This window comes from Streptomyces sp. NPDC012825 (genome assembly GCF_042900925.1).
Lineage (GTDB): Bacteria > Actinomycetota > Actinomycetes > Streptomycetales > Streptomycetaceae > Streptomyces.
Genome location: NZ_JBIBBZ010000003.1, coordinates 564671 through 620132, shown reverse-complemented (window position 1 = coordinate 620132; position 55462 = coordinate 564671). Strand labels below are relative to the sequence as shown.

The 55462-nt window shown below is 72.8% G+C and carries 55 protein-coding genes (2 of these 55 cut by a window edge); 19 read left to right on the top strand and 36 right to left on the bottom strand.

From position 1 onward, the window contains the following. Nucleotides 1-962: the 3' portion of a two-component system sensor histidine kinase CseC gene (gene cseC, locus ACFY7E_RS11480; RefSeq protein WP_389483287.1), read on the top strand. 358 nt of this gene lie to the left of the window's left edge; 962 of the gene's 1320 nt are visible here — the last part of the coding sequence; its start codon lies off the left edge, out of view; the stop codon is at nt 960-962. A 70-nt stretch (nt 963-1032) separates the two neighbouring features. Here the strand turns inward: cseC and ACFY7E_RS11475 are convergent, their stop codons facing one another. Continuing rightward, nucleotides 1033-2610 (bottom strand): MDR family MFS transporter, encoded by a 1578-nt coding sequence (locus tag ACFY7E_RS11475; protein WP_389483284.1) that lies wholly within the window; start codon nt 2608-2610, stop codon nt 1033-1035. Nucleotides 2611-2712: 102 nt separating this feature from the next. Between ACFY7E_RS11475 and ACFY7E_RS11470 the strand changes: the two genes are divergently transcribed. Continuing rightward, a complete protein-coding gene (locus tag ACFY7E_RS11470) occupies nt 2713-3270 on the top strand; it encodes a TetR/AcrR family transcriptional regulator (protein ID WP_389483281.1) in 558 nt (185 codons plus the stop codon). Nucleotides 3271-3292: 22 nt separating this feature from the next. On the opposite strand, the gene ACFY7E_RS11465 is transcribed toward ACFY7E_RS11470, so the two are convergent. After that, nucleotides 3293-3997, bottom strand: a complete 705-nt coding sequence (locus tag ACFY7E_RS11465; protein ID WP_383441657.1) for a M23 family metallopeptidase — start codon at nt 3995-3997, stop codon at nt 3293-3295. Between the two features lie 572 nt (nt 3998-4569). Here ACFY7E_RS11465 and ACFY7E_RS11460 point away from each other — a divergent pair. Next, a complete protein-coding gene (locus tag ACFY7E_RS11460) occupies nt 4570-7230 on the top strand; it encodes an NACHT domain-containing protein (RefSeq protein WP_389483278.1) in 2661 nt (886 codons plus the stop codon). Nucleotides 7231-7306: 76 nt separating this feature from the next. On the opposite strand, the gene ACFY7E_RS11455 is transcribed toward ACFY7E_RS11460, so the two are convergent. Continuing rightward, entirely contained in the window at nt 7307-9829 is a 2523-nt protein-coding gene (locus ACFY7E_RS11455; protein ID WP_125666016.1) for an ATP-dependent Clp protease ATP-binding subunit, read from the bottom strand. A 528-nt stretch (nt 9830-10357) separates the two neighbouring features. On the opposite strand from ACFY7E_RS11455, the gene ACFY7E_RS11450 reads away from it, so the two are divergent. Next, nucleotides 10358-10948 carry an SCO3374 family protein gene (locus ACFY7E_RS11450; RefSeq protein WP_389483275.1) on the top strand — a complete coding sequence of 197 codons (591 nt, stop codon included), beginning with the start codon at nt 10358-10360 and terminating at the stop codon, nt 10946-10948. On the opposite strand, the gene ACFY7E_RS11445 is transcribed toward ACFY7E_RS11450, so the two are convergent. The 10 genes from ACFY7E_RS11445 to ACFY7E_RS11400 form a co-directional block, all read right to left on the bottom strand. Then, nucleotides 10927-11262: an Lsr2 family protein gene (locus ACFY7E_RS11445; protein ID WP_053646565.1), complete on the bottom strand. Its 336-nt coding sequence runs from the start codon at nt 11260-11262 to the stop codon at nt 10927-10929. The genes ACFY7E_RS11450 and ACFY7E_RS11445 overlap by 22 nt on opposite strands. 211 nt (nt 11263-11473) lie before the next feature. Beyond that, entirely contained in the window at nt 11474-12019 is a 546-nt protein-coding gene (locus ACFY7E_RS11440; protein WP_389483272.1) for an amino-acid N-acetyltransferase, read from the bottom strand. A 9-nt stretch (nt 12020-12028) separates the two neighbouring features. Next, nucleotides 12029-12460, bottom strand: a complete 432-nt coding sequence (locus ACFY7E_RS11435) for a BlaI/MecI/CopY family transcriptional regulator (protein ID WP_383441665.1) — start codon at nt 12458-12460, stop codon at nt 12029-12031. Nucleotides 12461-12597: 137 nt separating this feature from the next. Continuing rightward, complete coding sequence (locus ACFY7E_RS11430; RefSeq protein ID WP_389483269.1) at nt 12598-12777, bottom strand: hypothetical protein; 180 nt, start codon at nt 12775-12777, stop codon at nt 12598-12600. A 14-nt stretch (nt 12778-12791) separates the two neighbouring features. Continuing rightward, nucleotides 12792-13364 (bottom strand): hypothetical protein, encoded by a 573-nt coding sequence (locus tag ACFY7E_RS11425; protein WP_389483392.1) that lies wholly within the window; start codon nt 13362-13364, stop codon nt 12792-12794. Nucleotides 13365-13492: 128 nt separating this feature from the next. After that, a complete protein-coding gene (locus ACFY7E_RS11420) occupies nt 13493-14299 on the bottom strand; it encodes a type III pantothenate kinase (protein WP_389483267.1) in 807 nt (268 codons plus the stop codon). Then, nucleotides 14299-15324 (bottom strand): carboxylating nicotinate-nucleotide diphosphorylase, encoded by a 1026-nt coding sequence (gene nadC / locus ACFY7E_RS11415; RefSeq protein ID WP_389483264.1) that lies wholly within the window; start codon nt 15322-15324, stop codon nt 14299-14301. Before nadC ends, ACFY7E_RS11420 begins: the two co-directional genes overlap by 1 nt. 76 nt (nt 15325-15400) lie before the next feature. Continuing rightward, on the bottom strand, nt 15401-17077 hold the full coding sequence (locus ACFY7E_RS11410; RefSeq protein ID WP_389483261.1) for an L-aspartate oxidase: 1677 nt from the start codon (nt 17075-17077) through the stop codon (nt 15401-15403). Next, on the bottom strand, nt 17074-18093 hold the full coding sequence (gene panC / locus ACFY7E_RS11405) for a pantoate--beta-alanine ligase (protein ID WP_389483389.1): 1020 nt from the start codon (nt 18091-18093) through the stop codon (nt 17074-17076). The genes ACFY7E_RS11410 and panC overlap by 4 nt, the downstream gene beginning before the upstream one ends. 305 nt (nt 18094-18398) lie before the next feature. Further along, nucleotides 18399-19373: a Rossmann-like and DUF2520 domain-containing protein gene (locus ACFY7E_RS11400; RefSeq protein WP_389483259.1), complete on the bottom strand. Its 975-nt coding sequence runs from the start codon at nt 19371-19373 to the stop codon at nt 18399-18401. 125 nt (nt 19374-19498) lie between these two features. Between ACFY7E_RS11400 and ACFY7E_RS11395 the strand changes: the two genes are divergently transcribed. After that, nucleotides 19499-20701 (top strand): threonine aldolase family protein, encoded by a 1203-nt coding sequence (locus ACFY7E_RS11395; RefSeq protein WP_389483257.1) that lies wholly within the window; start codon nt 19499-19501, stop codon nt 20699-20701. 16 nt (nt 20702-20717) lie between these two features. Here the strand turns inward: ACFY7E_RS11395 and ACFY7E_RS11390 are convergent, their stop codons facing one another. Further along, complete coding sequence (locus ACFY7E_RS11390) at nt 20718-20996, bottom strand: hypothetical protein (RefSeq protein WP_389483255.1); 279 nt, start codon at nt 20994-20996, stop codon at nt 20718-20720. A gap of 143 nt (nt 20997-21139) precedes the next feature. On the opposite strand from ACFY7E_RS11390, the gene ACFY7E_RS11385 reads away from it, so the two are divergent. After that, entirely contained in the window at nt 21140-22222 is a 1083-nt protein-coding gene (locus tag ACFY7E_RS11385; protein ID WP_389483386.1) for a DUF5937 family protein, read from the top strand. Nucleotides 22223-22242: 20 nt separating this feature from the next. Here ACFY7E_RS11385 and ACFY7E_RS11380 read toward each other — a convergent pair whose 3' ends face one another. Next, the gene (locus ACFY7E_RS11380; RefSeq protein ID WP_389483253.1) at nt 22243-22923 is read right to left on the bottom strand and encodes a response regulator; all 681 of its coding nucleotides are present in this window, start codon (nt 22921-22923) and stop codon (nt 22243-22245) included. Nucleotides 22924-23004: 81 nt separating this feature from the next. Then, complete coding sequence (locus tag ACFY7E_RS11375) at nt 23005-24207, bottom strand: sensor histidine kinase (protein WP_389483250.1); 1203 nt, start codon at nt 24205-24207, stop codon at nt 23005-23007. A 96-nt stretch (nt 24208-24303) separates the two neighbouring features. On the opposite strand from ACFY7E_RS11375, the gene ACFY7E_RS11370 reads away from it, so the two are divergent. Together ACFY7E_RS11370 and ACFY7E_RS11365 are read left to right on the top strand one after the other, a co-directional pair. Then, a complete protein-coding gene (locus ACFY7E_RS11370; protein WP_389483247.1) occupies nt 24304-25320 on the top strand; it encodes an SAM-dependent methyltransferase in 1017 nt (338 codons plus the stop codon). 31 nt (nt 25321-25351) lie between these two features. Next, nucleotides 25352-26494 carry an NADH-quinone oxidoreductase subunit D gene (locus ACFY7E_RS11365; RefSeq protein WP_389483244.1) on the top strand — a complete coding sequence of 381 codons (1143 nt, stop codon included), beginning with the start codon at nt 25352-25354 and terminating at the stop codon, nt 26492-26494. 13 nt (nt 26495-26507) lie between these two features. On the opposite strand, the gene ACFY7E_RS11360 is transcribed toward ACFY7E_RS11365, so the two are convergent. The 5 genes from ACFY7E_RS11360 to ACFY7E_RS11340 all read right to left on the bottom strand — a co-directional run bounded on the left by ACFY7E_RS11360 (nt 26508) and on the right by ACFY7E_RS11340 (nt 30542). Further along, nucleotides 26508-26996, bottom strand: a complete 489-nt coding sequence (locus ACFY7E_RS11360; protein ID WP_389483241.1) for a GNAT family N-acetyltransferase — start codon at nt 26994-26996, stop codon at nt 26508-26510. Next, on the bottom strand, nt 26993-28030 hold the full coding sequence (locus tag ACFY7E_RS11355; protein WP_389483239.1) for a hypothetical protein: 1038 nt from the start codon (nt 28028-28030) through the stop codon (nt 26993-26995). Before ACFY7E_RS11355 ends, ACFY7E_RS11360 begins: the two co-directional genes overlap by 4 nt. 130 nt (nt 28031-28160) lie before the next feature. After that, the gene (locus tag ACFY7E_RS11350) at nt 28161-29150 is read right to left on the bottom strand and encodes an ABC transporter substrate-binding protein (RefSeq protein WP_389483236.1); all 990 of its coding nucleotides are present in this window, start codon (nt 29148-29150) and stop codon (nt 28161-28163) included. Between the two features lie 14 nt (nt 29151-29164). Next, on the bottom strand, nt 29165-29854 hold the full coding sequence (locus tag ACFY7E_RS11345) for an ABC transporter permease (protein ID WP_389483234.1): 690 nt from the start codon (nt 29852-29854) through the stop codon (nt 29165-29167). A gap of 1 nt (nt 29855) precedes the next feature. Further along, a complete protein-coding gene (locus ACFY7E_RS11340) occupies nt 29856-30542 on the bottom strand; it encodes an ABC transporter permease (RefSeq protein WP_389483231.1) in 687 nt (228 codons plus the stop codon). 144 nt (nt 30543-30686) lie between these two features. Between ACFY7E_RS11340 and ACFY7E_RS11335 the strand changes: the two genes are divergently transcribed. Next, nucleotides 30687-31652: an ABC transporter ATP-binding protein gene (locus ACFY7E_RS11335; RefSeq protein WP_389483229.1), complete on the top strand. Its 966-nt coding sequence runs from the start codon at nt 30687-30689 to the stop codon at nt 31650-31652. An 85-nt stretch (nt 31653-31737) separates the two neighbouring features. Here the strand turns inward: ACFY7E_RS11335 and ACFY7E_RS11330 are convergent, their stop codons facing one another. Next, on the bottom strand, nt 31738-32850 hold the full coding sequence (locus ACFY7E_RS11330; RefSeq protein WP_389483226.1) for an alpha/beta hydrolase: 1113 nt from the start codon (nt 32848-32850) through the stop codon (nt 31738-31740). A gap of 165 nt (nt 32851-33015) precedes the next feature. Here ACFY7E_RS11330 and ACFY7E_RS11325 point away from each other — a divergent pair, with 165 nt between their 5' ends. From ACFY7E_RS11325 to ACFY7E_RS11300, 6 genes are all read left to right on the top strand, one after another. Then, entirely contained in the window at nt 33016-34860 is a 1845-nt protein-coding gene (locus ACFY7E_RS11325) for a phosphatidylglycerol lysyltransferase domain-containing protein (protein WP_389483223.1), read from the top strand. 63 nt (nt 34861-34923) lie between these two features. Next, on the top strand, nt 34924-35784 hold the full coding sequence (folP, locus tag ACFY7E_RS11320) for a dihydropteroate synthase (RefSeq protein ID WP_389483221.1): 861 nt from the start codon (nt 34924-34926) through the stop codon (nt 35782-35784). A 56-nt stretch (nt 35785-35840) separates the two neighbouring features. Beyond that, a complete protein-coding gene (locus ACFY7E_RS11315) occupies nt 35841-36272 on the top strand; it encodes a nuclear transport factor 2 family protein (RefSeq protein ID WP_389483384.1) in 432 nt (143 codons plus the stop codon). Nucleotides 36273-36406: 134 nt separating this feature from the next. Continuing rightward, complete coding sequence (gene folB, locus ACFY7E_RS11310) at nt 36407-36766, top strand: dihydroneopterin aldolase (RefSeq protein ID WP_383438180.1); 360 nt, start codon at nt 36407-36409, stop codon at nt 36764-36766. Continuing rightward, nucleotides 36763-37362: a 2-amino-4-hydroxy-6-hydroxymethyldihydropteridine diphosphokinase gene (folK, locus tag ACFY7E_RS11305; RefSeq protein WP_389483218.1), complete on the top strand. Its 600-nt coding sequence runs from the start codon at nt 36763-36765 to the stop codon at nt 37360-37362. Before folB ends, folK begins: the two co-directional genes overlap by 4 nt. A 47-nt stretch (nt 37363-37409) precedes the next feature. After that, complete coding sequence (locus ACFY7E_RS11300; protein WP_389483215.1) at nt 37410-37889, top strand: DUF3180 domain-containing protein; 480 nt, start codon at nt 37410-37412, stop codon at nt 37887-37889. Nucleotides 37890-37904: 15 nt separating this feature from the next. Here the strand turns inward: ACFY7E_RS11300 and ACFY7E_RS11295 are convergent, their stop codons facing one another. The 8 genes from ACFY7E_RS11295 to dacB form a co-directional block, all read right to left on the bottom strand. Beyond that, on the bottom strand, nt 37905-38528 hold the full coding sequence (locus tag ACFY7E_RS11295) for a histidine phosphatase family protein (protein WP_389483213.1): 624 nt from the start codon (nt 38526-38528) through the stop codon (nt 37905-37907). An 89-nt stretch (nt 38529-38617) separates the two neighbouring features. After that, nucleotides 38618-39577 (bottom strand): hypothetical protein, encoded by a 960-nt coding sequence (locus ACFY7E_RS11290; RefSeq protein WP_389483210.1) that lies wholly within the window; start codon nt 39575-39577, stop codon nt 38618-38620. 67 nt (nt 39578-39644) lie between these two features. Continuing rightward, entirely contained in the window at nt 39645-40253 is a 609-nt protein-coding gene (gene folE / locus ACFY7E_RS11285; protein ID WP_389483208.1) for a GTP cyclohydrolase I FolE, read from the bottom strand. An 89-nt stretch (nt 40254-40342) separates the two neighbouring features. Further along, entirely contained in the window at nt 40343-42364 is a 2022-nt protein-coding gene (gene ftsH, locus ACFY7E_RS11280) for an ATP-dependent zinc metalloprotease FtsH (RefSeq protein WP_383438194.1), read from the bottom strand. 171 nt (nt 42365-42535) lie between these two features. Then, a complete protein-coding gene (gene hpt, locus ACFY7E_RS11275; protein WP_030219931.1) occupies nt 42536-43075 on the bottom strand; it encodes a hypoxanthine phosphoribosyltransferase in 540 nt (179 codons plus the stop codon). A 41-nt stretch (nt 43076-43116) separates the two neighbouring features. Continuing rightward, on the bottom strand, nt 43117-44151 hold the full coding sequence (gene tilS / locus ACFY7E_RS11270; RefSeq protein ID WP_389483205.1) for a tRNA lysidine(34) synthetase TilS: 1035 nt from the start codon (nt 44149-44151) through the stop codon (nt 43117-43119). A 206-nt stretch (nt 44152-44357) separates the two neighbouring features. Next, a complete protein-coding gene (locus tag ACFY7E_RS11265) occupies nt 44358-45497 on the bottom strand; it encodes a zinc-dependent metalloprotease (RefSeq protein WP_383438199.1) in 1140 nt (379 codons plus the stop codon). A 54-nt stretch (nt 45498-45551) separates the two neighbouring features. Continuing rightward, nucleotides 45552-46994: a D-alanyl-D-alanine carboxypeptidase/D-alanyl-D-alanine-endopeptidase gene (gene dacB / locus ACFY7E_RS11260; RefSeq protein WP_389483202.1), complete on the bottom strand. Its 1443-nt coding sequence runs from the start codon at nt 46992-46994 to the stop codon at nt 45552-45554. A gap of 102 nt (nt 46995-47096) precedes the next feature. Between dacB and ACFY7E_RS11255 the strand changes: the two genes are divergently transcribed. Together ACFY7E_RS11255 and ACFY7E_RS11250 are read left to right on the top strand one after the other, a co-directional pair. Then, nucleotides 47097-47588, top strand: a complete 492-nt coding sequence (locus ACFY7E_RS11255) for an inorganic diphosphatase (RefSeq protein ID WP_015034462.1) — start codon at nt 47097-47099, stop codon at nt 47586-47588. A gap of 157 nt (nt 47589-47745) precedes the next feature. After that, a complete protein-coding gene (locus tag ACFY7E_RS11250; RefSeq protein ID WP_389483200.1) occupies nt 47746-49449 on the top strand; it encodes a threonine/serine exporter ThrE family protein in 1704 nt (567 codons plus the stop codon). Between the two features lie 19 nt (nt 49450-49468). On the opposite strand, the gene ACFY7E_RS11245 is transcribed toward ACFY7E_RS11250, so the two are convergent. Continuing rightward, nucleotides 49469-50179: a DedA family protein gene (locus tag ACFY7E_RS11245; protein ID WP_389483199.1), complete on the bottom strand. Its 711-nt coding sequence runs from the start codon at nt 50177-50179 to the stop codon at nt 49469-49471. Nucleotides 50180-50329: 150 nt separating this feature from the next. Here ACFY7E_RS11245 and ACFY7E_RS11240 point away from each other — a divergent pair, with 150 nt between their 5' ends. After that, on the top strand, nt 50330-50698 hold the full coding sequence (locus ACFY7E_RS11240) for a YbjQ family protein (protein ID WP_389483196.1): 369 nt from the start codon (nt 50330-50332) through the stop codon (nt 50696-50698). A 103-nt stretch (nt 50699-50801) separates the two neighbouring features. Beyond that, nucleotides 50802-52091 carry an ion channel protein gene (locus ACFY7E_RS11235; protein WP_389483194.1) on the top strand — a complete coding sequence of 430 codons (1290 nt, stop codon included), beginning with the start codon at nt 50802-50804 and terminating at the stop codon, nt 52089-52091. A 13-nt stretch (nt 52092-52104) separates the two neighbouring features. On the opposite strand, the gene ACFY7E_RS11230 is transcribed toward ACFY7E_RS11235, so the two are convergent. The 5 genes from ACFY7E_RS11230 to ACFY7E_RS11210 form a co-directional block, all read right to left on the bottom strand. Next, a complete protein-coding gene (locus ACFY7E_RS11230; protein ID WP_389483191.1) occupies nt 52105-52869 on the bottom strand; it encodes an ABC transporter permease in 765 nt (254 codons plus the stop codon). Further along, entirely contained in the window at nt 52866-53816 is a 951-nt protein-coding gene (locus tag ACFY7E_RS11225) for an ATP-binding cassette domain-containing protein (protein ID WP_389483189.1), read from the bottom strand. The genes ACFY7E_RS11230 and ACFY7E_RS11225 overlap by 4 nt, the downstream gene beginning before the upstream one ends. Nucleotides 53817-53894: 78 nt before the next feature. Beyond that, nucleotides 53895-54542 (bottom strand): PadR family transcriptional regulator, encoded by a 648-nt coding sequence (locus ACFY7E_RS11220; protein WP_389483187.1) that lies wholly within the window; start codon nt 54540-54542, stop codon nt 53895-53897. Between the two features lie 44 nt (nt 54543-54586). Then, a complete protein-coding gene (locus ACFY7E_RS11215; protein ID WP_389483184.1) occupies nt 54587-55126 on the bottom strand; it encodes a DinB family protein in 540 nt (179 codons plus the stop codon). Nucleotides 55127-55256: 130 nt separating this feature from the next. Further along, nucleotides 55257-55462 carry the final stretch of an aldehyde dehydrogenase family protein gene (locus ACFY7E_RS11210; protein ID WP_389483181.1) on the bottom strand. 1252 nt of this gene lie beyond the right edge of the window, so 206 of the gene's 1458 nt are visible here — the last part of the coding sequence; its start codon lies off the right edge, out of view; the stop codon is at nt 55257-55259.

Here is a 55462-nt window from a genome sequence, read left to right as displayed (position 1 = left end):
CGCTGCACATCCCCTTCGCGGACCGCAGCGCGAAGATCATGACCGATCTGGACCGGGCGCTGGTCATCGGCTCGCTCTCGGTGGTCTTCGGCGGCTGCGCGCTCGGCGTGCTCATCGGGGGCCGGCTCTCGCGGCGGCTGCGGAAGGCGGCCGTGGCGGCCGGCCGGGTCGCCCAGGGCAACACGGACGTACGGGTGCGGGAGGCCGTCGGCGGGGTCGTACGGGACGAGACGGACGACCTGGCGTGGGCGGTGGACGCCCTGACCGACGCCCTGAACGAGCGGATCGAGGCCGAGCGGCGGGTCACCGCGGACATCGCGCACGAGCTGCGCACCCCCGTGACGGGGCTGCTCACGGCGGCCGAGCTGTTGCCGCCGGGGCGCCCGACGGAGCTGGTGCGGGACCGGGCGCAGGCGATGCGGACGCTGGTCGAGGACGTCCTGGAGGTGGCCCGGCTCGACAGCGCGTCGGAGCGGGCCGAGCTCCAGGAGATCGCGCTCGGGGAGTTCGTGGAGCGGCGGGTGCGGGTCCTGGGCCCGGAGGTCGTCGTCCGGGTCGTGCACGAGTCCCGGGTGAACACCGACCCGCGCCGGCTCGAACGCGTCCTGGGCAATCTCCTGGCCAACGCGGCCAAGCACGGGAGGCCGCCGGTGGAGGTGACGGTCGAGGGCCGGGTGGTGCGCGTCCGCGACCACGGTCCGGGTTTCCCGGAGTCCCTCCTCAGGGAGGGCCCGAGCCGGTTCCGTACGGGGTCGAGCGACCGCGCGGGCCAGGGCCACGGTCTCGGCCTGACGATCGCGTCGGGCCAGGCCCGGGTCCTCGGCGCCCGGCTGACCTTCCGGAACGTGGCCGCCGAGGGGGCGCCGAACGGGGTGGGCGGGGCCATCGCGGTCCTGTGGCTCCCGGACCACGCGCCGACGAACACCGGCAGCTTCCCGGTCCTGCGGCTGCCGGAGCAGTAGGGGCGTCCGGTACGGCGGTGGGGCCGGGCACCCCTTACGGGTCCCGGCCCCACCGTCGTACGCGCGTGTCTCAGACCTTCTCGGACACCTTCGCCGCGTCGCCGTCGGCGGGCTCCTTCGCGGCGGCCGGTCCGGCGCCCCGGAGCGCCACCTCCTTGACGAAGAAGGCGAGGACGAAGGCGAGGACGGCGACCGCCGCGGCGAGCAGGAAGGCGCCGTGGGTGCCGGCGGCCACCGCGTGCTGGTAGGCCTCGCGGAGCTGCGCCGGGAGCTTGGCGAGGCTGGCCGCGTCGAGCTGGGCGGTCCGCGCCGTCAGCTCCGAGCCGCCCCGGGCGGCCATCTCGTCCTGGACGCGACCGGTGAAGAGCGCGCCCATGATCGCGACGCCGAAGGAGGAGCCGAGGGTCCGGAAGAGGGTGGTGGAGGAGGAGGCGACGCCCATGTCCTTCATCTCCACGCTGTTCTGGGCGACCAGCATGGTGATCTGCATGAGGAAGCCCATGCCGGCGCCGAGGACGGCCATCCAGATCCCGGAGACCAGGCGCGAGGTGCCGGTGTCCATGGTGGAGAGGAGGAAGAGGCCGGCCGTCATGAGGGCCCCGCCCACGATGGGGAAGGCCTTGTACCTGCCGGTGCTGGTGGTGACGCGGCCGGCGATCAGCGAGACGGCCATCATCGAGAGCAGCATCGGCAGGAGCAGCAGTCCGGAGTTGGTCGCGGAGGCGCCCTGGACGGACTGCTGGAAGAGCGGCAGGTAGAGGACCGCGCCGAACATCACGAAGCCGGCGACGAAGCCGATCAGGGACATCAGGGTGAAGTTGCGGCTGCGGAAGATGTGCAGCGGCACGATCGGGTCGCTCGCCCGGGTCTCCACCCACAGGAAGGCGAGGAGCGCGGCGACGCCGCCGACCGCGAGGCCGACGATGGTGGCGGAGCCCCAGGCGTACTCGGTGCCGCCCCAGGTGGTGACCAGGACGATGGCGGTGATGCCGGCGGTGAGCAGCGCGGCGCCGGTGAAGTCGATCCGGGTGTCCGTGTTCCGCGGCTTCTTCGGCAGGTGCAGGACGGTGGTGACCATGGCCAGGGCGACGGCGCCGAGCGGCAGGTTGATGTAGAAGGACCAGCGCCAGCCCCAGTGGTCGGTGATGGTGCCGCCGACGAGGGGGCCGCCGATCATGGCGAGGGCCATCACGCCGGCCATCATGCCCTGGTACCTGCCGCGCTCGCGGGGCGGGATGAGGTCGCCGATGATCGCCATCACGCCGACCATGAGGCCGCCGGCGCCGAGGCCCTGGATCGCGCGGAAGCCGATGAGCTGGCCCATGTCCTGGGCCATGCCGCTGAGCGCGGAGCCGATCAGGAAGATCACGATCGAGGTGAGGAAGACGCCCTTGCGGCCGAACATGTCGCCGAACTTGCCCCAGAGCGGGGTGGAGGCGGCGGTGGCCAGGGTGTAGGCGGTGACGACCCAGGAGAGGTGCTCCAGGCCGCCGAGCTCGCCGACGATCGTCGGCATCGCGGTGCCGATGATCATGTTGTCCAGCATCGCGAGGAGCATCGCGATCATGAGGGCGAGCAGGACGACACGGACGCTGCGCGCCGGCGGGACCTCTCCCTCTGGTGTGTGAACGGTCTGCTGCGTCGCCATGTCATTCCCTTACTTGCCGCCCGGCTAGTTACTACACTGGGGACGGTAGGCCCGTAACTAGCCGGTCGTCAAGTAAGTTCTTTGGAAAGTGGAGGGCGTCCCATGGCCCGAGGCAACACCCGTCAGCGCATTCAGGACGTGGCCCTCGAACTCTTCGCGGAGCAGGGCTACGAGAAGACCTCCCTGCGCGAGATCGCGGAACGCCTCGACGTCACCAAGGCGGCGCTCTACTACCACTTCAAGACCAAGGAAGACATCCTGATCGGGATCTTCCAGGACCTGACCAGGCCGATGGACGAGCTGATCGAGTGGGCCGGGGAGCAGCCCCGCACGATCGCGACCAAGCGGGAGATCGTGCGCCGCTACCAGGTGGCGCTGCTGGCGGCGGCGCCGCTCTTCCGCTTCATGCAGGAGAACCAGGCCGCCGTGCGCGAGCTGAGCGTCGGGCTCACCTTCAAGGAGCGCATGATGTCGCTGACCGGCCTGCTGTACGACGACGACTTCCCCGTCAAGGAGAAGGTCCGCTGCATCAGCGCGGTCTTCACGCTCCACGCGGGCACGTTCTTCATGCAGAACGTCGAGGGCGACCCCGAGGAGAAGCACGAAGCCGTCCTCGAGGTCGCCCTCGATCTCATCGACGAGGCCCACCGGGCCTCATAGGTTCACAGCCGGGGTCGGCGGATCAGATGCCGACGCCGTGGGCGCGCAGGAAGGCGGCCGGGTTCACGGCGGAGCCGTAGTTCGGGGTGGTGCGGATCTCGAAGTGCAGGTGGGGACCGGAGGAGTTGCCGGTGTTGCCCGAGAGGGCGATCTTCTGACCGGCGCCGACCTTCTGGCCGATCTTGACCTGGATCTTCGACAGGTGGGCGTACTGCGAGTACGTGCCGTTGCCGTGCTTGACCACGATGGCGTTGCCGTACGCGGGGCCGTCGCCGCCGCCGTACGGGCCGGCCTTCACGACGGTGCCGGCGGCGGCGGCCTTGACGGGGGTGCCGACCGGAACGGCGAAGTCCTGGCCGGAGTGCTTGTGGGCCCACATGGCGCCGCCCTGGTTGAAGCTGGCGCTGAGGGTGTAGGAGCCGACCGGCTTCACCCAGGCCGGGGCCTTCTTGGCGGTGACGGCCTTCTTGGTGGCGGTCGCCTTGACGGCGGTGGCCTTGACGGTGACGGTCTTCGCGGCGGCGGCCTTCACCTGGGCGGCGAGGTGCGCCTGGGTCTCGGCCTGGGCGGCGACGGCGGCGGACGCGGTCGCGGCGGTCGGGACGACGGCCTTGCCCTCGGCGGCGAAGGCGGACCCTGCTCCGGCCACCAGCGACGCCCCCAGGCCGGCGGTGGCGAGAGCGACGGCGGCGGCACGGGTGGCGGGGTTCATGACGCGCTTCGACATACGGGGGACAACCTCCGGGGAGTACGGGACCCGACGCGCTTTCGGTGCGGCGTCGGGCTTGCTCATCTTTGGTAACCCGGACTCCCATCCCGGCCAAAACACCTCATCTACGACATGGCGTCGTAGCGATCTCCGAAGAAGTTCAGGTCTTGACGACCGGAGGCAGGGGCTTCGAAATCGGACATATCAGGTCAAGAAAACCGGTTTAACCGCACACCCCGGGGCCCCGGACCGCCCAGGAGGCCGGTCCGGACCCGGCCCGGGGCCGGGCGGACCCTCCGAGCCTTCGCTTCGTACCCGTACGTCCGAAATAAACGGCAATGTTCACCACTATTCCGGCTAGTACCCCTCGAAACCCCTGTGCGCCTTGTCACCAGCGGGCCCCGCCGGATGGGATCTGGGTCACTCGAAAAGGCATTCCGCATGCGACCCGGGTCACGTGACGGGGGCCACTGAAAGGCATTCCGGGGCGGCGAAAAGGCCCCGGAAAGCGGCCCGGGTCACACCCCCGGGCCCCGCCCCGGCCCCTCCCCCACTACGCTGACCGCTCCGCGGAAACACAGGGGGTCACCATGGAACCGGCGCTCATCGGCACACGCCTCGCCTCGGCCGCGATCGGGCCGCTCCTGAAGAAGCTCCTGGTGGACGAGGGCCCCGGGGCGGGACTCGTCCCCAAGGGTGCCCAGGTCCGGCTCTCCGGCCTCGTCTCCTTCCGGGGCGAGAAGCGCGCCCTCACCGAGAAGGAGGTCCGCGGGCTCGCGGCCACCCTGGTCGAGCGCTCCCGGCAGGGGACCGGGGAGCCGCCGTTCCCCGCCGACGAGACCGAGGCCGTCGCCGACGCCCTGGCCGGGAACCTGCTGGCCCTCGGCGATCTCGACATGGACGACGTCCAGGCCGTCCGCCTCGGCCACCGCAACCTCGCCCGCCGGCTGCGGGCCGCCGCCCCGGCCCCCGACGGCCTCTCCACCGACTCGGTCCTCTACCTGGAGACCCTGACCGAGTGGGCCTGCCTCCACATCCTGGAGTTCTTCACCAGGCGCTCCACCTTCATCGCCCGCAGCCTCGTCGAGCAGACCCGCGCCCAGGCCGCACTCCTCGCGAAGATGGACGAGGTGATCCGCCGGACGCCCCGGGCGGAGACGGGGGATGCGGAGTTCGAGGGGCGCTATCTGGCCCATCTCGCGAAGAAGCACGGCCGCCTGACCATCCACGGCGTCGACCTGCACCACTCGCCGGACGAGTGGCCGCTGGACATGGCGTACCTGTCCCTGGAGGCGACGGGGGCGGAGGGCCCGCACGAGGCCTCCGGCCGGCCCCGGGAACAGGCCTCCGTCCGCGCCGACCTCGCCCTCGCCCGCCACGAGAGGGTCCTGCTTCGCGGCCTCGCCGGCTCCGGCAAGACCACGCTCATCCAGTGGCTGACGGTCTCGGCGGCGACGGCCGAGGACCGGGACCGGCCGGAGGGCATGGCCTACCTCCGGGGCCGCATCCCCTTCGTCCTGCCCCTGCGCGCCCTCACCCGCCACGGCGAGCGGCTCCCCTCCCCCGACCGCTTCCTGCCCGCCGCCGGCTGCCCGCTCACCCCGCCCGACGGCTGGACCGACCGGGTCCTCGCGGCCGGCCGGGGCCTGGTCCTGGTCGACGGCATCGACGAGATCCCCGAGACCGAGCGCGGCCGGGCCCGGGACTGGCTGCGCGACCTCCTCGGCGCGTACGAGGGCAACCGCTGGCTCGTCACCTCGCGCCCCACCGCCGTACGGGACGACTGGCTGGCCCCGGACGGCTTCACCGAACTGACCCTCGCGCCCATGACCCGCACGGAGGTCACCACCTTCGTACGCCGCTGGCACCGGGCCGCCGGGCCGGACGCGGCCGGGTACGAGCAGCCGCTCCTGGACTCCCTGCGCACCGCCGAACACGTGGCCCGGCTCGCCACCAACCCCCTGATGTGCGGTCTGATCTGCGCCCTCCACCGCGACCGGCGCGGCTTCCTGCCCCGGGGCCGCAAGGCGCTCTACGAGGCGGCCCTCTCCGTGCTCCTGTCCCGGCGCGACCGCGAGCGGGACATGGGCGCCCCGACCGGCCTCGTCCTCGACGAGGCCCCGCAGATCCAGCTGATCCAGCGCCTGGCGTACTGGCTGACGCTGAACGGGCGCACACAGCTGGACCGCGACCGGGCCGCGTCGATCGTCACCGAGGCCGTCCCGGCGGTCCCGGACGCCTCGGCGTACCCCCCGGACCAGGTCTTCACCCACCTCCTCCACCGCAGCGGCCTCCTCCGCGAGCCCACGGCCGACACGGTCGAGTTCGTCCACCGCACCTTCCAGGACCACCTGGCCGCGAAGGCCCTCGTGGACCACTGGGACATCGGCGTCCTCGTCCGCCACGCGGCCGACGACCAGTGGGAGGACGTGATCCGCATGGCGGTGGGCCACGCGAGGCCGCGCGAGTGCGCGGAGATCCTGGGAGAGCTGCTGAAGGCGGCGGACGCGGCGGAGGACCGGTTGGTGCGGTTGCGGCTGACGCTCCTCGCCGCCACGGCCCTGGACCACGCGACGGAGCTGTCCCCGGAGGTCCGGGAGGAGGTGCTGCGGCGCACGGCGGAAGTGGTGCCGCCGCGCACGGTGGAGGAGGCCCGCCGACTGGCGGAGGTCGGGCCCCTGGTGCTCGAACTGCTGGCCGGACCGACGGAGCTGACCGACAAGGAGGCCCACGACTCGGTGGTCACCGCGACCCACATCACGACGGACGCGGCCCTCCCCTACCTGGCCCGCTTCGTACGGCACCCGTCGCTGAACGTCCGCTCGCAGCTCATCTGGTCGTGGTCGCGCTTCGACACGCGTTCCTACGCCGAGGAGATCGTGGCGCGCCTGGACCCGAGTGACCTCATCTTCACCGTCCGCGACGACGCCCAGGCCGAAGAGTTGATCCGGCTCGGCCTGACCCCCTCGTACCTGAGCCTCGAGGGGACGGTCTCCGCAGACCGGACGGCCGCCCTCCTGTCCCTGTGCGACCCGGTCCTGCTCGGCCTGGGGCCCGCCGAGGGGCGGTACGAACTTCCGCCCATGCCCCCGTCCGCCCGGCTGGCCGACCTCGAACTGCATGTGCGCGACGGGAGCACCGTGGACCTGGCGCCGCTCGCCACCCTGCCCCGTCTGAGGACGGTGACGGTCTACGGAGCCGCGACCGGCGCCGAACGCCTTCCGCCCCACATCAAGGTCATCCTCTGCTGACGAAGACAAAGGGGCGGCCCCGGAACCGTTCAGGTTCCGGGGCCGCCCCTTCTCGCGCTACAGGCTCAGCGCAGCGTCACGCGTCCTTCGAGAGGTTCGGCCCGGGGCCGCCCGCCGCCTCGACCGGCGGGGCGTCCGGCAGGGCCGACTTCTCCTCGCCGCGGAAGGTGAACTTGCGCTCCTCGCCCTCGCCCTCCGTGTCCACGACCACGATGTGACCGGGGCGCAGCTCGCCGAAGAGGATCTTCTCCGAGAGCGTGTCCTCGATCTCGCGCTGGATCGTCCGGCGCAGCGGCCGGGCGCCCATCACCGGGTCGTAACCCTTCTTGGCGAGCAGCTCCTTCGCGGACTGGGAGAGCTCGATGCCCATGTCCCGGTCCTTCAGGCGCTCGTCCACGCGGCCGACCATCAGGTCGACGATCTGGAGGATGTCCTCCTGCGTCAGCTGCGGGAAGACGATGATGTCGTCCACACGGTTGAGGAACTCCGGGCGGAAGTGCTGCTTCAGCTCGTCGCTGACCTTCGCCTTCATCCGCTCGTAGTTGGACTTCGTGTCGCCCTGGGCCGCGAAGCCGAGGTTGAAGCCCTTCGAGATGTCCCTGGTCCCGAGGTTGGTCGTCATGATGATGACCGTGTTCTTGAAGTCCACGACCCGGCCCTGGGAGTCGGTCAGGCGACCGTCCTCCAGGATCTGGAGAAGGGAATTGAAGATATCGGGGTGGGCCTTCTCGACCTCGTCGAAGAGGACGACGGAGAACGGCTTGCGGCGCACCTTCTCGGTGAGCTGGCCGCCCTCTTCGTAGCCGACGTATCCGGGCGGCGAACCGAAGAGGCGGGAAACCGTGTGCTTCTCGCTGAACTCCGACATGTCGAGGGAGATCATCGCGTCCTCGTCGCCGAAGAGGAATTCGGCGAGGGCCTTCGACAGCTCGGTCTTACCGACACCGGACGGACCGGCGAAGATGAACGAGCCACCGGGGCGCTTCGGGTCCTTCAGACCGGCCCGCGTACGGCGGATGGCCCGCGAAAGACCGATGACGGCGTCCTTCTGGCCGATGACGCGCTTGTGGAGCTCGTCCTCCATGCGCAGCAGACGCGAGGACTCCTCCTCGGTCAGCTTGAAGACCGGGATGCCGGTGGCGGTCGCGAGGACCTCGGCGATCAGCTCGCCGTCGACCTCGGCGACGACGTCCATGTCGCCGGCCTTCCACTCCTTCTCGCGCTTGGCCTTCGCGGCGAGGAGCTGCTTCTCCTTGTCGCGCAGGGACGCGGCCTTCTCGAAGTCCTGCGAGTCGATCGCGGACTCCTTGTCGCGGCGGACGCCGGCGATCTTCTCGTCGAACTCGCGGAGGTCCGGCGGCGCGGTCATCCGGCGGATGCGCATCCGGGAACCGGCCTCGTCGATCAGGTCGATCGCCTTGTCCGGCAGGAAGCGGTCCGAGATGTACCGGTCGGCCAGGGTCGCGGCCTGGACGAGGGCCTCGTCGGTGATGGAGACCCGGTGGTGGGCCTCGTACCGGTCGCGCAGACCCTTGAGGATCTCGATGGTGTGCGGCAGCGACGGCTCGGCGACCTGGATGGGCTGGAAGCGGCGCTCGAGGGCCGCGTCCTTCTCCAGGTACTTCCGGTACTCGTCGAGCGTGGTGGCGCCGATGGTCTGGAGCTCACCGCGGGCCAGCATCGGCTTGAGGATGCTGGCGGCGTCGATCGCGCCCTCGGCGGCGCCCGCACCCACGAGGGTGTGGAGCTCGTCGATGAACAGGATGATGTCGCCGCGGGTGCGGATCTCCTTGAGGACCTTCTTCAGGCGCTCCTCGAAGTCACCGCGGTAGCGGGAGCCGGCGACCAGGGCGCCGAGGTCCAGGGTGTAGAGGTGCTTGTCCTTGAGGGTCTCGGGCACCTCGCCCTTGACGATGGCCTGGGCCAGGCCCTCGACGACGGCGGTCTTGCCGACGCCGGGCTCGCCGATGAGCACCGGGTTGTTCTTGGTGCGGCGGGACAGCACCTGCATGACCCGCTCGATCTCCTTCTCGCGCCCGATGACCGGGTCGAGCTTGGATTCGCGGGCCGCCTGGGTGAGGTTGCGACCGAACTGGTCGAGGACCAGGGACGTCGAGGGGGTGCCCTCGGCAGGACCGCCGGCCGTGGCGGCTTCCTTGCCCTGGTAGCCGGAGAGCAGCTGGATCACCTGCTGCCGGACCCGGTTGAGATCGGCACCCAGCTTCACGAGGACCTGGGCGGCGACGCCCTCGCCCTCGCGGATCAGGCCGAGCAGGATGTGCTCGGTGCCGATGTAGTTGTGGCCGAGCTGGAGGGCCTCCCGGAGCGACAGCTCCAGGACCTTCTTGGCACGAGGGGTGAAGGGGATGTGCCCGGACGGGGCCTGCTGGCCCTGGCCGATGATCTCCTCCACCTGCTGGCGGACCGCCTCGAGCGAAATCCCGAGGCTCTCCAGGGCCTTAGCGGCGACACCCTCACCCTCGTGGATAAGGCCCAGAAGGATGTGCTCGGTGCCGATGTAGTTGTGGTTGAGCATCCGGGCTTCTTCCTGAGCCAGGACGACAACCCGCCGCGCGCGGTCGGTGAACCTCTCGAACATCGTTAATCGCTCCTCAGAGCGGTCAGTCAGTTAGGGGTCGATCCCCTCCCTGTCCTTCCGCAGCTTAGTCCCGCAAGCGGGGACCGCTCATTCCAACTGCCGACATCCGTCCGGATCACCCCCTTGTCCGTGGGGAGACCTGCTGCCGAACAGCCGACAAATGCTCCAACCCGATGGTGCGAGACGATGTTCCCGCAGGCCAAGTAGTTAGCCGCGCCTCCAGTACGCCGATGGCGAACGTGAGACGCCGAAGCCCGCGAGGCACCCCTCTCCACTAGGAATGTCTTACCCGTAAGCACCGACACTCCATGCGGCGCACCCCGGTTCCCTCCGCTACCAGCGAACACCCTTGCGCGCTCGAATGCACTCGTACACCCCATCCCGGACACCTCGCGCGTCCGGCGGGGGACCGTGCGTCACGGCGGAACGTCCCGGGAACGGGTCCGGAACGGCTTCGGGGCGGGTGCGGAACGACTCCCGAGGGCTTCGGGGGCGTAACCGGAAAGCCCTTGCGGGAGTTCCCCGGGCATGGCCCTCACCGTTCCGTCCCCCCGCGCGCCGCTCGACGACGATCCGGCGCGGTGGTACGAGGAGCGGCTCGGCTGGACGACGGTGGCGGGCCCGCCGGTGGCGCTGGTCACGGGGCTGCGCTTCGACGTCCTGGAGCTGCCCGCCGCGGCGGGCCGGGGCGTCCTGCGCCGGGTGGGCGCGGCGACCGGGCCGGTGGCCCTGGCCGGGCCCCGGATGCGGTTCCTCGTGGCCGCGGGGAGCGCGGAGGAGCTGCCGGGGCTGCTCGACTGGCTGGAATGGGGCGGGATCGCCCTGGACCTCGCGGCGCTCGGCACCGACGGCCGGACGGCCGCGCCCCTCCCCCCGGGGTGGGGCGGCTCCGGCGCGCCGGACGCCGCGGTGTGGCTGCGGGCCCCCGTGCCGGGCCGCGAGGTCGAGCCCTCGCTCCCGGTCCTGCGGGCCGCGCCGTGGGGCCGAGGGGGTGCCCCCTGCCTGGTGCGGCTCGTGTCCGCCGCCGCCGTCGAGTGCCACCGGGCGCGGCTGCTGAGTGCGCGGGCCCGCGGGCCGGCGGCTCAGCAGCTGTCGCCTCAGCGGTTCGCGTCCTCGTAGGCCGCCTTCACCGTGGCGGGCACGCGGCCGCGGTCGTTGACGTCGTAGCCGTTCTCCTTGGCCCACGCGCGGATCTTCGCGGTGTCGGGGCTGCCCGCCGCCACGGCACGGCCCTTGCCGCGGCCACCGGTGGTGCGGCCACCGGTGCGCCGGCCGCTCTTGGTGTACGGCTCGAGCAGACCGCGGAGCTTTTCCGCGTTGGCGGTGGTGAGGTCGATCTCGTAGGTCTTGCCGTCCAGCGCGAACGTCACGGTCTCGTCCGCCTCGACGCCGTCGAGGTCGTCGACAAGAAGGACCTGAACCTTCTGTGCCACCGGTTTTCCTTTCATCGAAAATGCAGTACGCGGAAAGGAAACCGCTTTTCCCGGAAAAACACAAACCCCTGGGAGAGGTTCAGAAGCTCGGCGGCGCGGGAAACGTGCGCGATTCGGACATAGGGTTCCGGGTAGGGGTTCCGTGCGGCTTCGGCGGGGGTTCGCGTGTCGTTCCGGGCCCGGTTCGGGATCGGTTCGGTCCGGTTCCGGGTCAGAGGTGCAGAAGCATCCGGCTGTTGCCCAAGGTGTTCGGCTTCACTCGTTCGAGACCGAGGAACTCCGCGACTCCCTCGTCATAGGAACGCAGGAGCTCGCTGTAGACATCTCCGTCGACCGGGGTCTCACCGATCTCGACGAAGCCGTGCTTCGTGAAGAAGTCGACTTCGAAGGTCAGGCAGAATACCCGCCGCACCCCGAGCCATCGGGCGGTGTGCAACAACTTGTCGAGCACCTGATGTCCGACGCCGGCCCCCCTGAACTCGGGATCGACGGCGAGAGTGCGTACTTCGGCGAGGTCTTCCCACATCACGTGGAGCGCGCCGCAGCCGACGACGGCGGCGTCCTCGTCGCGTTCCGCCACCCAGAACTCCTGGATGGACTCGTAAAGCGTCACGGTCGCCTTGTCGAGCAGGATGCCGCGCCGGACGAAAGGATCGACGAGGCGGCGGATCGCCGCGACGTCGCCGGTGCGGGCCCTGCGGACGGTGACGGCTCTGGCGAAGGCCGGGGAGGCGGCCGGGAATGCGGACGACGACATGGGGGGACGCTATCGCTCCCCGGGCCCGGTTTCCCCGGCGCCCTCCCCGGGCGGGGCGGGCGGGGGCGGGGGGATCGGGGTGTCCCGCTGGACGATCCGGACGGCGTCGTCGAGGGCTTCGCGCTGCTCCGGCGACATCATCCCGAAGAAGGCGACGAGCGCGGCGGCGGGATTGTCGCTCCGGCTCCACGCCTCGTTCATCAGCGCGGCCGCGTAGGCGGCGCGGGTGGAGACCGCCGTATACCGATAGGCGCGGCCCTCGACTTCCCTGCGGACCCAGCCCTTCTGGTGGAGATTGTCCATGACGGTCATGACGGTGGTGTAGGCGATGGACCGTTCCTGCTGGAGGTCCTCCAGAACTTCCCGGACGGTCACCGGGCGGTTCCATTGCCACACGCGCGTCATGACGGCGTCTTCGAGCTCTCCCAAAGGACGGGGCACAGCGCCACCCTAGTCCGCAAAGCGTCGACAAGCGTCGATTGACGTCGGAAAACCGAGCGAAGTGGAACGCGGGCAAGCAAAAAGGACGCACGGCCCCGTGGGGTCGTGCGTCCCCGGTGGCGCGGGCCCCGGCGGGGTCAGGAGGCGGTGGAACCGTCCGGCCGGCGGGCGGCCTCGACACGGGCGAGCGCGGCGTCGACGGCCGCGTCCTCCTTGGCCTTGTTCGGTCCGCCTTGGCTCTTGACGATCGTGACGACGAGGCCGATGAAGAAGGCGGCCATCACGACGGGGGGCAGGAGCGCGGATACGTATTCCATGGCGACCAGGGTAGCTATCCGGCGGCCCGCTCCTCGGGCGGGGGCGGCGGAACGGGCCGTCGGCGCGGCGGGAACACCTCGGAGGGTTTGGGCACCGGGCGCTCCGCCGGGGCGGGCGGGATCGGCTTGGGCCCGTCGGCCGCCGCGCGCCCGCCGGGCAGGGCGAGCAGCCGGGCCCGGGGGGCGCGGTCCGCCGTGGGGGCGGTGGCCTGCACGACCCGGGCCAGGCGCGCGCGTACGGAGCGCTCGGCGAGGCCCTGGCAGCGGGCGAGCAGCTCGGCGGCGGCGGGGTTGCGGCGCAGCGCCCGCAGGGCGGCGAGGTCGTCGGCCCCGGGGTCGTACCCGGCGGTCAGCGCGTCCCGGAGGAGCTCCAGGTAGCCGCTGAGGGAGCCCGGCAGGGCCTCGCGGTAGCGGGCCAGGTCGGCGAGGAGGAAGGCGCGCAGCCGACCGGCCTCGCGTACCGCCTCGTCCACGGATTCGGCCAGGCGCAGGCAGTCCTGGACGTCCTCGTCCTGAAGGGGGGCGGGGTGAAGGGCGATGGCAAGGGCGCGGCGGAGCACACGCAGCTCGTCCGCGCCGAACACCATGCCGCCACGGGATCCGTATGGCGTGGGCATGGGCCGACGGTACGCGCCAATCGGACAATTCGCGCTTGGCGAACATTGCGGCGCGCCGGACGGCAGCCGTTCGGCCGCCCCGGGGGCGGCCGCGCGGGCTACATGCGCGAGACGTTCCGCTCGTACACCAGGCGCAGGCCGATCAGGGTCAGCCAGGGCTCGTGCTCGTCGATCTCCGTGGACTCGCCGAGGACCATCGGGGCCAGGCCGCCCGTCGCGATCACCGTCACGTCGGAGGGGTCGCCCTTCGGACCGACGAGTTCGCGCTTCATCCGGGCCACCACGCCGTCGACCTGGCCCGCGTAGCCGTAGATGATGCCCGACTGCATCGCCTCGACCGTGTTCTTGCCGATCACGTTCCGCGGGCGGGCCAGCTCGATCTTGCGGAGCATCGCCCCGCGCACGCCGAGCGCCTCCACCGAGATCTCGATGCCCGGCGCGATCGCCCCGCCCGCGTACTCCCCGCGCGCGGTGACCGCGTCGTACGTCGTCGCCGTGCCGAAGTCGACGACGATCGCCGGGCCGCCGTACAGTTCGACCGCCGCGACCGCGTTGACGACGCGGTCCGCGCCGACCTCCTTCGGGTTGTCGGTGATGATCGGGACGCCCGTCTTGACGCCCGGCTCCACCAGGACCGCCGGCACGTCCCCGTAGTACCGGCGGGTGACCTCGCGCAGCTCGTGCAGGACCGAGGGGACCGTCGCGCAGATCGCGATCCCCTCGATGCCGTCGCTCAGCTCGACGCCGAGCAGCGGGTGCATGCCCATGAGGCCCTGGAGCAGGACCGCCATCTCGTCGGCGGTCCGGCGCGGATCCGTGGAGATCCGCCAGTGCTCGACGATCTCGTCCCCGTCGAAGAGGCCGAGGACCGTGTGCGTGTTGCCGACGTCGATGGTGAGCAGCATCAGGCCCGCACCTCGCGCAGGTCGAGGCCGATGTCGAGGATCGGGGAGGAGTGGGTGAGGCCGCCGACCGCCAGGTAGTCGACGCCGGTCGCCGCGTACGCCGCCGCGTTCTCCAGGGTGAGGCGGCCCGAGGACTCCAGGACGGCGCGGCCCGCGACGAGCGCCACGGCCTCCCCGGTCTCGTCCGGGGTGAAGTTGTCGAGCAGGATCAGGTCGGCGCCCGCGTCCAGGACCTCGCGGACCTGGTGCATCGTGTCGACCTCGACCTCGATCGGCACCTCCGGGAACAGCTCGCGCACCGCCTTGAAGGCCTCGGCGACGCCGCCGGCCGCCACCACGTGGTTGTCCTTCACCAGGGCCGCGTCGGACAGCGACATGCGGTGGTTGACGCCGCCGCCGCAGCGGACCGCGTACTTCTCCAGGGCGCGCAGGCCCGGCGTCGTCTTGCGGGTGTCGCGGACCTTGGCCTTCGTGCCCTCCAGGGCGTCCGCCCACGCGCGCGTGGCGGTGGCGATGCCGGAGAGGCGGCACAGGATGTTGAGCGCGCTGCGCTCGCCGGTGAGCAGGTCGCGGGTGCGGGAGGTGACGCTCAGGAGCTTCTGGCCGGCCTGGACGCGCTCGCCGTCCTCGACGTGCCGCTCGACCTCGAACGCGTCGGTGCAGACGATCGACAGGACCGCCTCCGCGACCCGCAGGCCGGCCACCACGCCGGCCTCGCGGGCGGTGAAGTCGGCGGTGGCGACGGCGTCCTCGGGGACGGTCGCGACGGTCGTCACGTCGACCCCGCCGTCGAGGTCCTCCGCGATCGCCAGGTGGGCGACGTCCTCGACCTGGACCGGGTCGAGGCCGGCGTCGGCGAGCAGCTCGGCGAGCGCCGGGTCGAGCCCGCACTCGAACTCCTCGCCGCCGCCGCAGCCGCAGCCGTCGCCGCAGCCGCCGGCCTCCTCCGCGGCCGCGCCGGGGGCGCTGATCTGGATGAGGGGAACGTCCACGGGCTCGGGACGGGCTTCCTCGGGCGTGCTCACTTGCGGCTCCCTGGGGGCGTCGACGGTGGGGGGTGGGAAGGGTGGGGCGGTGACGGCGGGCGTCGGACGGTGGGCGTCAGAGGGTGGGGGGGAAGTCGTGCGTGGCGGTCGTCCGGACGTCGAGCGCCCGCTCCGGCGCCAGGCGCACGACGAGGTGCCGGCGCCAGTGCGCGTCGTCGCGGTCCGGGCTGTCCTCGCGCCAGTGGCAGCCGCGGGTCTCCTCGCGGCGGCGGGCGGCGGCGACCAGGACGCGGGCGACGCACAGCAGGTTGGTGGTCTCCCAGGAGTCCACGCCCGGCTCGGCGGCCTTGCTGTCGTCGGTGCCGCCCGCCACGGCCTCCTCGTGCAGCGCGTCGAGGGCGTCGGCGGCCTCCCGCAGGCTGGCCTCCGAGCGCAGCACCCCGGCGCCGTTCGTCATGATCCGCTGGATGCGGGTCCGGGCGTCCGTCGCGGGCAGCGGCAGGACCGCCGGGGCCGGGTGGGGCACCGGGGCGCCCGCCGCGCGCGGGGCCGCCGCCACGATGTCCTCGACGATCCGCTCGGCGAAGACCAGGCCCTCCAGGAGCGAGTTCGAGGCGAGCCGGTTGGCGCCGTGGACGCCCGTGCAGGCCACCTCCCCGCACGCGTACAGGCCGGGGACGGTGGTCCGGCCCCGCAGGTCGGTGCGGACGCCGCCGGAGGCGTAGTGGGCGGCCGGGGCCACCGGGATCGGCTCGGTGACCGGGTCGATGCCGTGGGTGCGGCAGGCGGCCAGGATCGTCGGGAAGCGCCGCTCCCACATCTCGGCCCCGAAGTGGCGGGCGTCGAGGTACATGTGCTCGGTGCCGTGCTCCTGCATCCGGCGCGTGATCGCCTTGGCGACGACGTCCCGGGGCGCCAGCTCGGCCAGCTCGTGCTGCCCCAGCATGAAGCGGACCCCGTCCGCGTCGACCAGGTGGGCGCCCTCGCCCCGTACCGCCTCGGAGACCAGCGGCTGCTGGCCCTCGGCGCCCGCGCCCAGGAAGAGCACGGTCGGGTGGAACTGGACGAACTCCAGGTCGGAGACCTCGGCCCCGGCGCGCAGCGCGAGGGCCACGCCGTCGCCGGTCGAGACCGCCGGGTTGGTGGTGGCCGAGAAGACCTGGCCCATGCCGCCGGTGGCGAGGACCACCGCGGGCGCGTGGACCGCGCCGACGCCGTCGTGCCGGCCCTCGCCCATGACGTGCAGGGTCACGCCGGCCGTGCGCCCCTCGGCGTCCGTGAGGAGGTCCAGGACGAGGGCGTGCTCGACGGTGCGCACGCCCCGGTCCCGTATCGCCTCGACCAGGGCGCGGGAGATCTCGGCGCCGGTCGCGTCGCCGCCCGCGTGGGCGATCCGGCGCCGGTGGTGGCCGCCCTCGCGGGTCAGCGCGATCTCGCCCTCGGAGGTCTTGTCGAAGTCGGCGCCGGTCTCGATGAGGCGGCGGACGGCGTCGGGGCCCTCGGTGACGAGGGTCCGCACGGCCCGCTCGTCGCAGAGCCCGGCGCCCGCGACGAGGGTGTCGTCGAGGTGCTGCTCGGGGGTGTCGCCCTCGCCGAGCGCGGCGGCGATGCCGCCCTGCGCCCAGCGGGTGGAGCCGTCGTCGAGCCGGGCCTTGGTGACCACGACCGTACGGAGCCCGGCGGCGGTGCAGCGCAGGGCGGCGGTGAGGCCGGCGACACCGGAGCCGACCACCACGACGTCGGCGTCGATGGCCCAGCCCGGCTCGGGGGCGTGCAGCCGTATTCCGGTCACGTGGCGGCTCCGAGGTTCAGGGGGATGTTGTCGATGAGCCGGGTGCTCCCCACGCGCGCGGCGACGGCGAGGACCGCCTCCCCCGCGTGGTCGTCGGCGACCTCGGTGAAGTCCGCCGGGTCCACGAGGGCCAGGTAGTCCAGGGCGAGCGGCGGCTCCGCCCGGGACGCCTCGTCCAGGACGGCGCGGGCGGCGGCCCGTACGGCTCCGGCGCCGGCGCACTCGGCGGCCTGCGCGACCGCGTGGGCGTCGGCGGCGGCCCGGGCCTCCCCGAGTCTGGAGAGCGCCTCGGCCCGGTCACCGGCCCGGTCCCGTACGCCCGGCAGGGCCGCGGCACGCGCGCGCAGCGCCTCCTGGGCGGCGAGCCGCTCCCGGCCGGCGAACAGCGCGCGGGACAGCGCGACGGCCGTGCGGCGCTCCCCGGCCGACAGGTAGCGGTTGCGGCTGGAGAGGGCCAGGCCGTCGTCCTCGCGGACGGTCTCCACGCCGACGATCCCGACCGGGAAGTTCAGGTCGCGGGCCATGCGCCGGATCAGGGCCAGCTGCTGGGCGTCCTTCTGGCCGAAGAAGGCGAGGTCGGGGGCGGTGAGGTGGAGCAGCTTGGCGACGACGGTCAGCACGCCGTCGAAGTGGCCGGGCCGGGAGGCGCCTTCGAGCCGCTCGCCCATGGGGCCCGCGGTGATCCGCACCTGCGGCTCGCCGCCCGGGTAGACCTCGTCCGCGGAGGGCGCGAAGACGACGCTCGCGCCCGCGTCGAAGGCCAGCTCCAGGTCGGCGTCCAGGGTCCGGGGGTAGCGGTCGAGGTCCTCGCCCGCGCCGAACTGGAGCGGGTTGACGAAGACGGTGACGACGACGAAGCCCTTCTCCCCCACGCGCGCGCGTGCGGCGCGGATCAGGGTGGCGTGGCCCTCGTGGAGGGCGCCCATGGTCATGACCACGGCGTTGCTCCCGGGGAGGCCGTGGCGGGCGGCGGCGTCACGGAGGTCCCCGACCGTGGGGGCCAGCTCGGCCGGCAGGTGACGGCCGGGCCGCCCGGTGCGGGCGGAGGCGGAGGCCGGGCCGGAGACGGAAGCCGGGTCGGGGCCAGGAGCGGAAGCCGAGTCGGAGGCGGAGGCCGAACCGGAGACGGAGGCCGAACCGGAAGCCGGAACAGAGGCGGAAACCGGATGCGAGGCGGAAACCGGATCCGAGGCAGAGGCCGGACCGGAAGCGGAGCCGGAGGCGGAAGCCGAACCGGAGGCGGCAGCCGGGCCGGAGCCTGCGGCCGGGCCGGAAGCCGGGGCGGGGCTCGGGTCGGAGGCCCGGTCGTGGGCGAGCGGGCTCATCGGTCGTCTCCTTGCGGCCCATCGGCGGGCCCGGTCGTGCCGGTCGTGCCGGTCGTGCCCGCCGGGGTCTCGGCGAGCACCCCCAGCAGGTCTTCGGCCAGCTCGGGCTTGAGCAGGCCGTGCGCGAGGGCCCGGTCGGCGGTCGTGCGGGCCATCGCCAGATAGCCGGCGACGGTGCCGGGCGCGTGCTTGCGCAGCTCGGCGACGTGGGCGGCGACCGTGCCGGCGTCACCGCGCGCGACGGGGCCGGTCAGGGCCGCGTCGCCGGACCGCAGGGCGTTGTCGAGGGCCGCGCCCAGAAGGGGCCCGAGCATCCGGTCGGGGGCGGCGACCCCGGCCTTGTGGAGCAGCTCCATCGACTGTGCCACCAGGGTGACCAGGTGGTTCGCACCGAGCGCGAGGGCCGCGTGATAGAGCGGGCGGGCCTCCTCGGCGATCCACTCGGGCTCGCCGCCCATCTCGATGACCAGGGCCTCGGCGGCGAGCCGCAGCTCCTCGGGCGCGGTCACCCCGAAGGAGCACCCGGCGAGCCGCTGCACGTCCACGGCGGTGCCGGTGAAGGTCATGGCGGGGTGCAGGGCGAGCGGCAGGGCGCCGGCCCGGCGCGCGGGGTCGAGGACCCCCGCCCCGTACCGCCCGGAGGTGTGCACGATCAGCTGGCCCGGCCGCACGGCCCCGGTGTCCGCGAGGCCCTCGACCAGGCCGGGCAGGGCGTCGTCCGGGACGGTGAGCAGGACCAGGTCGGCGAGGGCGAGGACGCGCGCGGGCTCCACGACCGGCACGTCCGGCAGGAGTTCGGCGGCGCGCCGCCGCGAGGCGTCGGAGACCGCCGAGACGGCGACGGGGCGGTGTCCCGCGAGCCGGAGGGAGGCGGCGAGGGCGGGGCCCACCCGGCCGGCGCCGACGACTCCGACGGCGAGCCGGGCGGGTCGGTCCTCGGCGCGGGGCTCCGGCGCTGCTGCTGCGTTCACGATGGGGACGGCCTTCCGTTCCAGTCCTCGGCGGGTACCGGACGATTTCTGGTCATGCTACGCCAGGGACACGGGCCCTTCCCTGGCTGTCCACAGGCTGTGGGCGGCGGTGTGATGATCGCCCCATGGAAACTGTGGAGCCTGTGGAAACCGGTGGGTCCGTGGATCCCGGCGACGAGGAGGCGGCCCGGCTGCGCCGGGCGGAGATCTGGGGCGGTGCCGCCCGGAAACTGTGGCACGCGCCCGTGGACGGCACGGTCGGGGAGCGGCTGCGCGAGCTGGCCGGGTGGGCGGAGGCCGCCGGGTACGGCGGGGCGGCGCCCGACGCGTACGGCGACGGCCCGGTCGAGACCCTGGAGCGGCGGGTCGCCGAGGAGCTGGGCCTGCCCGCCGCCGTCTTCTTCCCGACCGGCACCATGGCCCAGCAGGTGGCGCTGCGCTGCTGGGCCGGGCGCACCGGCGGCCCCGTCGTCGCCCTCCACCCGCTCGCCCACCCCGAGGTCCACGAGGCCGGGGCGCTCGGGACCGTCTCCGGGCTCCGCACCACGCACCCGACCGACGCGCCCCGGCTGCCGACGGCCGGGGAGGTGCGGGACCACCCGGAGCCGTTCGGGACGCTGATGCTGGAGCTGCCGCTGCGGGACGCCGGCTTCGCGCTGCCCACGTGGGAGGAGCTGACGGAGGTGGTGGAGGCGGCCCGGGAGCGGGACGCGGTCGTCCACTTCGACGGGGCCCGCCTGTGGGAGTGCCCGACGCACTTCGGCCGGGGGCTCGCGGAGATCGCGGGGCTCGCCGACAGCGTGTACGTGTCGTTCTACAAGTCCCTCGGCGGCCAGTCGGGGGCCGTGCTCGCCGGGCCCGAGGACGTCATGGAGGAGGCCGCGCTCTGGCGGCACCGGTACGGGGGCCGGGTCTTCCAGCAGTATCCGGCGGCGCTCTCCGCGCTGCGGGGCCTGGACGTCGAGCTGCCCCGGCTGCCCTCGTACGTGACGCACGCGCGCGTGGTGGCCGACGCGCTCCGGGAGGCGCTCGCGGAGGCGGGCACGGGCTGGTTCCGGGTCCACCCCGAGGTCCCGCACACCCACCAGTTCCAGGTGTGGCTGCCGTACTCCCCCGAGGTCCTGACGGCCGCGGCCCTCGCCCAGACCGAGGCCACCGGCACCGTCCTCTTCCGCCGCTGGTCCGCCCCGGGCCCGGGCGGCCCGCCGGGGACGGCCCGGACGGAGCTGACGGTGGCGGGGCCGGGCCTGGAGTGGACGGCGGAGGACGTACGGGCGGCGGTACGGGACTTCCTGTCCCGGCTGCCGGGAGTCGCCTCCGGGGGCTGACGGGCGCCCCGGTGCCTCAGCCGGCCGGGCGGCGGCACGGCACCGGGGCCGTACGGGACGGGGCCGTACGGGACCGAGCCGTACGGAACAGGCTCGCGCCGAACAGGCCCGCGCGGCGCAGCGCCCCCCGGAGGCCGCCCCGGGCCGGGCGCCCCGCGAGGACCCGCTCGAAGCGGCGCCGGTCGCGGACCGCCCGCAGGACCGCGAGGTCGTGGGTGCCGGGCGCGGGCGGCGGCGGTTCGCCGAGCCGGGCGGCGCGGTGGGCGTCGAAGAGGTACTGGTGCATCGCGTTCACGCCCCCACCGTGCGCCGCTCCCCGGCGCCCGGGCCCGCCGATTGACGACTCCCGTCAAACGGCGGGCCCGGGCGCCGGTTGACGGGAGTCGTCAATCGGCGTGACACGGACTCCGGTCCACCCCGCACCATGGCACGGTGAGCGTGACCATCGACATCACCGGACTGCCGCACGAGCGGATCTCCTTCTGCCCCTCGCCCCTGGGGGAACTGGGCGCCGTCCTGCACGCCCTGGCGGAGCCCGGGCACCACGCCCGGCTGCACGCCTGGACCACCGCCACGGCCGCCGCGCTGAAGCCGGAGCTCGCGGACCGGCTCCACCAGGCGGACTTCATGTGGCGCTTCAACCGCTCCGACATCCTGCTGCCCGCCCGCCCCCGCGAGACCCTCGCCGAGGAGCTGGACGACCTCGACCGCATGGACGACGAGAAGTACGTGGGCTCGGCCCTGGAGCTCTCCTGTTCCCGCCACTACGCGGACGGCGCCCCCTCGCCGCTCGTCGACGAGCGGATGCGCCGCCGGGCCCTCGACCTGGCCAACGCGCGCGGACCGCACCGGGCCGCCTTCGTGGAGCGGATGCTCGTGGACCCGCCCGGCACGCGCGCGTGGGTCCGGCGGCTCCTGGAGGACTGCGACGAGGCCTTCTTCGCCGACACCTGGCGCCGGGTCCGGGGCGGGCTCGCCGCCGACGCCCGTCACAAGACCGAGCTGATGCGCCGCAAGGGCCTGGCCGGAGCCGTGGCCGACGCCTCCTCCGCGATGACCCTGGAGGAGGACGAGCGGGGCGCCCGGATCGTCGTGGACAAGCTGGCCCTGGGCCGCACCAGCGCCGAGGGCACGGGCGTGACGTTTCTGCCGACCGCCTTCGGCCGGCCCCACCTCGTCGCGGTGCACGCGCCCGGCTGGCAGCCGGTGATCCAGTACCCCGTGCCCACCTCCGACCCGGCCGGGCCCGCCCCCGTGGAGGCGGTCAAGCTGCGCCTGGAGGCGGTCGCCCACCCCATGCGGATGCGGCTCTGCCGCAGCCTCGCCCGGGGCGCGTACACCACGGGCGAACTGGTCGACGCCCACGGCATCACCGCCCCCGAGGTCTCCCGCCACCTCTCGGTCATGAAGAAGGCCGGACTGCTCACCACCCGGCGCCGGGGCCGGTACGTGCTCCACCAGCTCGACGTGTCCGCCGTCGCCCGGCTCGGCAGCGACTTCCTGGAGAGCGTGCTCCGGTAGGGGAGCCCGCGGGACCGCCGCTATGCCGCCCCGCCCCCGCCACCCGCCCTGACCAGGCCCGACTCGTACGCGAGGACCACGACCTGGACCCGGTCGCGCAGGCCCAGCTTGGTCAGGATGCGGCCCACGTGCGTCTTCACCGTCGCCTCGGAGAGGACGAGCCGGGCGGCGATCTCGCCGTTCGACAGGCCCTGCGCGACCAGCAGCATCACCTCCCGCTCCCGGTCGGTCAGGCGCCCCAGCTCCTTGTGCTCGGGCTCCCGGCCCGTGGACGGCAGCATCGGCGAGAAGCGGTCGAGGAGGCGGCGGGTGGTCGAGGGCGCCACCACGGCGTCCCCGCTGTGCACCGAGCGGATCGCGCCGAGCAGCTCCGCCGGCGGCACGTCCTTCAGCATGAAGCCGCTCGCCCCCGCCTTCAGGCCGGAGAACGCGTACTCGTCGAGGTCGAAGGTGGTCAGGATCAGCACCTTCGGCGGGTCGGTCTGCGCGCAGATCCGCCGGGTCGCCTCCACCCCGTCCAGTCGCGGCATGCGCACGTCCATCAGGACGACGTCGACCGCCGTGGACCGCAGCACCTCCAGGGCCTCGGCGCCGTCGCCCGCCTCCGCCACGACCTCCATGTCCGGCTGGGCGGCCAGCACCATGCGGAAGCCGGTGCGCAGCAGCACCTGGTCGTCGACGAGCATCACGCGAATGGACATGGGAGCCGGTTCCTTAGGGGTCGTCCGGGGAGGGGCGTCGGTGGAGAGGGTCGTCTGTGAAGGGTCGTCCGTGGGCGGGCGTCAGTGGGCGGGCTTGAGGGGGAGCAGGGCGCTGATCCGGAAGCCTCCGCCCGGACGCGGGCCCGCGTCCAGGGTGCCGCCGACCATGCCGACCCGCTCCCGCATGCCGATCAGACCGTGGCCCCGCCCGTCGGCGCCCCCGTCCTCGTACATCTCCTGCGGCGCCCCCCGGCCGTCGTCCTCGACGAGCAGCCCGAGACCGTCGTCGAAGTAGACCAGGCGGACGCTGGCGCCCACGTCCGGCCCGCCGTGCTTGCGGGTGTTGGTGAGGGCCTCCTGCACGATCCGGTACGCGGTGAGCTCGACGCCGCTGGGCAGCGGCCGGGGGCTGCCCTCGATCGCGAAGTCGACGGCGAGGCCGGCGCCCCTGACCTGCTCGACGAGGTCCTCGATCTGGCCCACGTCGGGCTGCGGCACGTACTCCCCGGCCTCCTGGTGCTCCCCCGTGCGCAGGATGCCGAGGAGCCTGCGCATCTCGGCGAGCGCCTGCCGGCCGGTGGTGGAGATGGTCTCCAGGGCCTGCTTCGCGGTCTCCGGCGAGGAGTCCATGACGTAGGCGGCGCCGTCGGCCTGGACCACCATCACCGACACGTTGTGCGCGACGACGTCGTGCAGCTCGCGGGCGATCCTGGCCCGCTCGGCCGCGACCGCGACCTTGGCCTGGGCCTCGCGCTCCTGCTCCAGGCGGGAGGCCCGCTCCTCCAGCTGCGCGAAGTAGGCGCGGCGGGTGCGCAGGGAGTCGCCGAGGACCCAGGCCAGGGCGAACGGCACGGTCATGATCACCGTGAAGAAGACCCGGGCGGCGTCGGAGGACGGCTCCTCCACCGGCCATCTGAACTGGGAGAGCGTGGCGGCGCTCAGGCCGCCGGCGAGGGCGAGCCGGGACGCCCAGCGCGGTCCGTCGTGCACCGCGACCGTGTAGACGATCACGAACATGGCGAAGTCGGCCAGGAACGGCTCCAGGTCCAGGGCGAGCTGGGCCAGGCCGAGGGCGACGGTGAGCAGCAGCATCTTCTCGGGGACCCGCCTGCGCAGGGCCACGACCAGGGAGAAGAGGGCGGCGACGACGCCGTACGCGACGGGGTGCCGGACCGTCGGGTAGGTCGACCCCACCCACAGCAGGGAGAACCCGAGGAGGACGACGGCCCAGAAGGTGTCGACGCCCGTCGGGTGTCTGCGGAGGAAGTCGTAGAGGCGCTGCACGTCACCCAGCGTAGGGAAGAGGAGGGGCGCGGGGATCAACCGCGGGGGCGATCCTCGCCCCGGGGACCGTACTCCCCGAGGTGGAGACTGGGTTCCGTGACGGACGAGACATGGCGGTGGCGGGGGTGGCGGGAGGCCACGGAGCGGGCGCTGTACGGCCCGGGGGGCTTCTTTCTGCGCCCCGAGGGGCCGGCGGGGCACTTCCGCACCTCGGTGCACGCCTCCCCGCTCTTCGCGGGGGCCGTGGCCCGGCTCCTCGGCGAGGTCGCGGAGGAGCTGGGGACGGACCGGGTCGACCTGGTGGACGTGGGCGCGGGGCGCGGGGAGCTGGTCGCGGGGGTGCTCGCGGCGACCGCCGGGAGCGGCCTGACGGTACGGGCGTACGCGGTCGAGCGCGCCGGCCGCCCGGACGGGTTCGACCCCCGGGTGGAGTGGACGGACCGGCCGCCGCGCGGGGTGCGGGGGCTGCTCTTCGCGAACGAGTGGCTGGACAACGTGCCGGTGGACGTGGCCGAGGCGGACGCGACGGGCACGGCCCGGTACGTGGAGGTGCGCCCGGACGGGGCGGAGCGGCTCGGCGCGCCCGTCTCCGGCGCGGACGCGGAGTGGCTGGAGCGCTGGTGGCCGCTGCGGGAGCCCGGCGCGCGGGCCGAGATCGGGCGGCCCCGCGACGAGGCCTGGGCGGCGGCGGTGTCCTGCCTGGCGGCGGGCCGCGCGGTGGCCGTGGACTACGCGCACGTACGGGGTTCCCGGCCGCCCTTCGGCTCGCTGACCGGCTTCCGCGCGGGCCGCGAGGTCCCGCCGGTCCCGGACGGCTCCTGCGACCTGACGTCCCACGTGGCGCTCGACGCGTGCGCGGCCGCCTCCTCCTCCGGTGGGGTGGACACGGAACCGGTCACGCAGCGGGAGGCGCTGCGGCGGCTCGGGGTGACCGGGGACCGGCCGCCCCTCTCGCTCGCCTCCGCCGACCCCGCCGGGTACGTCAGGGCCCTCTCCTCGGCCGGTGAGGCCGCCGAACTGACCGCCCGGGGCGGCCTCGGGGACTTCCTCTGGCTGACCCGGCGGGTGCCCCCGGCGGAGGGACCGGCGGTTGCCCCGGCGGAGGGGCCGTAGGGGCGCGTCCCGCACGGGAGATACTGGCCGCATGACGGAGACGACGGTCGGAATCGGCGGCGCGGCGGAGAGCACCGACATGGTGTTGAACATCGGGCCGCAGCACCCCTCGACCCACGGCGTGCTCCGGCTCCGGCTCGTCCTCGACGGCGAGGTGATCCGGTCGGCCGAGCCGGTGGTCGGCTACATGCACCGGGGGGCCGAGAAGCTCTTCGAGGCACGGGACTACCGGCAGATCGTCATGCTGGCCAACCGCCACGACTGGCTGTCCGCCTTCTCCAGCGAGCTGGGCGTGGTGATGGCCGTCGAGCGGATGCTGGGCATGGAGGTCCCGGAGCGCGCGGTGTGGACCCGTACGCTCCTCGCCGAGCTGAACCGGGTCCTCAACCACCTCATGTTCCTCGGCTCGTACCCCCTCGAACTGGGCGGGATCACCCCCGTCTTCCACGCCTTCCGGGAGCGCGAGGAGCTCCAGGCGGTGATGGAGGAGGCGTCCGGCGGCCGGATGCACTACATGTTCAACCGGGTCGGCGGCCTCAAGGAGGACCTGCCGGCCGGGTGGACGGAACGGGTGCGGCGGGCCGTCGCGGACGTGCGGTCGCGGATGGACGTGTACGACCGGCTCGTCCTCGGCAACGAGATCTTCCGGGGCCGCACGCGCGGGATCGGGGTCCTGTCGCCGGAGGCGGTCCACGCGTACGGGGTGTCGGGGCCGATCGCCCGCGCCTCGGGCGTCGACTTCGACCTGCGCCGGGACGAGCCGTACCTCGCGTACGGGGAGCTGGCGGACGTCCTGCGGGTGGCGGTGCGGCGGGAGGGCGACTGCCTCGCCCGGTTCGAGTGCCTGCTGGAGCAGACGCACAACTCCCTGGACCTGGCGGACGCCTGCCTGGACCGGATGGAGGAGCTGCCGCCGGGGCCGGTCAACCAGCGGCTGCCGAAGGTCCTGAAGGCGCCGGAGGGCCACACGTACGCGTGGACCGAGAACCCGCTCGGCGTGAACGGCTACTACCTGGTGTCGAAGGGCGAGAAGACCCCGTACCGGCTGAAACTGCGCTCGGCCTCGTTCAACAACATCCAGGCCCTCGCCGAGCTGCTGCCGGGGACGCTGGTCGCCGACATGGTGGCGATCCTGGGCTCGCTCTTCTTCGTCGTCGGCGACATCGACAAGTAGGACCCGGCGGGGTCTAGTCCTCGCGGCGCATCACGGCGTACGCGCGGCCCGACGTGCCGGGCGTGCGCCGGTCGTACGCGCTCCAGCCCCAGCGTTCGTACCGCTTCGTCAGCTCCGGGACGTCGAGGGTCACCAGGAGCCGCGGTCCCGGGGCCAGGTCCGCGAGGATCGCGTCGTGGAGGGCGCGGCCGGTGCCGAGGCCCTGGTGGGCGGGGGCGACGACGAGTTCGGCGAGTTCGAAGGCGGGTTCGCGGCCGGTCAGGACGGTGTCGGTCCAGCCGGCCGTGAAGCCCCGCAGCTCGCCGTCGGGGCCGAACGCGGCGAGGGCCCGGAAGTCGGGCCGTCCGGCCGCCGAGCCGAGCAGCCGCTCCACGGTCCGTACGGCGCCGAGCGGCGGCTCGTGCCAGGGGGCGCCGCAGAAGGCCTGGGCGCACAGGGCGAGCAGTTCGTCCCGGCGCCGGGCGACCTCACCGGCGGGGAGGTCGGCGAGGCGGTGCGTCACGAGTTCACGGCCCCGCGCAGCTCCGCCACGTCGAGCTGTTCCGTCTCGTCGTGCGCGGTCAGGTCGATGACCTGGCCGACCGCACGCGGCGGCGCGGGGGTGCCGGTGGCGGGTCCGGCGACCGGGGCGGGGGCGGGGGCGGCGAGCGCGGCCCCGGCGGCCAGGACCTCCTCGCCCACGACGTCGGCGAGGTCCGTGTTCTGCACGGCCTCGATGGCGTCCGCCGTCTTCTGCGTGCCGAAGAAGTCGAAGCCGCCCTCGGGGCGCGGGGCGGGCCTGCGGGAGGCGTACGGGACGATCGCGGCGGCGACCGGGACGGGGGCGGCGGCGGGCGGGAGCGCGAGGGCGGCCGGCCGGGCGTGCTGCTCGGTCCCGGTGGCCGCCGCGTGCTTCCCCTGCGGCTCCTCCGTCTCCCGGGCACGCTCGGCGAGGTCGCGGGCACGGGCCGCCTCGGCGGTGCGGCGGGCCTGCTGGGCGGCGGCGTTGCGCGGGAGGTCGCGCAGGGCCAGGGCGGCGCGGCGGAAGGCCTCCGGGGTGAGCGCGGAGCCGGCGGCCGGGAGGGCCCCGGCGTCGCCGCCGGCGCTCTCCAGGGCGAGGACGCGGCGGCCCTCCAGGGCGCTGGCCCGCTCGGTCTCGGCGGTGGCGTAGCGGCGGAGCAGGTCGGCGTGCTCGCCGCGCAGCCCGGCGAGCTCCACGCGCTTGGCGCGCAGCTTGGCGTCGAGCCGGGCGCGCAGGGCGCGGGACTCGTCGAGGTCGGACTCCAGTTCGGCGACCCGCTCCTCGGCCTTCCACTGGTCGGCGGCGCGCGCCCGCTCGCTCTCGGCGACGCGCAGTCCGGCGCCCCGGTCCCAACTGCGCATGAGGACCGCGCCGGTGACGGCCGCGGCCGCCGCGGCGGCGGCCAACAGCCGTACGACCACCAGGTCTCCGGGCAGCCAGGCGGCCGCGGCGCACACGACCGCGGCGCCGGCGACCGCGGAGGGCGGCAGCAGCTTGTGCAGAGGCGGGGAATGGCGGTGGCGTCCACGTGGCATGGCCTGAAATTTACCGTGCGTAGACGCCGTGTGGGGGGTCGGCCCGGCAATCTCTTGGCCACTTCTCGCCACCGGAAGCGGATATCGACCGTTCCGGTTCCGTTTCGCGCCGACTCCCCCCGTCCGGCGCCTACTTCTTGAGCAGCCCCTTCGTCGTCAGATACTCCTTGGCGACGTCCTCCGGCTTCGCCCGCTCGGCATCCACCTTGCGGTTGAGTTCGGCGAGATCCGCCGTGGTGAGCACCTTGGTGATCTTGTCGAGGGCGGCGGCCACCTCGGGAGAGCCGGCGTCCTTCGCGTTGACCACGGGCAGCACGTTGTCGGCGTTCTGGAGCTTCTTGTCGTCGGTGAGGAAGACGAGGCCGTAGTTCTCGATCGTGGCGTCCGTGGTGGTCGTCAGGACCAGCTGGTCCACCCCGTCCTTCACGGCCTGCTTGGCCTGCGGGGTGCCGACGCCCTTGGGGTCGATCCCGGCCACGTCGATCCCGTACGTCTTCTTCAGACCGGGGGCGCAGAAGGGGCGCACCGCGCATTCGTCACCGGCGGCGATCTTCACCTTGATCTTGGCGGCGCCGAGATCGGAAAGCGTCTTCAGCTTGTTCTTCCCGGCGAATTCCCTCGACACCGCGAAGGCGTTCTGGTCGACCGCCTCTCCGACCGCGAGCACCTTCAGACCGCGCGGCTCGGCGAGCTTCCGCAGCGCCTCGACCGTGGCCGCGGCGTCACCGGAGGCGACCGGCTTCTCCTCGGGCGCCTTCGGCCCGTTCGCCTTCGCGTTGAGGAATTCCGCGATCGTCGCCGCGTATTCCGGGACGACGTCGATCTCGCCGTTCTCCAGCGAGGGCTCGTACAGCTCGCGATTCTTCACGGTGGTGATCGAGACGGAGTATCCGGCGTCCCGCAGCGACTGGGCGTACAGCTCGGCGAGGACCTTGGCCTCGGTGAAGGCCGCCGCGCCGACCACCAGCGATCCCTTGGCCCCGTCGCCGGAACCTCCGGGACCTTCCTTCTTGCCCTCCTCCAGGCTGTCACCGCCGCACGCCGCGAGGGCGGCGGTCAGCGCCGCCGTGCCCAGCAGCGCGCCCGCGATACGCGAGACCCTGTTCACGAGATCACCCATCCCAGTCAGCTTCATCAGGTCGTCCGGTCCTTCGGTGCGCGCGTGCGCCCCGGCCCCGACAGGAGCCGGTCGGCGCCCACGAGCGCGCCCTCCACGAGGAGGGCGAGCAGGGCCACGAGCACGGCGCCCGCCACCACCTGCCCCGTGTCGTACGTGGCGAACCCGGTCGTGATGATCCGGCCGAGGCCGCCCTGGCCCACCATCGCCGCGATCGTGGCCGTGGCGACCACCTGGACGGCGGCCGAGCGGACGCCGGTCATCACCACCGGCCGGGCCAGCGGCAGTTCGACCCGGAGGAAGACCTGTCCGCCCGTCATCCCCATGCCCCGGGCGGCCCGCACCGCGGACCGGTCCACCTCCCGCACCCCCACGTACGCGTTGGTGAGGAGCGGGGGTACCGCGAACAGCACCAGGGCCACCACGGTCGGCACGTATCCGGCGTTCCGCAGGGGCGACACCATGAACAGGGCGAGGACCGCGAAGACGGGCACCGCCCGGCCCACGTTCGACACGTTCACCGCGAGCGCGCCGCCCCGGCCCAGATGGCCCAGCCACAGGCCGAGCGGCAGCGCGAGCGCCGAGGCGATCAGGAGCGCGAGCCCGCTCACGTACACGTGCTCGGCGAGCCGCTGCCCCACGCCGCCGTCGCCCGTCCAGTGCGCGCCGGTGGTGAGCCAGCCCCAGGCGTCCGTCACGACCCCCACCTCACCCACCCCCCGGCGCGGTCCGTATGCGGGCCCAGGGCGTCAGGAGCCGCTGGAAGCCCAGGAGCAGCAGGTCGGCGACGAGGGCGAGCAGCACGCACAGCACCGAGGCGGCGAGCACCTGCGCCTTGAAGAAGCTGGGCAGGGCGTCCTCGATCAGATTGCCGAGGCCGCCGCGCCCGACGACCGAGCCGATCGTCGTCAGCGCGATCGTGGACACCGTCGCCATCCGCACGCCGGCCATCAGGACCGGCAGCGCCAGGGGGAGTTCGACCGCCCACAGCAGCCGCAGCGAGCCGTACCCCATGCCCCGGGCCGCCTCCCGCGTCTCGGCCGGGACCGCGGCGAGCCCCGCCAGCGTGTTCCGCACGAGGATCGTCAGGGCGTACAGCACGAGGCCGGTCACCACGAGCGCCGCCGAGAGCCCGAAGAACGGCAGGAGCAGCGAGAACATCGCGAGCGACGGAATCGTGTAGAGCAGGGTCGTCAGTCCGAGGACCGGCCCGGCGAACCGGGGCCTGGCCCGCACGAGCAGCGCCAGCGGCACCGCGACGACGAGCGCGATCAGCACCGAGGCGACCGTGATTCCCACATGCTGGAGCAGCGCGTCCGTCAGCTCCTCGCGGCGCGTGCGCAGGTACTCCCCGCAGATCCAGTCGTTCGCGACCAGACAGTTCGGCGTGCTCATCGTTCCTCCCCCCGGGCTCCCCACCCACCCGAACGCATGTGTGGACGACCCTAACCCCCGGCACCGACAATCCCCGGGATCCGCCACAATGCGGCAACACGCCCTTCACACACCCCCGCCGTCCAGGGGCCAGAATGGGGACCCATGATCCGGTTCGAGCACGTGACCAAGCGGTACGACGACGGCACCACCGCCGTGGACGACCTCTCCTTCGAGGTCGCCGAGGGCGAACTCGTCACTCTGGTCGGCCCGTCCGGCTGCGGCAAGACGACCACGATGATGATGGTGAACCGGCTCGTCGAACCGACCTCGGGCCGCGTCCTCGTCGACGGACAGGACATCGCGGGCGTCGACCCGGTCGCCCTGCGCCGCAAGATCGGCTACGTCATCCAGCAGGTCGGGCTCTTCCCCCACCGCACCGTCCTCGACAACACGGCGACCGTCCCCGCCCTCCTCGGCTGGAAGAAGTCGGCCGCACGCGCGCGTGCCGCCGAACTCCTCGACCTCGTCGGCCTCGACCCGGCCACCTACGGCCCCCGCTACCCCGCCCAGCTCTCCGGCGGCCAGCGCCAGCGCGTCGGCGTCGCCCGCGCCCTCGCCGCCGATCCGCCCGTCCTCCTCATGGACGAGCCCTTCGGCGCCGTCGACCCGGTGGTCCGCGAACGCCTCCAGAACGAGTTCCTCGCCCTCCAGGCCACCGTCCGCAAGACCGTCCTCCTCGTCACCCACGACATCGAGGAGGCCGTCCGCATGGGCGACCGCATGGCCGTCTACGGACAGGGCCGCATCGAACAGTTCGACACCCCCGCCACCGTCCTCGGCGCCCCCGCCACCCCGTACGTCGCGGACTTCGTCGGCAGCGACCGCGGCCTCAAGCGGCTCGCCGTCACCCCCGTCGGCGAGGCCGACCTCGACCCCGTGCCGGCCGGGGGCCCCGGGGACGGCGACCCCGCCCCCGTACCCCTCGGCACGTCCCTCAAGGAGGCGCTCGCCGTGCTCCTCCAGCACGACGCCGGCCGCCTCACCGTCACCGACGCCGACGGCACCCCCCTCGGCGTCCTCACCCCGGCCGGCGTCCACCGCGCCCTGCGCCGGGCCTCGGCCGCGTGACCACCGGCCCCCGCGAGGAACCCGCCCCGGCCGCGTGACCCCCGTGCCCCCGTGACCCCCGCGGCCCCCGCGGCCCGCGGGAGGCTCAGTTCGCGCTGAGCTTCCCGCCCATCCACACGAGCCCCGGCGGAATCTCCCGGTTCCACGTGTTGAAGTTGTGGCCGCCGCTCTCCAGGACGATCGACGAGACGCTCGCCGGGCTCTTCACCTTCCGGATGAACTCCCGCGTCCCCCTCAGGTTGCCCTCGCCCTTCTTCGACGTCGTCACCAGGAACGACGACCTCCCCTGCGGCAGGTGGTCCAGGCTCCACAGCAGGTCCGCCCGCTTGCGCAGCCGGTCGTCCCCCTGGAAGAGGTCACCGGTCGTCACGTCCTCCGCCGCCTTGTAGTACGCCGAGAAGCCCGCCCCCGCCGCGAACCGGTCCGGGTGGTGCAGCGCGATCTTCAGCGCGCAGTACGCCCCCGTCGAGTTCCCCATGAAGCCCCAGTTCCGGGACTCCGTCCCCACCCGGTACGCCTCCGAGACCGCCTTCGGCAGGTCCTCCGCGAAGAAGGTCTCCGTCTGCGGGCCCCCCGGGATGTCCACGCACTCGGTGTCCCGGGGCGGCGCCACCGTCGGACGCAGCATCACCAGGACCATCGGCTGCATCTGCCCCCTCTTCGCCTGGAGGTACGCCGTCTTCGGGTACTTCAACCCCTTGATCAGGTTCTCCGCCGTCCCCGGATACCCCGTGAGCACCACCGCGGCCGGGAACGTCCGCTTCGCGTACCGCGCCTGGAAGTACTCCGGCGGCAGGTACACGTAGGCCGGCGAGGCGATCCTCGACCGCTCCCCCGCCACCACGACCTTCTGGATCTGCCCGCCGACCTCCGGGCGCCCGCCGCCCGGCACGTCGAGCGCCTGCGTCCCCACCACCCGTACGTCCTTCGAACCGGCCGCGTGGTCGACGACCACCCCCATGTCCTGCTCCTGCCCGAACAGGTCGGCCCACGAGCCGTAGAAGAGGAACGACCGGTTCGCCGCGAGCCCCACCGCCGCGAACAGCGTCACCTGGGTCACGAGCAGCAGCCCCACCCGGCCCACGACCGACCGCCACCCGCCGCGCGCGAGCCTCGGCCACAGCAGGACCGTGGCCAGGAACAGCGCCACGGCCACCGCGACCGCCAGCACGAGAACTTTGGTACTGGTGAGACCCATGAGTCGACCGAGCCTTCTTTCCGAGAATTTCCTGTGAACCGATGAACCCGGCCCCGCACACCGCCGTCATAGAGGGCGCACCAGCCGGAACGGCCCGCCGAACGCGCCGCGGGGCCCGACCGGAGTCAAAGACCCTGCGCAGGACCACGGGAAGTACGGGAAGCCATGTCTGTCACGGTAGATGGGGACAAAAGAGGATTGGTTCCGGTTCGGGTACGCCGGATTCTCCACGGCCCCCGCCCCGAGAAGGTCCCCTCGCTCGTCGGCACCGCCTGCACCCTCATCGGCCTCCTCGACATCGCCGCCGGGGTCTTCCCCCGCTTCCGCGCCAGCCGCGTCCACGCCGTCGCCGAAGTCCTCCCCGGCACCCTCGGCCCCCTCTCCGCCGCCCTCTCCCTGAGCGCCGGAGTCCTCCTGCTGCTCCTCGCCCACGGCCTCAAGCGCCACAAGCGCCGCGCCTGGCGCGCCGCCGTCGTCCTCCTCCCCCTCGGCGCCGCCGCCCAGTTCGTCTGGCGCCACTCGGTCCTCGGCGCCCTCCTCTCCCTCGCCCTCCTCGCCCTCCTGCTCCGCCACCGCGGCGAGTTCGCCGCCCTCCCCGACCCCCGCAGCCGCTGGCGCGCCCTCGCGAACTTCGTCGTCATGGGCGCCGGCTCCCTCGCCCTCGGCCTCGTCGTCGTCAGCGCCCACCCGCGCCGCACCGTCGGCAGCCCCAGCCTCACCGACCGCCTCGAACACGTCCTGTACGGGCTCTTCGGCGTCGAAGGCCCCGTCGCCTACACCCACGGCGTCGACTGGACCGTCGGCTACTCCCTCGGCGCCCTCGGCATGCTCACCGCCCTCACCACCATCTACCTGGCCTTCCGCCCCGAGCACCCCGCCGCCCGCCTCACCGACGACGACGAGGCCCGGCTGCGCGCCCTCCTCGACCAGCACGGCGGCCGCGACTCCCTCGGCCACTTCGCCCTCCGCCGCGACAAGGGCGTCATCTTCTCCCCCAGCGGCAAGGCCGCCGTCTGCTACCGCGTCGTCTCCGGCGTCATGCTCGCCAGCGGCGATCCCATCGGCGACGTCGAGGCCTGGCCCGGCGCCATCGAACGCTTCATGGACGAGGCCAAGAGCCACTCCTGGACCCCCGCCGTCATGGGCTGCTCCGAGACCGGCGGCCAGGTCTGGACCCGCGAGACCGGCCTCGACGCCCTCGAACTCGGCGACGAGGCGATCGTCGACGTCGCGGACTTCTCCCTCTCCGGCCGGGCCATGCGCAACGTCCGCCAGATGGTCAAGCGCATCGAACGCAACGGCTACACCACCCGGGTCCGCCGCGTCCGCGACCTCGACGACGCCGAACTCGCACGCGTCCGCCGCGCCGCCGCCGACTGGCGCGGCACCGACACCGAACGCGGCTTCTCCATGGCGCTCGGCCGCATCGGCGCCCCCGGCGACGGAGACGCGGTGATAGCGACCGCCCACAAGCGGGGCGACGACGACCCGGACTCCCCCTACGGCGACCTCAAGGCGATCATCCACTTCGTCCCCTGGGGCCCCGACGGCATGTCCCTCGAACTCATGCGCCGCGACCGCACCGCCGACCCCGGCATGAACGAGCTCCTCATCGTCGCCGCCCTCCAGGCCTCCCCCGGCCTCGGCATCGCCCGCGTCTCCCTCAACTTCGCCATGTTCCGCGCCGCCCTCGCCCGCGGCGAGAAGATCGGCGCCGGACCCGTCCTCCGCCTCTGGCGCGGACTCCTCGTCTTCCTGTCCCGCTGGTTCCAGATCGAGTCCCTCTACAAGTTCAACGCCAAGTTCCGGCCCCGCTGGGAACCCCGCTTCGTCGTCTACCGCACCAGCCGCGACCTCCCCCGCATCGGCTTCGCCGCCATGCAGGCCGAAGGCTTCGTGAACCTCTCCCTCCCCCGCCCCCTCACCCGCCGCCGCCCCGCCCCGGCCCCCCGCCCCTGCGCCCACCTCACCCCGGCCGCCCCCGCCGAACACGGGGCTCGCGCCGCCTGACCCCGCCCCGAGCCCCAGGGGCTGTCCGACCCTGATCCACCGAACAGCCCCTACGCTGGTCCCATGAGTACGACGATCGGCCGGGGCACGGCCCGGGGCCTGCCGGAGTGGGACCGCTGCGCGGTCATGGGCGTGGTCAACGTCACCCCCGACTCCTTCTCCGACGGCGGCCGCTGGTTCGACACCACCGCCGCCGTCAAACACGGCCTCCACCTCGTCGCCGAAGGCGCCGACCTCGTCGACGTCGGCGGCGAGTCCACCCGCCCCGGAGCCACCCGCGTCGACGAGGAGGAGGAACTCCGCCGCGTCGTCCCCGTCGTCCGCGGCCTCGCCGCCGAAGGCGTCACCGTCTCCGTCGACACCATGCGCGCCACCGTCGCCGCCCGAGCCGTCGACGCCGGCGCCGTCCTCGTCAACGACGTCAGCGGCGGCCTCGCCGACCCCGCCATGGTCCCCGCCGTCGCCGCCGCCGAAGTCCCCTTCGTCGTCATGCACTGGCGCGGCTTCAGCGACACCATGAACAGCCTCGCCGTGTACGACGACGTGGTCACCGAGGTCCTCACCGAACTCCGCACCCGCCTGGAGGCCGTCGTCGACGGCGGCGTCGACCCCGAGCGCATCGTCGTCGACCCCGGCCTCGGCTTCGCCAAGCTCGCCCCCCACGACCTCGCCCTCGTCGCCCGCCTCCCCGAGCTCCACGCCCTCGGCCGCCCCCTCCTCGTCGCCGCCTCCCGCAAACGCTTCCTCGGCCGCGTCCTCGCCCACGAGGGCGCCGCCCCGCCCCCCGCCCGCGAACGCGACGCCGCCACCGCCGCCGTCTCCGCCCTCGCCGCCCACGCGGGCGCGTGGGCCGTCCGCGTCCACGAGATCCGCGCCACCGCCGACGCCGTCCGGGTCGCCCGCGCGATCGAAGGAGCCAGGTGACCCCCGCCACCGACGAGGCGGCCGTCGAAGCCGCCAACACCGCCTTCTACGAGGCCATGGAGACCGGCGACTTCGACACCGTCTCCGGCCTCTGGCTCGCCGACGACGACACCCCCGTCACCTGCGTCCACCCCGGCTGGCCCGTCCTCACCGGACGCGGCGAGGTCCTCCGCTCGTACGCCCTGATCATGGCGAACACCGAGTACATCCAGTTCTTCCTCACCGACCTCCACGTCTCCCTGGCCGGCGACACCGCCCTCGTCACCTGCACCGAGAACATCCTCAGCGGCGGCCCCGCCGAGGACGGCGCCGAACTCGGACCCCTCGTCGGACAGCTCGTCGTCGCCACCAACGTGTTCCGCCGCACACCCGACGGCTGGCGCCTCTGGTCCCACCACGCCTCCCCCGTCCTCGCCGAGACCGAGGACGCCGACCCCGGCGAACCCCCTCTCGACGACGCCCCGGACGGCCCCGAACCAACCCTCTGACCTGTGGTTCCTCCCACCCCCGGACCCCCGCGGGCATGCCCTGTCGGTCCTCGCGGGTAGATTCGACGCTGGACACCCGGCCGTCCGCACCCGGCTGCGTGGCCACCCGAACTACGACAGCAGGAGTGATTCGCGTGGATCGTGTCGCGCTGCGCGGCCTCAAGGCCCGGGGCCACCACGGCGTCTTCCCCAAGGAGCGCGAAGAGGGACAGACCTTCATCGTGGACCTGACCCTCGGCCTGGACACCCGCCCCGCCGCCGCCGAGGACGACCTCACGAAGACCGTCCACTACGGGATCGTCGCCGAGGAGGTCGTCGACGTCGTCCAGGGCGAGCCCGTCGACCTCATCGAGACCCTCGCCGAACGCATCGCCCAGCAGTGCCTCAGCCACGCCGGGGTACAGGAGGTGGAGGTCGTCGTCCACAAGCCGGACGCGCCCATCACCGTGCCCTTCGACGACGTCACCGTCACGATCACCCGGAGCCGACGATGAAAGCGACGCAGAGCGACCCCACCGTCCAGCCCGTACCCGCCTCCGTCGTCGAGACCGTCGACGCGGCCGACACCACCCTCTCCAACCCCCGCTGGGCCGTCCTCGCCCTCGGCGCCAACCTCGGCAACCGCCTGGAGACCCTCCAGGGCGCCGTCGACGCCCTCGCCGACACCCCCGGCCTCCGGGTCAAGGCCGTCTCCCCCGTCTACGAGACCGAACCGTGGGGCGTCGACCCCGGCAGCCAGCCCGCGTACTTCAACGCCGTCGCCCTCGTGAAGACGACCCTGCCGCCCTCCTCCCTCCTGGAGCGGGCCCACGCCGTCGAGGAGGCCTTCCACCGTGTCCGCGAGGAGCGCTGGGGCCCCCGCACCATCGACGTCGACATCGTCGCGTACGCGGACGTGGTCTCCGACGACCCCGTCCTCACCCTGCCCCACCCCCGCGCCCACCAGCGCGCCTTCGTCCTCGCCCCCTGGCACGACGTGGACCCCGAGGCCCAGCTCCCCGGCCACGGCCCGGTCGCCGACCTCCTCGCCTCGGCGGGGGACGAGGGCGTCACCCTCCGTACCGACCTGGAACTCCGTCTGCCCGAGTAGTCGTTAGGCTCGTGGCAGACGGCCCGCGACCACACGAAGGACACCCGGTGAAACAACTGCGGCTGAAGGTGCTCGCCGGACTGTTCCTGACGGCCGGCGTCCTCTCCTGGGGCGGCGCCCGCCTCTGGGACGCGGTCGGCTCCCTGCCGAGCGTGCCGGTCGCCGCGCCCGTCGTCCTCGCCGTGATCGCCGTCGTCCTCACCGCGACCGCCCTCTCGATCCGCGCCCGCCTCAGGGCCCAGCGGGAGCGCCGCCCCGGCGCCAAGGGCGTCGAGCCCCTGATGGCGGCCCGCGCGGTGGTCTTCGGCCAGGCGAGCGCCCTGGTCGCCGCCCTCGTCGCCGGCATGTACGGCGGCACGGGCGTCTTCCTCCTCGGCTCCCTCGACGTCCCGGCCCGCCGCGACCAGGCCCTCTACGCGGCCCTCGCGGTCCTGGCGGGCCTGGCCGTCATCGCCGCCGCCTTCTTCCTGGAGCGCGTCTGCAAGCTCCCGGAAGACGACGAGGACGGCCCGGCGGCCGTACGCTGACGGAGCCCCCGTTCCTCAGACGCGCAGCTCGGGCGGAAACCCGGTCCACCGCAACTCGGCCGGAAGGTGCCCGGTGTCGTTGAAGAGCAGGACGGACGGGGGCCGGCCGGGCGCGTACCGGATCACGGTCAGCGCGGCATGGGCGTGGTTGAGCCCCATCCAGCGCCACTCCGGGGCGTCGAGGGCGGCCCGGACCAGCCAGCCGATGAGGAAGGCGTGGGTCACCACGAGCTCATGACGCGGCTCGCCCCCGGCGACGGGCCCCGTGAACAGCCCGAGAGCCTCCCGCGCCAGACCGGGCCCCCGCTCACGCTCCTCCGCCGGAACCCGCTCCAGATGCCCGAGCATGGCGTCGGCCATCTCCGCCGGAAGCTCCTCACGCGACGGCACGTAAGGGACGTAGTCCCCGGCGGACGCGGAACACCGCAGGGGCACCCCGTCGAGCTGCTCCCCGACCAGCCGCGCCGTCTCCGCCGCCCGCGCGAGCGGCCCGTGATGCACGGCAGCGAGCGGAACCCCCCGCAACCGCTCCCCGAGCAACCCGGCCTGCCGCCGCCCGTCCTCCGACAGCCCACTCTCGTCCGCCGTCGCCTCCCCGTGCCGCGCGAGGTACAGATAACGAGCGGCTTGCACCGACATGGGCGGGTCCTCCGTCAGGCGTCATGATCTTCCGAACGCCTGAACGGACGCCGACGTGCACTACACGGTTCCGCGCACGAGGTGCCCGTTCAGGGGGAAAGTGGGGTGCGGGGCGAGGCGGTAGCTGTAGAAGGTGAAGGGCTTGGCACCGAGGGGGGACGGGGACGGACCTCGTGGACGTTGATCCAGGAGGACTCGGGCGGGTCGAGGGGGTGCTCTTCGGGGGTGAAGGTGTTGCGGTCGGCCCAGCGGTCCGATACGCAGAGCCGGGAGGCATCCCCGTGCCTAGGAGTGAACTGTGCTCCGATGATGGGCGCGATCTCGGACAGGAAGGCAGTATTGGAACTCGCCACCACACGCCCATTCCAGTGCTTGATGCGGTGGCCGTCACCCTCGATGTACCCGTCCAGAAACCCCTGGAAGGCGTCGATGTCCCCGAGGACCACCCGCGGGAACCGCTGCCGCATGTGGTGGGCGTCCCCGCCCACGTAGTGCCGCAGCGCGTCGGAGAGGTACGAGGAGACCACCCGTACACGGAAACCCGGCAGATCCCGCTTCAGGTAGCCAGACGGCCGGGACACCGCCTCCAGACGGGCGGGCAGTCCCGTACAGACTGTCAGCGCCTTCGCGTACCGGGCGGCGAAATGCTCCTCGTTCACGACCAGCGACACGTAGTTCTTGCCGACTGTTCCGTCCGCGCACGTGGCCCCGACGAAGTACCCGAACTCGTACCCCGGCTTGATCATCAGCCGCTCCCGGCACAGCTTCCGCGCGTGCGTCCAGGCGACCGTCCTCCCCGCCGCGTCGGCCGCGTGCACCCAGCCCTCCGGTGTGAGCAGCAACAGGTCCGGACTGGCGGTGAAGGTCATGTGGTCCGTCACCACGTCGACGGCGGTGCGTGCCTTCACCGCCGTCACGTCCACGACCGTGGTCCGGACCGTCCGGTCACCGTCCAGCGTCCACATCGTGCTGCCCGGAGTCACGTTCTTGGCCCGGACGCAACCGTCCACCAGGTTCACCAGCATCTTGCTGGTGGGCCCGTACCCCATACCGATCCCCCTCGACCAGCGATCAACTCCACTGATCGGGACGGTAGGGACCTGTACGGGCGGTCCGCTACGAGCGAGCCAGTATCAGGGACATGGCCTCGGCGCGTGTAGTAGCGTCGCGAAGTTGACCACGAACAGCCGAGGTCGTCGTCTTGGCGCCCGGCTTACGGATGCCCCGCATCGACATGCACATGTGCTCCGCCTCGATGACGACAATCGCACCCCGGGCATCGAGGATTCGCATAAGGGAATCAGCGATCTGCGTCGTCAGGCGCTCCTGAACCTGAGGCCGACGCGCGAACACGTCCACAAGACGAGCAAGCTTGGACAAGCCTGTGATCTTTCCGGACTCGGCCGGGATGTAGCCCACGTGGGCTACACCATGGAATGCCAAGAGATGATGTTCGCAGTTGCTAACGAACTCGATGTCCTTCACCAGGACCATCTCGTCGTGCCCCAGGTCGAACGTCGTCGTCAGTACGTCCTCGGGCTTCTGCCACAGGCCCGCGAAAAGCTCCCTGTACGCCCGCGCCACCCGCGCCGGCGTTTCCTTCAGGCCCTCGCGGTCCGGGTCCTCGCCGACCGCGATGAGGAGCTCTCGTACGGCGTTCTCGGCGCGCTTCTCGTCGAAGTCGCCGATCCTGCCCTCGCCGTCCAGCGTCACCGGGTCGGTCATCTTTGCCTCGTTCCGTCTCGCTGTGTGCACGCATGGCCGCGCCCCCACAGGCTAAAACCTGTGGGGGCGCGGGATTCATTCCGGGTCCGTCAGTCCTCCGGGGACGGGGGGTCCACCGGGGCGATGTCGATGCCCTTGGTGGTGTCGACCTGGGTGGTCGAGCCGTTCGCGCTGTTCGTCAGGGCCAGCTCCTTGGGGGAGAGGACCGGCGGGCGCGTGGAGGGGGTGCGGCGGGAGGAGCCGGTCCACGCCGGGCGGGCCGGGCGCTTCACGATGGGGGTGAAGATCTCGGCGATCTCCTCCTTGCCCAGGGTCTCCTTCTCCAGGAGGGCGAGGACCAGGTTGTCGAGGACGTCGCGGTTCTCGACGAGGATCTCCCAGGCCTCGTTGTGGGCGGTCTCGATGAGCTTCTTGACCTCTTCGTCGACCAGCGCCGCGACCTCTTCCGAGTAGTCGCGCTGGTGCGCCATCTCGCGCCCGAGGAAGGGCTCGGTGTTGTCACCGCCGAACTTGATGGCGCCGAGACGCTCGGTCATGCCGTACTGGGTGACCATCGCGCGGGCCGTGGCGGTGGCCTTCTCGATGTCGTTCGCGGCGCCGGTGGTCGGGTCGTGGAAGACCAGTTCCTCGGCGGCGCGTCCGCCCAGCATGTAGGCGAGCTGGTCGAGCATCTCGTTGCGGGTGGTCGAGTACTTGTCCTCTTCCGGCAGGACCATCGTGTAGCCCAGGGCGCGGCCGCGGGACAGGATGGTGATCTTGTGCACGGGGTCGGAGTTCGGCGAGGCCGCCGCGACCAGGGCGTGGCCGCCCTCGTGGTACGCGGTGATCTTCTTCTCCTTGTCCGACATGATCCGGGTCCGCTTCTGCGGTCCCGCGACCACGCGGTCGATCGCCTCGTCCAGCGCCTTGTTGTCGATCAGCTTCTGGTCGCTGCGGGCGGTGAGGAGCGCCGCCTCGTTGAGGACGTTGGAGAGGTCCGCGCCGGTGAAGCCGGGGGTGCGTCGGGCGACGGCGCCGAGGTCGACGTCCGGGGCGACCGGCTTGCCCTTCTGGTGGACCTTGAGGATCTCCAGGCGGCCCTGCATGTCCGGGCGGTCGACGGCGATCTGCCGGTCGAAGCGGCCGGGGCGCAGCAGCGCCGGGTCGAGGATGTCGGGGCGGTTCGTGGCGGCGATCAGGATGACGCCGCCCTTGACGTCGAAGCCGTCCATCTCGACGAGGAGCTGGTTGAGGGTCTGCTCGCGCTCGTCGTGGCCGCCGCCGAGGCCGGCGCCGCGGTGGCGTCCGACGGCGTCGATCTCGTCGACGAAGACGATGGCCGGTGCGTTGGCCTTGGCCTGTTCGAAGAGGTCGCGGACCCGGGAGGCGCCGACGCCGACGAACATCTCGACGAAGTCGGAGCCGGAGATCGAGTAGAACGGGACCCCGGCCTCGCCGGCGACGGCGCGCGCGAGGAGCGTCTTGCCGGTTCCGGGCGGGCCGTAGAGCAGGACGCCCTTGGGGATCTTGGCGCCGACGGCCTGGAACTTGGCGGGCTCCTGGAGGAATTCCTTGATCTCGTGGAGTTCCTCGACGGCCTCGTCCGAGCCGGCGACGTCGGCGAAGGTGGTCTTCGGGGTGTCCTTGGTGATGAGCTTCGCCTTGGACTTGCCGAACTGCATGACGCGGGAGCCGCCGCCCTGCATCTGGTTCATCAGGAAGAGGAAGACGACCACGATGAGGACGAAGGGCAGGAGGGAGAGCAGGATCGAGACGAAGGGCGACTGCTTCGTCGGGGAGACGGTGTAGCCCTTCTCGATCTGTCCGGCCTCGAACTTGTCCTGGAGCTTGTCGGCGAGGGCGACGCCCTGGCTGCCGATGTAGCTGGCCTGGATCTTGTCGCTCTTGTCGATCTTCTGGCCGTCGACGAGCTCGATCTTGATGAGCTGCTCGTCACCGGTGGTGATCTTTGCCTGCTTGACCTGGTTCTTGTCGATCGCCTGGACGACCTTGCCGGTGTCCACCGTCTTGTAGCCCTCGGACGAGCCGACGACCTGCATCAGCACGACCACGGCGAGGACGGCCAGCACGATCCACATGACCGGCCCACGGAAGTATCGCTTCACGTCCATCCATACGGAGCGACAGCGCTCCGTCCCTCCTGCCCGTAGGAAAATGCTGCTGTGAGTACTGCGGTGTGAAAAAGCTGTTCTTCGGACGGTACCTCAGCATCGTCGCCCGCGACCGCCTTCCCGTGGTTCAACGGGGGGAAGGCGGTGCGGGTTCCCCGTACGGCCGGGGATTCAGCCGCCGTAGACGTGCGGGGCGAGCGTGCCGACGAAGGGGAGGTTCCGGTACTTCTCGGCGTAGTCGAGGCCGTAGCCGACGACGAACTCGTTGGGGATGTCGAAGCCGATCCACTTGACGTCGATGGCGACCTTGGCGGCCTCGGGCTTGCGCAGGAGGGTGCACACCTCCAGGGAGGCGGGCTCGCGCGAGCCGAGGTTCGACAGGAGCCAGGACAGGGTCAGGCCGGAGTCGATGATGTCCTCGACGATCAGGACGTGCTTGCCCTTGATGTCGGTGTCGAGGTCCTTGAGGATGCGGACGACGCCGGAGGACTGGGTGCCGGCGCCGTAGGAGGAGACGGCCATCCAGTCCATGGTGACGGGGGTGGACAGGGCGCGAGCCAGATCCGCCATCACCATCACGGCGCCCTTGAGGACGCCGACGATGAGCAGGTCCTTGCCCGCGTATTCCGCGTCGATCTTCGCGGCCAGCTCTGCCAGCTTGGCGTCGATCTCTTCCTTGGTGATGAGCACCGACTGGAGGTCGGTGCCCATGTCCTTCTCGTTCACCCGGGTCACTTTCGTTGCAGCGTGCGTCAGCCTTGCCGGATGACCAGTCTGCCACCCTGCCGACGGGCTTCGACGCGGCCGGGCAGGTTGATGGCTCCCTGGCCGCGCCAGCCGGTGACGAGGCGGTCGACCTCCTCGATGTGGCGGGCGAAGAGGGATCCGGCGGGGGCGCCCTCGGCGATGACGGCGCGGCGCAGGACGCGGCGGCGCACGGCGGGGGGCAGTCCGAAGAGTTTGGCGCATTCCAGGGCGCCAGCCTCGTCGCGTACGGCGGTCTCGGCGTCGGCGGCCCAGGTGTCGAGGGCGTCGGCGTCGTCGCGGGAGAGCCGGGCCGTGCGGGCGAGGGCTTCGACGACGCCCTTGCCGAGGGCCTTCTCCAGGGCGGGGAGGCCTTCGTGGCGGAGTCGGGAGCGGGTGTAGGCGGGGTCGCTGTTGTGGGGGTCGTCCCAGACGGCGAGTTCCTGTGCGACGCAGGCCTTGCGGACGGTCTGGCGGTCGAGCTGGAGGAAGGGGCGCCGGTAGCGGCGGGTGGCGCCGGAGACGGCGGCCATGCCGGAGAGGGAGCGGATCCCGGAGCCGCGGGCGAGGCCGAGGAGGACGGTCTCGGCCTGGTCGTCGCGGGTGTGGCCGAGGAGGATCGCGGCGGCGCCGTGGCGTTCGGCGGCGGCGTCGAGGGCGGCGTAGCGCGCGTCGCGGGCGGCTGCCTCGGGGCCTCCTTCGCGTCCGACGGTGACGGTGACGGCCTCGGAGGGGGTGAGGCCGAGGGCGGTCATGCGTTCGACGACCTCGGCGGCCCGGGTGTCGGAGCCGTCCTGGAGGCCGTGGTCGACGGAGATGCCGCCGGCGCGCACGGGGAGCTTGCGGGCCTCGAAGGCGAGGGCGGAGGCGAGCGCCATGGAGTCGGCGCCTCCGGAGCAGGCGACGAGCACGAGGGGGGCGTGCGGGTCGGGTGCGGTGGAGGTGGGGGTGTTCCGGTGCTCTGCCCGGTGTTCGGTGAGGACGTCGTGGAGTACGCGGCGGACCGCCAGGCGTATCGCCGCGACCGCAGGATGGGGACCCATGTCCGGTGCCCTTCGTGATGGGGTGGGGTGCCTCGGTCGGAGTCTTAACGGTCGGAAGGGGGGGTTCGGTCACTCAGAGTGCGTCGATGGTGACAGAAACCCGGCCGTTACCCGAGCATTGCACGCCTCACCCCGTGGTCAGGGTCCCTCGGACGGGTGATTGGCGGAGGGTCGACCGGTGTTCCGGCGCCGTCCGCCCACCCGTCTCAGGAGTCTGCCTTACGGTGCACCCTCGCGATCCAGTCGGCGGGGGCGGCGATCTCGCTCTTGGTGGGGAGCGTGTTGGGGGAGGTCCAGACGCGGTTGAAGCCGTCCATGCCGACCTGGTCGACGACGGCGCGGACGAAGCGTTCGCCGTCGCGGTACTGGCGGAGCTTGGCGTCGAGGCCGAGGAGCTTGCGGAGGGCGAGGTCGAGGCGGGAGGCGCCGCGGGCGCGGCGGGCCTGGAACTTCTCGCGGATCTCGGCGACGGAGGGGACGACCTGGGGGCCGACGCCGTCCATGACGTGGTCGGCGTGGCCTTCGAGGAGGGACATGACGGCGGTGAGGCGGCCGAGGATCTCGCGCTGTTCGGGGGACTGGACGAGTTCGACGAGGGAGGGGGCGGGTTCGCCCTCCTCGGCCTCGGGGCGTCCGCCGACGAGGGTCTGGGCGGCTTCGCGGAGGCGTTCGACGAAGGTGCCGGGGTCGACGTCGGTGGCGGCGAGGAACGACTGGATTTCGCCCTGGAGGTGGTCGCGGAGCCAGGGGACGGCGGTGAACTGGGTGCGGTGGGTCTCCTCGTGGAGGCAGACCCAGAGCCGGAAGTCGTGTGGGGAGACTTCGAGTTCGCGTTCGACGTGGACGATGTTGGGGGCGACGAGGAGGAGGCGTCCGGCGCCGCCGGCTCCGGTGGGGAGGTCGCGGCCGGCGGGGGCGAAGGTCTCGTACTGGCCGAGGATGCGGGAGGCGAGGAAGGACAGGAGCATGCCGAGTTCGACGCCGGTGACCTTGCCGCCGACGGCGCCGAGGACGGCGCTGCCGGGGACGGCGGAGCGGCGTTCCTGCATCTTGCCGAGGAGGGGGGTGAGGAGTTCGCGGAAGCCGGCGACGTTGGCCTTGATCCATCCGGCGCGGTCGACGACGAGGACGGGGGTGTCGGGGGGTTCGTGGCCCTCGGGGACCATGCGGGTGTAGGCGCGGACGTGTTCTTCCGAGGCCTTGGCGTGCCTGCGGAGTTCGGCGACGACCTCGCGGGCCTCGTCGCGGCCGACTTCGGGTCCTGGCCGCACGAGGCGGGTCGCGGTCGCGACCGCGAGGTTCCAGTCGACCATCCCGGATGTGCCTGCGCCACCGATGCTCGTCATGCGTCAACCGTACGGTCTCGGGGCGCGTTCGGTGTGTGTTCGGTACGGGCCCGGTTATGCGGGGTCCTGACCGGCGAGGGCGGCGGAGAGGCGGTCGAGGACGGGCTGGGCCTGGTACGGGGAGGGGGTGCGGCCGGCGAGGAAGGCGAAGGCGAGGAGGCGTCCGTCGGGGGTGACGACGGTGCCGGCGAGGGTGTTGACGCCGGTGAGGGTGCCGGTCTTGGCGCGGACCAGGCCGGCTCCGGCGGGGGCGGTGTCGAAGCGGTCGGCGAGGGTGCCGGTGAAGCCGCCGACGGGGAGGCCGGTGAGGAGGGGGCGCAGGGCGGGGCGGGCGGGGTCGGCCGCCCGGGTGAGGAGGCCGGTGAGGAGGGCGGCGGAGACGCGGTCGTTCCGGTCGAGGCCGCTGCCGTCGGCGAAGCGGGTTCCGGCGACGGGGAGGCCGAGTGCGGCGAGTTCGGCGCGGACGGCCTTTCCGGCGCCGTCGAAGCTCGCGGGGAGCCCGTGGGCGAGGGCGGTCTGGCGGGCGAGGGCTTCGGCGAGGTCGTTGTCGCTGTGGGTGAGGGTGCGTTCGACGAGGTCGGCGAGGGGGGCGGAGTGCGTACGGGCGAGGGGGGCGGCCTTCGGGGTGCGGCCGGGGGCGGGGTCGCCGGTGACGTCGACGCCGGCGTCGGCGAGGAGGCCGGCGAAGGCGGTGGCGGTGTCGCGGGCGGGGTCGGCGCTGCGGGGGGCGGGGCCGTCGGGGCTGCCGTCGAGGCGTCCGGCGCGGGTCATGAGGGCGGTGACGGGGGCGATGTTCTCGTTGGGGCCGATGGGGTGGACGGCGGGGCCGGTGTAGAGGCCCGTGTCGTAGGCGAGGCGTACGGGGGCGTGGCCGCGGGTCTCGAGGGCGCGGGCGGTGGCGGTGGCGAGGGCCTTCAGGCGGTTGGCGTCGAGGGTGGGGTCGCCGCCGCCGGTGAGGGTGAGGGTCTTGCCGTCGGGGGCGGCGGTGACGGTGGTGGCGATGCGGTGGTCGGGGCCGAGGGCGGAGAGGGCGGCCGCGGTGGTGGCGATCTTGACGGTGGAGGCGGGGGTCATGGGGGTGGTGGCGCCCTCGCCGTAGAGCTGCCTGCCGGTGGCGGCGTCGACGACGGAGGCGGTGCGGAGGGGGCCGAGGCCGGGGTCGGCGAGGAGGGGGACGAGGACGGCGGCGAGGTCGGCGGGGCGCTTGCCGGGGTCTCCGTCGACGGGCCCGGTGGAAGGGCCGGTGGGGGGTCCGGCGGGGCGCAGGGCGGTGAGGACGCCGGGGGCGCTGGGGGCGGGCTCGGGGCGGTGGGGCGCGGCGGGGGCCGGGGGCGGGGCGTGACGCGTGCCACCCGCCGCGGGGGCGGCGGCGCGGGCCCGCTCGGCCGTACGCTGGCCCGAGTCCCACGGGCCGGCCGCGGTCACCGCCGCGGCGGCCAGGGCCAGACCGAGGGCGGCGGAGCCCGCCGTGAGCTGCCAGGTCCTCGGCTCGGGCATTGCTGACCAGCCCCTTTCGCGATCACACACGTGCGTGAGGGACACTTAACCACCGCGCTGTGTCGCGGGCATTCACTTGTGTTGATTCAGGAGGAGCCACCCGTGGAGTTCGACGTTCTCATCGAGATCCCCAAGGGATCGCGGAACAAGTACGAGGTCGACCACGAGACCGGTCGCATCCGTCTGGACCGTCGCCTCTTCACGTCGACGGCCTACCCGACCGACTACGGCTACGTCGAGAACACCCTCGGGGAGGACGGCGACCCGCTGGACGCGCTCGTCATCCTCGACGAGCCCACGTTCCCGGGCTGCCTGATCAAGTGCCGCGCCATCGGCATGTTCCGCATGACGGACGAGGCGGGCGGCGACGACAAGCTGCTGTGCGTCCCGGCCACGGACCCGCGCATGGAGCACCTGCGGGACATCCACCACGTGGCGGAGTTCGACCGCCTGGAGATCCAGCACTTCTTCGAGGTCTACAAGGACCTGGAGCCGGGCAAGTCGGTCGAGGGCGCGGACTGGGTCGGTCGCGCCGAGGCCGAGGCCGAGATCGAGAAGTCGTACGCGCGGGCCAAGGAGCAGGGCGGCCACTGAGCCGGTTCCGGCTCCGCCGGTCCCGAGCGCGTGACGGGCGGCGCACCCCGAGGGGTGCGCCGCCCTTCGCGTGCCCGTCGTCCGCCCGTCGCACGTCCGTGTGCCGCGCGCCCATACTGGAAGGCACGATTCCTCCTAGGGAGAGCGGGGCGGCAGAGTGGTGGCGGAGCCGGGCGGCTCGATGGACGTGCGGGACGAAGGGGTCGAGGAGGCTCCGGAGGACCGGAAACCGCAGTCGGACGAGGCGCGGAGCGCGTTCGTCCCGCCGGCCGGGGTGGAGCGGCCCGCGCCACCGGAGGAGGAGCATCCGACCTCCGAGTTCGCCCTCCCGTCGGGGCTCCGGGCGGAGCCCGAGCCGGAGCGGGAGCCGGAGCGTTCGGCGTTCGCTCCCCCGGCCACGTACTCGGCGAAGAGTTCGCCGCCCGCCTTCACCCCGGCGTACGGGGTGCCGCTGGTGCGTCTGGCGCGGGACGCGCCGTGGCAGGACCGGATGCGGACCATGCTGCGGCTCCCGGTGGGCGAGCGGCCGGTGCCGGAGGCGCCGCGCAAGGAGGACGAGTCGGGTCCTTCGGTGCCGCGCGTCCTCGACCTGACCCTGCGCATCGGCGAGCTGCTGCTCGCGGGCGGGGAGGGCGCGGAGGACGTCGAGGCGGCGATGTTCGCGATCTGCCGTTCGTACGGGCTCGACCGGTGCGAGCCGACGGTGACGTTCACGCTGTTGTCGGTGACGTACCAGCCGTCGCTCGTGGACGATCCGGTGACGGCGAACCGGACGGTGCGCCGTCGGGGCACGGACTACACGCGGCTCGCGGCGGTGTACCAGCTGATCGCGGACATCAACGCGCCGGCGCACGACGAGCAGGCGCACGAGGTGACGCCGGAGGAGGCGTACCGGCGGCTCGCGGAGATCCGGCGGAACCGGCATCCGTACCCGGGCTGGGTGCTGACGACGGCGGCGGGGGTACTCGCGGGGGCGGCGTCGGTCCTGCTGGGCGGCGGCCTGACGGTGTTCCTGGTGGCGGCGCTCGGCGCGGTGCTCGGGGACCGGCTGGCGTGGCTGTGCGCGGGGCGGGGGCTGCCGGAGTTCTACCAGTTCCTGGTGGCGGCGATGCCGCCGGCGGCGATGGGGGTGCTCCTGACGCTGCTGCACGCGGACCTGCGGCCGTCGGCGGTGATCACCGGTGGCCTGTTCGCGCTGATCCCGGGGCGGGCGCTCGTGGCGGCCGTGCAGGACGGTCTGACCGGTTTCTACATCACGGCCTCGGCGCGGCTCCTGGAGGTCATGTACTTCTTCGTGGCGATCGTGGTGGGCGTGCTGTCGGTGCTGTACCTGGCGGTGCAGTTCGACGCGCAGCTGAACCCGGAGGGGGCGCTGCGGACGGTGGAGCGGCCGGTGGCGCAGACCCTGGCGTCGATGGTGCTGTCGGCGACCTTCGCGATCCTGTTGCAGCAGTCGCGGGCGACGGTGCTGTTCGTGACGCTGAACGGCGGGGTGGCGTGGGTGGTGTACGCGTCGATCGCGGTGACCGCGGGGGGCTCCGCGGTGATGGCGACGGCGGTGGCGGCGGGGCTGGTGGGGCTCTTCGGGCAGTTGATCGCCCGGTACCACCACACGTCGTCGCTGCCGTACGTGACGGCGGCGATCGGGCCGCTGCTGCCCGGTTCGGCGACGTACTTCGGGGTGCTGGCGATCGCCCAGCACAATCTGGACCAGGGGTTCGCGTCCCTGGCGAAGGCGGCGGCGCTGGCGCTCGCGATCGCGATCGGGGTGAACCTGGGGAGCGAGCTGGCCCGCCTCTTCCTGCGGGCCCCCGGTGCGGCGGCGGCCAGGCGGGCCGCGAAGCGCACCAGGGGCTTCTAGGAGTCGTGTCCGCCGGTCGTCAGCGCTTGGCGTGGCGGCCGCGGGGGGACGGCTGGGGGTGGGGGGTGCCGGGGGCGTCGTGGTCGCCGTCCCCGGCGGCGCGGGCCTTCTTGGACTGGGAGCGGGCCCGGAGGTACTCGATGACGATCGGGACCACGGAGATCAGGACGATGCCGACGAGGATCATCTCGATGTGCCGGTGCACGAAGTCGATCTTGCCGAGGGAGGCGCCGAGGAGGGTCACGCCGGCGCCCCACAGCACGCCGCCGATGATGTTGAACGTGATGAACGAGCGGTAGTTCATCCGGCTGACGCCCGCGATGATCGGCGTGAACGTGCGGACGATCGGGACGAAGCGGGCCAGGATGAGGGACTTCGGGCCGTGCTTCTCGAAGAACTCGTGCGCCTTCTCGACGTTCTCCTGCTTGAACAGCTTGGAGTCGGGGCGCTTGAAGAGGGCGGGTCCGACCTTGCGGCCGAAGAGGTAGCCGACCTGGTCTCCGATGATCGCGGCGGCCACCACCAGGGTGCAGACCAGCCACAGCGGCGTGTCCAGCTTCCCGGTGGTGACGAGGAGGCCGGTGGTGAAGAGGAGCGAGTCACCGGGCAGGAAGAACCCGATGAGGAGTCCGGACTCGGCGAAGACGATCACCAGGACACCGATCAGACCGAAGGTCTGGATCAGATAGTCCGGGTCCAGCCAGCTCGGTCCGAGGGCAAGCGTGTTCACGGGTTCCGGGCTCCTGCGGTCGGTGGGGGCTTGGGGACGGGCTGCCCCAAGCTATCAACGTGGACCGGGCGCCCCCGGTTCCACCCGGCCCTCCACGGGATGCGGAGGGGCCGCGCGGGGCGGAAGGTGGTGATCAGGAGGTGTATGCCGATGGGCATCGAGGATTACGGGGGCGGCCAGGGCCCGCACCCCGAAGTGCTGGTCGTGACGACGAACGACGTCCCCGGCCACGAGGTCCGGCAGGTGATCGGCGAGGTCTTCGGGCTGACCGTGCGCTCCCGGCACCTGGGGAGCCAGATCGGCGCGGGCCTGAAGTCGATGATCGGCGGGGAGCTGAAGGGTCTGACGAAGACCCTGGTGGAGACCCGCAACCAGGCGATGGAACGCCTGGTGGAGCAGGCGCGGGCGCGCGGCGCGAACGCGGTGCTCGCGTTCCGCTTCGACGTGACGGAGGCGGCGGACGTCGGCACCGAGGTCTGCGCGTACGGCACGGCGGTGGTGATCGCGCCCCGGGCGTGAGGGGGTGGGGGCGGCAGAGGGTGGTCCCGAGCCCGATCCGGTGGCCGGGAGAGTCCGGCCGGACCTGGACGGTTCGCGGCTTTTGCTCCCCTATGGTGGGCCCGTGTCCACCGATCGCGCCCCGGCCGCGCCGTCCCCCTCCGCCGACGAGGCCCCGCTGCGGGTCCTGTTGCCGCAGATCCTGCCCGCGCTCGTGGTCGGGATCGGGGCGGGCCTGCTCCTCCTGGGGGTCAGCGCCCTCTCGGAGGAGTTCGAGCACGTGCTCTGGGAGGACCTGCCCGACGCCCTCGGGATCGGCGGCCACTCCTCCCTCTGGACGATCGCCATGCTCACGGCGACCGGCGTCGCCGTGGGGCTGGTCGTGTGGAAGGCGCCCGGACACGCCGGGCCCGACCCGGCGTCCATGGGGCTCGGCGGGCCGCCGATCGCCCCGGGGGCGGTGCCGGGGCTGCTGGTCGCCGGCACCCTCGCGCTCGCCGGCGGGGTCAGCCTCGGCCCCGAGAACCCGATCATCGCCTCCAACATCGCGCTCGCGTACTGGCTGGGCCGCAAGGCCGCGCCCGCCGTGCCGGGCGTCGCCTGGGTGTCGCTCGCCACGGCCGCCACGATCGGCGCCCTCTTCGGCACCCCGGTCGCCGCCGCCCTCGTCATCTCCGAGGCCCTGGCCGGGCACCCGGGCCCCGGATCGCTCTGGGACCGCCTGTTCGCCCCGCTCGTCGCCGCCGGCGCCGGGGCCGTGACCACCCAGCTCCTCGCCGAGCCCACCTTCGCCCTGGGGCTCCCGCCGCTGACCGACCCCGGCTGGGAGGACCTCCTCGCGGCCCTGGTGATCGCCTCGGCCGCGGCCCTCTTCGGCCTCGCCGCCTGCTTCCTCTTCCCGTACACCCACGCAGCCTTCCGGCGTCTGCGGCACCCCCTGCTGGTGCTGCCGCTCGGCGGGCTCGTCCTCGGCCTCCTGGGCGCCCTCGGCGGGCACCTGACCCTCTTCAAGGGGCTGGCGGAGATGAAGGAGCTCACGGCGAACATCGGCGGCTGGTCCTCGGGCGAGCTGGCGAAGCTGGCCGGGGTCAAGCTCCTCGCCCTCCTCGTCGCCTCCTCCTGCGGCTTCCGGGGCGGCCGGATCTTCCCCGCCGTCTTCGTCGGCGCCGCCTTCGGCCTCCTCGTCCAGGCGCTCGTCCCCGAGGTCCACCCGGCCGTCGCCATCTCCTCCGCCGTCCTCGGGGTCCTGCTCGCCACCACCCGGCAGGGCTGGATCAGCCTCTTCACCGGCGCCGTCCTGGCCTCCTCCCCCGCCGTGCTCGCCCTGCTCTGCCTGGCCTCGCTCCCCGCCTGGCTGATCGTCACCGGCCGCCCGCAGCTCGAACTGGACGAGAGCGGGCGGTCGTTGAGGTGACGGGACCCGCGCGTCACTTCCCGAGCCGGCCGAACCTCCGTACCGCGAGGGGGAAGAAGACCGCGAGGAGCAGCAACGGCCAGACCACCGCAGCCGTCACGTGCCCCGGCTCGCCGCCCGGGTTGCCGAACAGCTCGCGCACCGCCGTCGCGGTCGCCGACATGGGGTTCCACTCCACGAGCGTGCCGAGCCAGCCCGGCATCGCGTCGGGCGAGGCGAAGGCGTTGGAGAGGAAGCCGAAGGGCCAGACCAGGATCTGGACCGCCTGCACCAGCTCCGCCCGCCCCGCGACCAGGGCCAGGAGGATCCCGATCCACAGCATCGCGAAGCGCAGCAGGAGCAGCAGTCCCAGCGCGCCCAGGAAGGCCCCGGGGCCGCCGTGCGCCCGCCAGCCGATCGCGTACCCGACGCCGGTCATCAGGAGCAGTCCCACCGTCGACTGGAGCATGTCCGCCGCCGCCCGTCCGACGAGGACCGCGCCGTCGGTCATCGGCAGTGAGCGGAAGCGGTCGATCACGCCCTTGTCCAGGTCCCGCGTGACCGCCGTCATGGTGCCTTCGAGGCCGAAGACCATGGTCAGGGTGAGCATGCCGGGCACCAGGTAGGCGACGTAGTCGCCGTCGACGCCCCGTCCGCCGCCGACCAGGTGGCCGAACATCAGCAGCATCATCACCGGGAAGACGAGGCCGACCAGGACCTGCACCGGCTGCCGGGCCCAGTGGGCCAGCTCGCGGCGGGTCATCGTCCAGCAGTCGCCCACCACGTACGCGGCGCTCATGCCACCGTCTCCTTCTCGCGGCCCGTCAGGTGCAGGAAGACCTCGTCGAGGGTCGGGCGCCGCAGGGCGATGTCCTCCACCTCGATCCCGGCCGCCCCGAGCGCCCGGACGGTCTCGACGAGCGAGGCCGTCCGGTCGGCCGCGGGGGCGCCGAGCAGCCGCCGGTCGGCGTCCACGGTCACCTCGGCGCGCGCCGCCGGGAGGAGGGCCGCCGCCTCGTCGAGCCTGCGGGCGTCCCGTACGACCACGTCGATCCGGTCCGCGCCCACGCGGGCCTTCAGTTCGTCGGCGGTGCCGTCGGCGACGACCCGCCCCCGGTCCACGACCGAGATCCGGTCGGCGAGCCGGTCGGCCTCCTCCAGGTACTGCGTGGTGAGCAGGACCGTCGTGCCGCCGCCGACCAGCGAGCGGACCGACTCCCAGACCTCGGCGCGCCCGCGCGGGTCGAGTCCGGTGGTCGGCTCGTCGAGGAACAGCACCTCCGGCTCGGTGATCAGCGACGCCGCCAGGTCGAGCCTCCGCCGCATGCCGCCGCTGTACTGCCGGACGGGCTTGCGCCCGGTGTCGGCGAGGCCGAAGCGCTCCAGGAGCTCGTCGGCACGGGTTCCGGCGCGCGGGGCGCCCAGGTGGTGGAGCCTGCCGAACATCTCCAGGTTCTGCCGGCCGCCCAGCTCCTCGTCGAGGGCGGCGTGCTGGCCGAGGAGCCCGATCCGCCGCCGCACCTCCCGGGCCCCGGTGCGCACGTCGTGTCCGGCGACGCGGACCAGGCCCGCGTCGTGCCGGAGCAGGGTCGCCAGGATCCGCACCGTCGTGGTCTTGCCCGCCCCGTTGGGGCCGAGGAGGCCGTGGACGGTGCCGCGCCCGACCGTGAGGTCCAGTCCGTCCAGGGCGTCCTTGTCCCCGTACCGCTTCCGCGCGCCCTCCACGCGGATCGCTTCCGCCGCCATCCGTCTCCTCCCGAAACGTTTAGTCAAATTTGACCAGTCGCCACCGACGGAGCAAGGTATGCCCTTCCGAACTCTTAGTCAAACTTGATTACTCGACCCGTCGGGCAGGCCCTGGGTGGCGTACGGGTTCTCCTCGCCCTCCGCGAGCACCCCCACGAACGGATCGCCCTCGCCCGCGAACACGTACGCCCCGCCCTCGATCCGCTCGATCAGGCCGAGCGTCCAGTCCTTGCCCGCGTCGGCCGAGCCGATCCACATGTGCATGATCTCGCCGATGTGCCCGAGCTGCCCCGGGCCGCCCTCCGGCGTGTAGTAGTCGGTGACCGCCGCCCGCCACTCGTCGAGCGCCCGCACCCGTCGGCGCAGCAGCTCCACGGCCTCCGCGCGGGGCAGGTCCACCATGAAGCCGATGCCCGCCGACAGGACGTCCACCCGCTGGTCGTAGGTGGTCAGCGCCTCCCGGAGGAGGGTGAAGTACTCCTCGGTGCCGGCGTCCGTCAGCTCGTACTCGACCCGGGGCGGGCCGCCGACCGCGCTCGGCGCGACCTCGTGCGCGCGCAGCAGTCCCTGCTTCGCCATCTGCTTCAGCGCGTGGTAGATCGAGCCGGGCTTGGCGTGCGACCACTCGTGCGCGCCCCAGTACTCCAGGTCGTTGCGCACCTGGTAGCCGTGGGCGCGGCCGTGCTGCCGCACCGCGCCCAGGACGAGTAGACGGATGGCCGACATCCCACGTACCTCCCGGTCGATCCCGACCAGGGTACGCGCGGCGATCACCGGCCCTGTTCCGCCGCGATCAGCTCGAAGGAGCCCTTGCCGTCGATGGTCTCGCGGACGATGTCGGCGTGGCCGGCGTGCCGTGCCGTCTCCTGGACGAGATGGAGGACCATCCAGCGGATGGAGACCCGCCCGTCCTTCGGGAACCAGGGGGCCTCCGGCAGCGGGAAGGTCTCGTCCAGGCTCGGCACCGAGCGGACGAAGTCCTCCGTCTGCTTCGCCACGTCCGCCCAGAACGCCACGACGTCCGGGATCGTCTCGCCGTCCACGAGCCGGAAGCCCTCGTCCCAGGTCTCCTGGGTCCGCTGCCGCTCGTTGGGCCGCCGCTGCGCGAGCCGGAGCCAGTTGAGCTCGACCTCGGCGACGTGCTTGAGCAGCCCGGACAGGCTCAGCTCGCTGGCGCTGGGGGTGCTCGCCGCCTGCTCCTCGGTGAGTCCGAGGAGGGCGCGGCGCAGCGCGGCGCGCTGGGCCTCCACGAAGTCGAGGAGCGTGCCGCGCTCGTCGCCGGGGGTTCCTGCGGGAACGAGGGCAACCATGACGTCCGCCTTCCGTATGCGGCCTGTGCCGGGTTTCTGCCGGGTTCTCCCGACACCGACCACGCTACGGAGGCTTGCGGACAGCTACGGTCCTCAAGGGGTTCCGGCCCGGACCGGAATCGGAATCCGGTCAGAAGGGGAAGCGGCTGCGGCCGTGCTGGATCGAGATCCACTTCTGGGTGGTGAAGGAGTCCACCATCGAGTCGCCGTTGAGCCGCCCGACGCCCGAGTGCTTCTCGCCGCCGAAGGGGACGATCGGCTCGTCGTGCACGGTGCCGTCGTTGATGTGGATCATGCCGGTGTGGATGCGCTTGGCGATCCGTACGCCCCGCTCGA

Coding starts and splice junctions, on each gene's coding strand:
- ACFY7E_RS11230 (WP_389483191.1), bottom strand. CDS start 52,869: ATGAGCGCCGCGTACGTGGTGGGCGACTGCTGGACGATGACCCGCCGC.
- ACFY7E_RS11465 (WP_383441657.1), bottom strand. CDS start 3,997: ATGTCGAAGCGCGTCATGAACCCCGCCACCCGTGCCGCCGCCGTCGCT.
- folK (WP_389483218.1), top strand. CDS start 36,763: ATGAAAGCGACGCAGAGCGACCCCACCGTCCAGCCCGTACCCGCCTCC.
- ACFY7E_RS11240 (WP_389483196.1), top strand. CDS start 50,330: ATGGGCATCGAGGATTACGGGGGCGGCCAGGGCCCGCACCCCGAAGTG.
- ACFY7E_RS11450 (WP_389483275.1), top strand. CDS start 10,358: ATGGCCCTCACCGTTCCGTCCCCCCGCGCGCCGCTCGACGACGATCCG.
- folP (WP_389483221.1), top strand. CDS start 34,924: ATGAGTACGACGATCGGCCGGGGCACGGCCCGGGGCCTGCCGGAGTGG.
- ACFY7E_RS11220 (WP_389483187.1), bottom strand. CDS start 54,542: ATGTCGGCCATCCGTCTACTCGTCCTGGGCGCGGTGCGGCAGCACGGC.
- ACFY7E_RS11420 (WP_389483267.1), bottom strand. CDS start 14,299: ATGCTGCTCACCATCGACGTCGGCAACACGCACACGGTCCTCGGCCTC.
- ACFY7E_RS11225 (WP_389483189.1), bottom strand. CDS start 53,816: ATGGCGGCGGAAGCGATCCGCGTGGAGGGCGCGCGGAAGCGGTACGGG.
- tilS (WP_389483205.1), bottom strand. CDS start 44,151: ATGGGTCCCCATCCTGCGGTCGCGGCGATACGCCTGGCGGTCCGCCGC.
- ACFY7E_RS11395 (WP_389483257.1), top strand. CDS start 19,499: ATGGAAACTGTGGAGCCTGTGGAAACCGGTGGGTCCGTGGATCCCGGC.
- ACFY7E_RS11460 (WP_389483278.1), top strand. CDS start 4,570: ATGGAACCGGCGCTCATCGGCACACGCCTCGCCTCGGCCGCGATCGGG.
- ACFY7E_RS11335 (WP_389483229.1), top strand. CDS start 30,687: ATGATCCGGTTCGAGCACGTGACCAAGCGGTACGACGACGGCACCACC.
- ACFY7E_RS11315 (WP_389483384.1), top strand. CDS start 35,841: ATGGAGACCGGCGACTTCGACACCGTCTCCGGCCTCTGGCTCGCCGAC.
- folE (WP_389483208.1), bottom strand. CDS start 40,253: ATGACCGACCCGGTGACGCTGGACGGCGAGGGCAGGATCGGCGACTTC.
- ftsH (WP_383438194.1), bottom strand. CDS start 42,364: ATGGACGTGAAGCGATACTTCCGTGGGCCGGTCATGTGGATCGTGCTG.
- ACFY7E_RS11455 (WP_125666016.1), bottom strand. CDS start 9,829: ATGTTCGAGAGGTTCACCGACCGCGCGCGGCGGGTTGTCGTCCTGGCT.
- ACFY7E_RS11470 (WP_389483281.1), top strand. CDS start 2,713: ATGGCCCGAGGCAACACCCGTCAGCGCATTCAGGACGTGGCCCTCGAA.
- ACFY7E_RS11325 (WP_389483223.1), top strand. CDS start 33,016: ATGTCTGTCACGGTAGATGGGGACAAAAGAGGATTGGTTCCGGTTCGG.
- ACFY7E_RS11355 (WP_389483239.1), bottom strand. CDS start 28,030: ATGCCACGTGGACGCCACCGCCATTCCCCGCCTCTGCACAAGCTGCTG.
- ACFY7E_RS11425 (WP_389483392.1), bottom strand. CDS start 13,364: ATGGTGTTCGGCGCGGACGAGCTGCGTGTGCTCCGCCGCGCCCTTGCC.
- ACFY7E_RS11365 (WP_389483244.1), top strand. CDS start 25,352: ATGACGGAGACGACGGTCGGAATCGGCGGCGCGGCGGAGAGCACCGAC.
- dacB (WP_389483202.1), bottom strand. CDS start 46,994: ATGCCCGAGCCGAGGACCTGGCAGCTCACGGCGGGCTCCGCCGCCCTC.
- ACFY7E_RS11340 (WP_389483231.1), bottom strand. CDS start 30,542: ATGAGCACGCCGAACTGTCTGGTCGCGAACGACTGGATCTGCGGGGAG.
- ACFY7E_RS11290 (WP_389483210.1), bottom strand. CDS start 39,577: ATGGGGTACGGGCCCACCAGCAAGATGCTGGTGAACCTGGTGGACGGT.
- ACFY7E_RS11215 (WP_389483184.1), bottom strand. CDS start 55,126: ATGGTTGCCCTCGTTCCCGCAGGAACCCCCGGCGACGAGCGCGGCACG.
- hpt (WP_030219931.1), bottom strand. CDS start 43,075: ATGGGCACCGACCTCCAGTCGGTGCTCATCACCAAGGAAGAGATCGAC.
- ACFY7E_RS11475 (WP_389483284.1), bottom strand. CDS start 2,610: ATGGCGACGCAGCAGACCGTTCACACACCAGAGGGAGAGGTCCCGCCG.
- ACFY7E_RS11440 (WP_389483272.1), bottom strand. CDS start 12,019: ATGTCGTCGTCCGCATTCCCGGCCGCCTCCCCGGCCTTCGCCAGAGCC.
- ACFY7E_RS11265 (WP_383438199.1), bottom strand. CDS start 45,497: ATGACGAGCATCGGTGGCGCAGGCACATCCGGGATGGTCGACTGGAAC.
- ACFY7E_RS11380 (WP_389483253.1), bottom strand. CDS start 22,923: ATGTCCATTCGCGTGATGCTCGTCGACGACCAGGTGCTGCTGCGCACC.
- ACFY7E_RS11430 (WP_389483269.1), bottom strand. CDS start 12,777: ATGGAATACGTATCCGCGCTCCTGCCCCCCGTCGTGATGGCCGCCTTC.
- ACFY7E_RS11330 (WP_389483226.1), bottom strand. CDS start 32,850: ATGGGTCTCACCAGTACCAAAGTTCTCGTGCTGGCGGTCGCGGTGGCC.
- ACFY7E_RS11350 (WP_389483236.1), bottom strand. CDS start 29,150: ATGGGTGATCTCGTGAACAGGGTCTCGCGTATCGCGGGCGCGCTGCTG.
- ACFY7E_RS11295 (WP_389483213.1), bottom strand. CDS start 38,528: ATGTCGGTGCAAGCCGCTCGTTATCTGTACCTCGCGCGGCACGGGGAG.